Source organism: Flavobacterium hankyongi, from assembly GCF_036840915.1.
GTDB lineage: Bacteria > Bacteroidota > Bacteroidia > Flavobacteriales > Flavobacteriaceae > Flavobacterium > Flavobacterium hankyongi.
The window spans coordinates 2,133,517-2,191,187 of sequence record NZ_CP085725.1 but is presented as its reverse complement, the minus strand read 5'-3'; the positions used below and the strand labels follow the sequence as shown (position 1 = coordinate 2,191,187).

Below are 57,671 nucleotides of genomic sequence, written 5' to 3'. Positions count from 1 at the left end.
TTCTAATTCTTCATACCATTCGATGCCGAAACGTCTAACTAAAGCTTCTTTTACAAATTTATACACAGGAACTTCTAATTCCTTCCCTAGAGAGCAGGCTGGTGAACAAATATCCCATCGATCATAATTAACAGCTTGAAAACTACTAAAATCTTTTACACGGATAGGGTATAAATGACATGAGACTGGTTTTTTCCAATCTATTAGTCCTTGGTTGTATGCTTGCTCGATTCCGCAAAGTGCAGTTTTTCCGTCAAAAATGACGTACGCACAGTCTTTATTGTCTATTAATGGTGTTTCTAAATCACCATCATTTCCTTTTATCCATGTGCCTTGTTCCTCAATTGCAGTAATGCCTTCAGGACGAAGAAAGGGTTTTACAATAGGGTATATTTTTTCCAAGATGCTTGTTTCTTCTTGTAATAGTGGCGCTCCAGCGTCACCATCAACACAACAAGCTCCTTTGCATGCTGATAAATTACATACAAATTCTTTTTCAAGAATATCTTCAGATACTATGGTTTTCCCTAATTGAAACATTTTGTTCTTTTTTTGAGGCGCAAAAGTACATGTTTTATCTACAATTTTACATGAACTTATAATCAGATTTGTTAAATATCAAATGCAGTTACTTTATGTAATACAAATATTGTTTCCATTAGAGTAAATTTAAGAATTATATCGGATTGTTTAGTAGTCGTTTAAATTAAATATCTTTGCAAGAAAAATTGATTATGATTTTCGATTGGAAAGAGGTTTTTACTGTTGGAATGGTTTTATTTGCGGTAATTGATATTGTGGGAACTATACCTATTATTGTTGATTTGCGTAATAAAATTGGGCATATTCATGCAGAAAGAGCAAGTTTAGTTTCTGGATTAATCATGATTAGCTTTTTATTTGTGGGTGAAGGAATGTTGAAATTTATAGGTGTTGATGTTAAATCCTTTGCTGTGGCTGGTTCTATAGTTTTATTTTTTCTGGCATTAGAAATGATTTTGGGAATTAGTATTTATAAAGATGAAGAACCTAAAACTGCCAGTATAGTACCTCTTGCATTTCCTTTAATCGCTGGGGCAGGAACCATGACTACTTTGCTATCGCTTCGTTCAGAATACCAATCTATAAATATAGTTGTAGCTATACTCATCAATATAGTGATAGTTTACGCAGTTTTGAAGCTTTCAGGTAAAATTGAAAAATTGTTGGGACCAACTGGTTTAGGTGTTGTAAGAAAGGTTTTTGGAGTCGTTTTGCTTGCTATAGCTGTTAAATTATTTGCCGCTAATGTTAAAGGTCTATTTGTTTAGTAGTAAAAGTTTTAATTTTGTCCAATAATTAGAACTGAAATGAAAATTTTTACTTACATAGTACTTGTTTTAGCTGCAATTTCTATTGTTGTTAATATCACCATGCTCGATTTCAAAAATTTATTTGAAGGAGATAGCTTGGTAGCATTAATTGGAATCTTGGCTATTTTATGTGCTGTTGTGATTCTTTTGATATTTAGAATTTCTAAATCGATTGACGAAAAATTAAAAAAACAATCATAATGTTTGATGTTTTGATAATTGGTGGCGGAGTGTCAGGGGTTTCTTGTGCCCTCATTTTAGGTTCTGCTCATAACAAAGATTTTGCTCAGGAGAAAAAAATTGGAATTATTGCGCATCAAAAAGCATCTTCATTGCAAGATGCGATTTTTTACAACGCTTATGGTGTTGAATCGGGCAAATTAGGTGCTGATTTACTTGAAGAAAGTGTTATTCAACTTCGTGATAATTATCCTCATATTATTCAAATTGAAGGAGAAAAAGTAATAAAAGTGATTTCTATTGCTGATGGATTCGAAATTGTTACCAATAAAAATACTTATACAACAAAAACTATTGTTGTTGCCATAGGTTCTTCAAATCTTTTTGCAATCGAAGGATTAACGGATTATGTAGAGCCACATAAAAAATCATTACCTGAAAAACAACGAATACAACTTAAAAATATTGATCAAAAAGTTGCCGAAGGCATTTATGTTGCTGGAACACTTGCTGGTCATCGAAGTCAGTTAGCAATTGCTGCGGGTAGTGGTGCTGCTGTAGCTACAGATATTTTAGTGTTATGGAATGATGGAGTCGAAACTCATTCACATGATAGTGTAAGAGTTAAGTAATCTTAATGTTTTAATGCTTCTTTCAGCATAACATCGTCTTTTAAAATCACAGAATAGTATTGTGTTTCCCCTAAAAGTTGTCGGCAAAATTCTGCAGCTAAATAACGTTTCACAAATCCTGGATTCGAGTTCAAATCAATAAAAGAATCTGATTTGTGAATAAAATCACTAAACTTAAAGAAGTAATCATCTGTTGATGTGATTTCTTTAATTAGCTCTTGATAAGTTAGTTTTTCGAAGTTTTTTCTGTTTTTATCAATTTCTTTAAATACAAAATTGGTTACCACACCTGATTGCATTAATAACGGAACAACTTCATTTCCTTTAGATGCTTCAAGTGGTACAAAAACATCAGGAACAATACCTCCTCCACCGTAAACAATTCGACCTTTTGGCGTTTTAAATTTTAAAGTATCGGCAATTTTTATACTGTCTTTCGAGTACATTTCACCATTATGATATCTGTTCATGAAGTCATTAAAATACTCTTCGTTTCTACCATGATCATAAGGTTTTTGAATAGATCTTCCAGTAGGTGTGTAATATCTCGCTACTGTAAGTCGTACGCTTGATCCGTCTTTAAATGGCATATCACGTTGTACTAATCCTTTTCCAAAAGAACGTCGTCCTATAATTAAACCTCTGTCGTTGTCCTGAATGGCACCTGCAATAATCTCACTTGCAGACGCAGTGTTTTCGTTTATTAAAACAGTAATTTTTCCGTTTTCAAAATAACCATAATCTGTGGCATACGTTTTGTCTATTCGGTTCTTTTTGTTTTTTGTGAAAACAATAAGTTTTTTTTCAGAAAGAAATTCATCAGCAATAGCAACGGCTTCTTCTAGGTAACCACCACCATTATCTCTTAAGTCTAAAATAAGTTCTTTAGCACCTTGTTTAATTATTTTGTTTAGTCCTGCTTTGAACTCTTTAAAGGTTGTTTCTGCAAATCGATTAATTTTTATGTATCCTGTTTTTTTGTTAATTAATAAAGCAATGTCAACACTTTTTACAGGAATGGTGTTTCGAACAATATTTAAATTGATTTTTTTCTTTTCAGATTTTCTGTAAATGGTAAGTGAAACCTTTGAGCCAATTTCACCTTTCAACTTTTGATAGAGTTTTTCAGTATTTACTTTTTTGCCAAATAATTTTTCGCCATCAGCGGCTAATATTCTATCACCAGATTTAATTCCTGCTTTTTCAGAAGGACCATTTTTTACAGGATTAATTACAATAACTGAATCGTTTTCTATGAAAAAATTAACACCAATCCCCACGAAATCACCTTTCATTTCTTCAGCAACTTGCTGCGCGTCATTTTTGGCAATATAGACAGAATGAGGGTCGAGTTTTTCTAGAATTCCAGTTACGGTTTGATCAACAATAGAGTCTGTGTCGATATTGTCAACGTATTCAGAGTCTATAAATTCAATAAGTTTATTGAGCTTTTGTTTTGTTTCGTTTTGAATCGAAGTTTTGTCTGAAGAGGGTGCTTTGATAAAAATTCCTCCCAATAAAAATCCAACAGCAATTGCTGAAAAAATAATTATAGGAAAGTATACTTTATCAATTTTCATTTATTCTAAATCTTCTATTAATGTTAGTTCAACGCCTGCTTTCTTTAAAAATTGTAATCCAGAATCATCTTTATAACCTTCGTGATAAACGACTCTTTTTATTCCTGACTGATGAATGAGTTTGCTGCATTCTTTGCAAGGTGAAAGAGTTATGTATAAAGTAGCGTCTTTACAAGACTGTGTCGAATTGGCAACTTTTAAAATGGCATTTGCTTCGGCATGTAAAACGTACCAATGGGTTAAATTATTTTCGTCCTCACAGCAATTTTCAAAACCAGAAGGGGTTCCATTATATCCGTCAGATATTATCATTCTATCGTGTACAATAATCGCGCCAACCTGCTTTCTTTTACAATAAGAAAGTTTACTCCATTCTTTTGCAAGCCTTAGATAGGCTTTATCATATTTATTTTCTTTTTTTTCTTTCATTTTATCTGTTCCAAATAGGACTTTGTATTATCAATGGAACAACTACACCAATTATAAAGGCCGACATTACTAGTGTCCAATCTCTTTTTGAAAATCTAAATACAGTTTGTACCAGATAAGAAATTATTAAAACCACAAAAACTACAATAATTTGTGCAGCTTCAATACCTAAGGCAAATTCTCCTAAAGGTAATAATTTGTCGGTAGCATTTCCGGGTAAAATGGTTTTAAAATAATTTGAAAAACCTAAACCATGAATAATTCCAAAAAACAAAGTTACGATTGCTGAAACTGTTATGCTTTCATTTTTTCCTGATTTTCCTGCAGAAAAAAGATTAAACAAAGCAACTATAAGAATTGTAATAGGAATTACAAATTCTACAAGGTTCTCCTTAATATAAATAACTCCAAAAACAGATAGTATAAGTGCCAATGTGTGCCCGACAGTAAACAAGCTAACTAAAATGAATAATTTTCGCCAATCATTAAATGTAAAAGGCACAGTAAGTGCAATTAAAAAAAGAACATGATCGTAAGCATGTATATCTAAAACATGTCTTAAGCCAATGTTAAAGTACAACCAGAACTCTTGCATAATATATGGGTTAAAGGGTTTTCAAACTTACAAATTTATTCTTTCATGGATTTTATTGAATGTCACAATTTTTGATAACATTATTTTTATAAGTACATTTGTTAGAAATTAAAACTATACACCATGTCATTTTCAGATTTATTCGATAGCGAATTTAAAGCAAGAAATAAAGGTCACTTTTCTGCAATTGTGCGTGTTGCCATAGCAGATGGTGATTTAAGTGAAGAAGAAAAACAGTTTTTGGATAAACTTAAAAACCGTTTAGAAATTTCAGATGCAGAATATGAAGAGATTTTAGAGAATCCTTTAAAATACCCTATTAATCCACCATCTTTACATGTTCAAAGGATTGAGCGTTTATATGATTTATCGAGAATGGTTTATGCAGATAATGTTTTAGGGCCAAAACAAAAAGAAATTGTGACTAAGTTTGCATTGGCTCTTGGATTCACGCCAGGGAATGTGGGTTATATCGTTGATAAAGCATTTTCGCTTTTAATGCTTAATGTTGATTTAGATACTTTTATCTACGAAATGCAGCATATGAATAAATAAAAAAAAGTCCCTTGCAAAAGGGACTTTTTCATTAATAACAATTATTGTATTTATAAAAATTAAATTTTAAAAGTAATTACAGGTTTGGAAGCGTGGTTAAGCAAACCTTCACTTATGCTTCCGTTAAAAAAGTGATATAAACTTGTTCTTCCGTGTGTAACCATTCCTATTACATCTGCTCCAACACTGTTTGAAAAGTTTAAAATTCCAGTTTCAACATTAGAATCGTTGTAAATGTGTAATGAATAATTTGTTATGTCATAACTTGCAACAAAATCTTTCATGATTTTTTGTGCGGCGTGTGATGTTTTAAAACTATTTGGAGTGTTAATCATTACCAAATCAATGTGAGATCCGAATACTTTTGCAAAAGATATAATTTTTTCAAATGGTTTTCTGGCTTCTTCTGAAAAATCAGATGCAAAGACAAAACGATCAGTTTTGAAGTTGTTGGTTTCGTGTTTGATGATTAATACAGGAGCGTCAGATGTTCTTACAATTTTTTCTGTTGTTGATCCTACAAACATTTCCTGAAAACCAGAAGCGCCATGAGACCCCATGACAACTAAATCAATGTTGTGTTTTTGGCTGGATTTAATAATTCCTTCAAAAGCCCTTTCGTATTTTACGGCTTCTGTAACTTTAATGCCTTCTAAGTAATCTCTAGTTAATAATTCCTCTAATTTTTCGTGAGCTTTTTTCATGAAAAGCATGATTTCTGGTATGTCAGCACCGTGGCTTACCGCGTCAGCCATTTGTCCCGGAAATTCGAGCATATGAACTATGAAGATTTCTCCATCGTTATCTCGGGCAATTTGTGCGGCAACTTTTAGGGCATACTCAGCGTGATCGGAAAAATCCGTAGGAACTAATATTCGTTTCATAATTTAAGTGATTTTAATGTTAATACTTTAGTGAAAGTCAGAATTCTACATTAAAGGTAAGAAAATATTTAACACAACGCAAAATTTCATAATTATAAAAAAAGTAGTATATTTGCGCCATTATTTAGTAGTTTTTTAAATAATGAGGCACGCACAGCGTGCCTCTTTTTATACAAAATGGGTTTTAAAGAAAGAGTAAAAGAATTGTTAGATACGGGTTTGGCGGAATATCCAGACTTATTTTTGATTGATTTAACAATTACTGACAGTAATAAAATTATCGTAACTTTAGATGGTGATAATGGAGTGCAATTACAAGATTGTATCAACATTAGTCGTGCTATCGAGCATAATTTAGATAGAGAAGAGCAAGATTTTGCTTTAGAGGTTGCTTCTGCAGGAGTTTCTGCTCCATTAAAGTTGGTTCGCCAGTATAAGAAAAATGTTGGAAGAACATTGAGTGTGAAAACAAAAACTCAAACAATTCAGGCAGAACTTGTAGATGTGTCAGATGAAGATATTACATTAGAGTGGAGTTCGAGAGAACCAAAAAAGATAGGAAAAGGAAAAGAAACGGTGCTTCATAATGAAAAAATCGCTTATGGCGATATTGTGGAGGCAGTAGTTACTATAATATTTTAAAATTAAAGAGTTGGCATGGAGAATTTAGCATTAATAGATTCGTTTTCAGAATTCAAAGATGATAAACTGATAGATCGCGTAACGCTTATGGCGATTTTGGAAGATGTGTTTCGTAATGCATTGAAGAAAAAATACGGATCTGATGATAATTTTGATATCATTATCAATCCTGATAAAGGGGATATGGAGATCTGGAGACGTAGAGTTATTGTTGCAGATGAGGATTTAGATTTTGAAAATGAAGAAATTTCTCTTTCAGAGGCTCGTAAAATTGAGCCTGATTTCGAAATTGGAGAAGAAGTTTCAGAAGAAGTTAAACTTATCGATTTAGGAAGAAGAGCTATTTTGGCATTGCGTCAAAACTTAATTTCTAAAATCCATGAGCATGATAATACAAATCTTTACAAACAATTTAAAGATTTAATTGGAGATATTTATACTGCTGAAGTACACCATGTGCGTCCAAAAGCAGTAATTTTGGTTGATGATGAAGGAAATGAAATTGTGTTGCCAAAAGAAAAACAAATTCCATCGGACTTTTTCCGTAAAGGGGATAACGTTCGTGGAATTATTGAAAATGTTGAATTGAAAGGTAATAAACCTCAAATCATCATGTCAAGAACATCTGAGAAATTTTTAGAAAAATTATTCGAACAAGAAATTCCAGAAGTTTTTGACGGTTTAATTACAATCAAAAAAGTGGTGCGTATACCAGGTGAAAAAGCAAAAGTTGCCGTAGATTCTTATGATGATAGAATTGATCCAGTTGGAGCTTGTGTGGGAATGAAAGGTTCTCGTATTCATGGAATTGTTCGTGAATTAGGAAATGAAAATATTGATGTAATCAATTACACAAATAACTTACAGTTATATATTACAAGAGCATTAAGCCCTGCAAAAGTTTCTTCTATCAAAATTGACGAAGAAAAGAAAACAGCTGAAGTATATTTGAAACTAGAAGAAGTATCAAAAGCAATTGGTCGTGGAGGGCATAATATTAAATTGGCTGGTCAATTAACAGGATACGAGTTAGACGTAATCAGAGAAGGAAATGTTGCAGAAGATGACGATGTAGAGTTAACAGAATTCTCCGATGAAATCGACGGATGGATTATTGATGAGTTTGCAAAAATTGGTCTTGATACTGCAAAAAGTATCCTAAGTCAATCAGTTGCTGACTTAGTTCGTCGTACAGATTTAGAAGAAGAAACCATTCTTGAGGTTGTCAAGATTTTAAAAGAAGAATTTGAGGATTAATTTATAATCCACAAATAAAATAAACCATAAATAAAATTTATGTCTGAAGGAACAATAAGAATAAACAAAGTTTTAAGGGAGTTCAATATTTCGTTAGAAAGAGCTGTCGATTTTTTAAAAGATAAAGGCTTTACTATTGAGTCTAATCCAAATACAAAAATCACTGACGAAATATATAATATCCTGTCTAATCAATTTGCTGGAGATAAAGGAAACAAAGATGCTTCAAAAGAGGTTGGCGAAGAAAAAAGAAAAGAAAAAGAAGCACTTCGTTTAGAGCGTGAACACGAACTTGAAGAAAAACGTAAACAAGACGAAGAACGTGCTCGTCAGGAAGTAATTAAGGCAAAGGCAAATATAATTGCCCCTAAGCAAGTTGGTAAAATAGATTTGTCTCCTAAGCAAGCAGTTGCCGAAGTTAAACAGTCAGAGTCAGAAGTTGTTGCACCAAAAGTTGTTGCGCCAAAAGTTGTTGCACCAAAAGTTGAGGAAGTTGTTGTGCCAAAAGTGGAAGAAGCTCCAAAACCAAAGGTAGAACCAGAAGTTGTAAAAGAAGAAAGTAAGCCAGTTGTTGAGAAAAAAACGGAAAAACCAGTTTCAAATCCTTCAGACGAGACTGTTACCGAGGAAACTCACGAAACGCAATACCAAAAACTTTCTGGAACAACATTTACTGGAAAAACAATTGACTTATCTCAATTTAATAAGCCTAAAAAGAAACCAGAAGATAAAAATCAGAATCAAAATAAACCAGGTAACAATAATCAAAATGCTGCTGGTGCTGATAAGAAAAAAAGAAATAGAATCCCTTCAAAACCAGGACAGCCAGGGCAAGGAGGAGGACAACAAGGGCAAGGAGGTCAAAATAGACCTCAAGGCCAAGGTGGTTTCAATAAACAAGGAGGTAACAGACCACCTTTCAACAAAGGAGGTAATAATCAACAGCGTCCAGCTATTGTGAAAGTTGAGCCTACTGAGGAAGAAGTAAAAAATCAAATTAAAGAGACTCTTGAAAGACTTCAAGGGAAAGGAAATAAATCTAAAGCAGCGAAGTATCGTCGTGACAAACGTGATTCACACCGTGAACGTACTGAAGCTGAATTAGCAGCTCAAGAGGAAGGAAGCAAAACGCTTAAAGTAACTGAGTTTGTTACTGTAGGTGAAATTGCAACCATGATGGATGTGCCTATTACTAAGGTTATTGGAACATGTATGTCGTTAGGTATCATGGTAACCATGAACCAACGTTTAGATGCTGAAACTTTAACAATTGTTGCAGATGAGTTTGGATATGATGTAGAATTTATTACTACTGATATCGAAGAAAACATCGAAGTTGTTGAAGATAGACCAGAAGATTTAAAACCTCGTGCGCCAATCGTTACTGTAATGGGTCACGTTGACCACGGTAAAACATCATTATTGGATTACATTCGTAAAACAAATGTAATTGCAGGTGAGTCTGGAGGTATTACACAGCATATTGGTGCTTATGGAGTAGAGTTAGATAACGGTCAAGAAATTGCTTTCTTAGATACACCAGGTCACGAAGCGTTTACAGCGATGCGTGCTCGTGGTGCTCAAGTTACCGATATCGCTATTATTGTAGTAGCTGCCGATGACGATATCATGCCACAAACAAAAGAAGCTATCAGTCATGCTCAAGCAGCTGGAGTTCCTATTGTATTTGCAATCAATAAGGTAGATAAACCAACTGCAAATCCTGAAAAAATTAAAGAAAAATTAGCTGCCATGAATTTCTTGGTGGAAGATTGGGGAGGAAAATACCAATCACACGATATTTCTGCTAAAACAGGATTAGGGGTAAAAGAATTATTAGAAAAAGTATTATTGGAAGCTGAAGTTTTAGAACTTAAGGCTAATCCTAATAAACCAGGTGTTGGTACTGTTGTTGAAGCATTCCTTGATAAAGGACGTGGATACGTTTCTACAGTATTAGTTCAAGCTGGTACGGTAAAAGTTGGAGATTATATCTTAGCGGGTAAAAATCATGGTAAGATTAAGGCAATGCAAGATGAGCGTGGTAAAAACGTGAAAGAAGCAGGTCCATCTACACCAATTTCAATTTTAGGTCTTGATGGTGCACCAACAGCAGGTGATAAGTTTACCATTTATGAAGACGAAAGAGAAGCAAAACAAATTGCTGCAAAACGTACGCAATTAATGCGTGAGCAGTCAGTTCGTGTACAACGTCACATTACGTTAGACGAAATTGGACGTCGTATTGCTTTAGGTCAGTTCAAAGAATTGAACATTATCCTTAAAGGAGACGTGGATGGTTCGGTAGAAGCATTATCTGATTCATTCTCTAAATTGTCAACAGAAGAAATTCAAATCAATATCATTCACAAAGGAGTTGGAGCAATTACAGAATCTGACGTAATGTTAGCTTCTGCTTCAGATGCAATTATTATTGGATTTAACGTTCGTCCTGCTGGAAATGCTAAGCAATTAGCAGAGAAAGAAGAAATCGATATCCGTCACTATTCGATTATCTACGCGGCAATCGATGATTTACGTGATGCAATGGAAGGTATGCTTTCTCCAGAAATGAAAGAAGAAATTACTGGTACTGCGGAAATCCGTGAGTTATTCAAGATTTCTAAAGTGGGAACAATTGCTGGATGTATGGTTACAGATGGTAAAATCTTTAGAGCTAACAAAATCCGCTTAATCCGTGAAGGTGTTGTAATTTACACAGGTGAATTAATTGCATTGAAACGTTTCAAAGATGATGTGAAAGAAGTTTCTAAAGGATATGACTGTGGTATGCAGATTAAAGGCTACAACGATATTCAGGAATACGACATCATTGAAGGATTTACTGAAGTTGCGGTTAAGAAAAAATTGAAATAATTTTGAGATAATAGTAATTGAAAAGCCCAATCTTTATGATTGGGCTTTTTTGTGTTTATTTGGTATTGTTTTTGTAGACTTAAATAAAATAATCTTTGTGAAGTCATTTATAATCTCTCTATTTATCCTGTTATCTTTTTGTCAAAATTCTGAAAAGAAAGAACTGTCAAAAAAAGACTATAGTTCATATTCTAAGGAAGCACTTCTTTTTTGTAAAAGAAATAAATTAGAAAGTACATATTATCTTTTGGCCGATTTAAGTATTCATTCGGGTAAAAAGAGATTGTTTCGTTATGATTTTAAAAATGATACAATAACGTCGTCGTACATGGTAAGTCATGGTTGCGGGGATAGCATGTGGGGACAAACTTTTACAAAAAATAGCCCAAAAATTAGTAATGAAGTAGATTCTCATTGCTCGTCTATAGGCAAATATGTAATAAAAGAAAGAGGTGTAAGTCAGTGGGGGATTAAGGTGAAATATGTTTTACACGGTAAAGATAAAACTAATTCAAATGCTTTAGATAGAGCAATAGTACTTCATTCCTGGGAGAAAATACCACATGGAGAAATTTATCCTAAAGGAACACCTGAAGGTTGGGGATGTCCAGCAGTATCAAATGAAGCAATGCGTGAAATTGATAAGACTCTCAAGCAATCAAAAAAACCTGTGTTGCTTTGGGTTATAAAATAAAACCCGATAAGTTACTATCGGGTTTTCTTATTTTTTAAGATTGCGAATCTTCTTTTCCTTTCGTTAGGTAATAAATAGGAATTCCTGCCAACATAATTAGTACGCCCCATCCGCAAGTGCTTGTTCTGTCAATAAGTAACATTACACAAATTGCACTGGCAACTAAAATATACAATGCTGGTAGGAAAGGATAAGCAAAAGCCTTGTATGGTCTTTCTGCATTAGGCATTTTTTTACGTAAAATGAAAATTCCATAAATAGTAAGGATATAGAAAATGATAACAATAATCATTACAAAGTCTAATAAATCGCCGTATTTACCTGTTAGGCATAATGCCGAAGCCCAAATACATTGAATCCATAATCCCCAGCCAGGTACGCTTGCATTATTTAAGTTCGCAGCTTTTTTAAAGAATAAACCATCTTTTGCCATAGTATAATACACACGTGAGCCTGCCATAATTAAACCGTTGTTACATCCAAAGGTTGAAATCATAATCATTATAGCAATAATAATAGTTCCTGTTGCTCCAAAAATATGTTCTGAAGCGACAACAGCTACTCTGTCAGATGGAGCAAAAGCAATTTCCTGTAATGGCATCACTGCTAAATACATCACATTTGCTAAAACATAAATAATACTTACAATTAATGTGCCTAGGAAAAGACTTAAACCTACATTTCGTTCAGGGTTTTTAATTTCTCCTGAGATAAATGTTACACCATTCCATGCATCACTTGAAAATAAAGATCCAACCATTGATGCAGCAATTGCTGAAAGTAAGGCATATCCTCCAACTTCAGACCAAAGTTTTGTTTCTTTATTGAATGATTGGGCTGTCCATGCATTCATCCAGTTAGCATCCCAAATGTCACTTTTTGCGGCTAGGATTAATCCAAATATGATTAGTCCAAACAGAGAAGCAATTTTGGTAATAGTGAATATTTTTTGAATGATTTTTCCGTTTTTAACCCCACGACTATTGATGTATGTAAGTAGTATGATAGTAACAATCGACACTAATTGTGCAGCGCTTATTTTAAAAGAACCAGCTTCAAATAAAAAGTTGTTTTCACTAAAAGAGGGAATTAAGTAGGCCGCAAACTTAGAAAAAGCAACTCCTACAGCAGCAATTGTTCCAGTTTGAATTACTGCAAAAAAACTCCAACCATATAAAAAGGCAATTAATTTATTATATGCTTCTTTTAGGTAAACATATTGACCACCGGCATGAGGAAACATTGAACTTAATTCGCCATAACTTACAGCAGCAGTCATTGTAATAAGAGCCGAAACAATCCAGATAAGGATTAGCCATCCGGCACTTCCTACATTTCTGGTAATATCAGCACTTACAATAAAAATACCTGAACCAATCATTGAACCTACAACAAGAAGTGTAGCATCTAATAGACCCAGTTCACGTTTAAAATTTTGTTTTTCGTCTTGCATAATTTTTTGGTTAGTTTCGATAAAGATATAAAAACAAATACTATAGTAAGATTTTTTGTAACTTTAGGATAATATTAAATCCTATATCATGGAACATGTTAAAGAATATACAAACGGAGAGGTTACCATTGTATGGAAACAAGAGTTGTGTGTCCATTCAGGAATTTGCGTTAGAGGATTGCCAAACGTTTTCAAACCTAAAGAAAAACCATGGATTCATCCGCATACCAGCACGACAGATGAATTAGTGAATCAAATTAAAAAATGTCCTTCGGGAGCATTATCATTTTATTATAACAAAGACAAAAAAGATGAGTAATATTTCAGAAACTCCATTAATGTTAAACGAAGAAAAAAAAAGATTTGAATTAGAAGTAGAAGGAAAAATAGCGTACATAGAATATATTTTAAGTAATGAAAATATTATGTTTCTTACTCATACCGAAGTGCCTGTAGGTCTTGAAGGTAAAGGGGTAGGCTCAGCTATCGTCTCTAAGACACTAAATTATATTAAGGAAAAAGGATATACTTTGGCACCTTTGTGTCCGTTTGTTGGGGCTTATTTAAAAAGACATCCTGAACATAAAGACATTTTGGCTAAAGGATATAATGTACAATAGTCCTATACTAAATCCTATCTAAACTTTCCTATCTTTGCCCCATGAATGAAAATCTGAATCCAAATAAAGACCGCTTTTCATCGGAAGAAATTGACATTGAAAAGGCATTACGCCCACTTTCATTTGATGATTTTACGGGACAGGATCAAGTGTTGGAAAACTTGAAAGTTTTTGTACAGGCTGCAAACCTAAGAGGCGAAGCATTAGATCATACTTTGTTTCATGGCCCTCCAGGATTAGGTAAAACTACGTTAGCAAATATATTAGCAAATGAATTAGGGGTAAGTATCAAAATTACTTCAGGACCTGTATTGGATAAACCTGGAGATTTGGCTGGTTTGTTGACAAATCTGGATGAACGAGATGTTTTGTTCATTGATGAAATACACCGTCTAAGCCCAATTGTCGAAGAATATCTTTATTCGGCGATGGAAGATTTTAAGATTGATATTATGATCGAATCTGGACCAAATGCCAGAACGGTACAAATTAATCTGAATCCATTTACTTTGGTAGGAGCCACAACAAGATCGGGTTTATTAACGGCACCCATGCGTGCGCGTTTCGGAATCCAGTCACGCTTACAATATTATAATACCGAATTATTAACCACAATTGTACAACGTAGTTCGTCAATTTTAAGAATGCCAATCACAATGGAGGCTGCAATAGAAATTGCTGGCCGAAGCCGAGGAACTCCACGTATAGCAAATGCATTATTGCGTCGTGTACGTGACTTTGCTCAAATTAAAGGAAACGGTAAAATTGATATAGAAATTGCACGTTTTGCGTTAAAAGCTCTGCATGTTGATGCTCATGGACTTGATGAAATGGATAATAAAATCCTAACAACCATAATTGATAAGTTTAAAGGAGGTCCAGTAGGATTAACTACTTTAGCAACAGCTGTTTCAGATAGTGGCGAAACTATAGAAGAAGTTTACGAACCATTTTTAATTCAGGAAGGATTTATTATTCGTACACCTCGTGGTCGCGAAGTCACTGAAAAGGCTTATAAACACTTGGGAAGAGTAAGAGGAGCCAATCAAGGTGAATTGTTTTAGGGTATTTCCCTTCGGGTCGGGTCTTCCGCGCTACATGGTAGCTTGCTTCAATCCCTAATGCAAATGAATACAAAAGAAAAATACTCACAAATGATTAAATCCGAAGCACTACGCCTCGGGTTTCTTTCTTGTGGTATTTCTAAAGCTGGTTTTCTAGAAGACGAAGCACCTAGACTTGAAAACTGGCTTAATAAGAACATGCATGGCCAAATGTCGTATATGGAAAATCATTTCGACAAGCGACTCGATCCTACATTATTAGTCGATGATGCAAAAAGTGTAGTTTCTCTTTTGTTAAGTTATTATCCTTCAGAAATACAAAATCAAGAATCGTATAAAATTTCAAAATACGCTTACGGGCAAGATTATCATTTCGTTATCAAAGACAAACTCAAAGATTTATTGCGTTTTATACAAACTGAAATTGGAGAGGTTAACGGGAGAGTTTTTGTCGATTCAGCACCAGTTTTAGATAAAGCTTGGGCTGCTAAATCAGGTTTGGGTTGGATTGGTAAAAACAGTAATTTAATTACAAAACAAGTAGGGTCATTTTACTTTATTGCCGAGTTAATTATAGATATAGAATTAGAATATGATTATGCAACGACTGATCATTGCGGTTCTTGTACAGCGTGCCTAGATGCTTGTCCCACACAAGCCATTGTTGCGCCGTATGTCGTTGACGGGAGTAAGTGTATTTCCTATTTTACTATCGAGCTTAAAGAGCAAATTCCTTACGAAATGAAAGGCAAATTTGACGATTGGATGTTTGGTTGCGATGTGTGTCAGGATGTGTGTCCTTGGAATCGATTCTCAAAACCCCATCAAGAGCCTTTATTTAATCCTAATTCTGAAATTTTATCTTACTCTAAAAAAGATTGGGAAGAAATAACCGATGATGTTTTTAAGAAAATCTTTAAAAATTCGGCAGTAAAAAGAACAAAACTTGAAGGCTTGAAAAGGAACATCGAATTTTTAAATAAATTTGAGTAAAAATTTACAATGGGAAAAGTACTTTTTTTAACCTTAATTTCTTCAATTTTAATCAATTGTTCTGTTAAGAAAAATGAAGTTGGAAAAACATTGAGTGAGCAAGAAAAAAACATTGTTCAGGAATGTCCAAATGGAGGAGAGTGCTCAATAAAGTATTTGGCAAACAAATCTATAAAAATTGATAAAGACAATACGAACAAGATATATTACAATCTCGTAGATAATTTAGAAAAATCTGTTGTAAGGTTTGAGTTTAAAAAAAACAATCCCTCTGGTATGGCTGAAGCAAATTATATTGAGGAAATAGTTCTAGAAGTTCAAAATTCAGCTCAGGAAACTAATTTATCTGACGAGTTTCTTGAAAAAGCTAAAGTGTTATTCGGCAAGTATTGCTATTGTAAAGGTCAAGCAGGAGTCTATTTAATACAAACTGGAAGCTTGAAAATAAAACAAGATAGAGAAGAAATCTCAATCGAATTAAATTTTGATATGAGTCCAATAACTCATAAAGTTTCTAAAATTAAATATTTGATCAAAAAATAAGTTTCAAAAGATTATAAAAAAGGCTACTCTATTGAGTAGCCTTTTTTATGAGTTACATTTTATTATTCAACGACGATTTTTTTAGTTGATTTTTTTACTCCATCTGTTAAGTTGATTATATAAACTCCTTTTTGGAAGTTCGATAAATTCATTCTTTTCTTAATTAGACCAGAATTGTTCAATGATTCTTCATGAACCTTTCTACCTCTCAAATCAACTATTGTTAGAGATGTGTTTTTATCACTTGCATTGAATTCAATGTCGAAAATGCCATTACTTGGATTAGGATATACATTAAATCCAGTAAATTCGAATTCATTATTCGAAAGTGTTATAATTGTTTCTCTAGTACAAATGTTAAATGAAAAACTGTTCAATGTACCACTATTGTTAGTTACAACATCAGCTACTCTAAAGCGCCAGTTACCAGAAGTAGTTTTACCATTAAAAATACTTAATGGATCCGTCGATTTTAATGCAATATTATTTCCAGCTAATCCACAAATGAAATTTGCCCCCGAATCATCAAATGTGGTAATTAATGATGATGCAGAATTGTTACATCCTGTTTGGTCTCCATACAATAATTGAGCTGCGGTATTGTCTGGATGATTAACTCTTACATATATTTGGTTAACTCTGTGTGAAATATTTGTGTTTACATTTACATCAGTAATGACCCCCGGCATTGCAGGTATTGCTAATGTGAAGTTTTGATAAGCAAGTGGATTTTGTTCTACTATTGTAGCATTTGGCGTAGCAGAAAACGTTTGACATGTGTCATTAAAAGTAACGGTGTAGCCAACAGAAATATTTCCTTTATTTACAGCATAGAAAATATTTTCTCTAGACATTACAAGTACCTTACAAAATGGTTGAGATATACTTGGGACTGTAATTTGCTGTGTTCCATCGTTAGGAGTGTTAGATAGAAGTGTTGTGAAAGTTGCTCCGTTGTCGCTTGTCAATAAAATATCAACATTTGGTGAATTATATGGAGCAGCAGCTGTGCCTACAACATTCCAAGTTACGATCTCTGTCGCTCCTACATTCCAAGTAACATTTGTAGCTTGCGAAGTAACTTCAAATGGAGCGGATGTATTTCCTACAGTAATCACTGTATTATCGCGATGAGTTTGTCCTCCATTAGGAGCTCTGTTGTCTCTGACAGTTAATGCAAAATTCATTGTTCTAGCAACACTTGGTGTTACTTCCCAAGTTGGGGCTAAATTACCAGCTAGTACACTTTGTAAATTTGGTAAATATCTATTAGGAGATGTTGTGGGAGGATTTGATCTATAATTTGGACCAGTTGTTGAAGTTTGTAATGGCGGTTGTGTGCTTATTTCAGTATTTGTTTGTTCCCAACAATAGGTTAATGAATCACCATTCACATCAGTAGCACTTCCTTTTAAAATAAAAGCTGTCCCTTTAGGTATAGTGAAATCTGCTCCTGCATTTGCAACTGGAGGTGTGTTTCCATTTGGGTTGTTTGGGGCACAGGTTGCTGTTGAAGCAATTCTAGCAACCATTTCAGCTATGCTTACTGCATGAAAATGAGCATCAGAATTATTTTGCACGTTAGGAGCACAAATTCCAGCATATGCCATGATTGTAGATCCGCTGCCTGGTTCTACAGCAGTACCATTATTAATGTTTCCGCTACAACTGTTATTAAATGTGTGATTTGCTCCAAATTGATGCCCCATTTCGTGAGCTACATAATCAATATCATAAGGATCTCCAACTGGGGCTGGACTTCCTGTTATTCCTCTCGCTTTTGAATTTGCAACACAAGGCGAAGGCCCAGCTAATCCACCGCCACCTGTACTTACTGTATGGCCAATGTCGAAATTAGCAGTTCCTATGATACTTGTAATTTGCGATTGACTTTCATTAATTAATGACGAAGCAGTATCATTTGAAAAGTTGTCTGAATCAATAAATATAATCTGATCGTTAGTTGGAATTAATGTCATTCTCATAGACATATCTCTCTCATAAATTCCATTAACTCTGGTCATTGTTACATTCATTGCGGCAAGAACTGCTGCCTTTTTTTGAGCTAAAGTTCCACCACTTAATCCAGCTGCATTTACATGGTAAGCTGCATATTCTATTGTACAGGCCATAGCAAGTCTAAATATTCTAAATTGACTATCAGAAGCCTTTTCATTAATGTTTGGAACGTTAATTGAGTTGTCAAGCTCAAATTTTTCAGTAACATGGCATTGGAAATTTCGAGAAGGAGCGATGTCTGATTTGTTATAAACAATATATCCTTTGTTGTCTTTTGTATATGTGTCTATGAAAGTTGTGCTGCCATCTTCATTGAATGTCATTGTGTGTAACCCAAACATAGTAACGCTAAATCTAATCTTACTTGCAGGATGGTCAATTCCAATACCAACATACGATTTAATTCCAGGGTATTTATCTTCAAGTTCTTTGTCCATTACAGGAGCTTCATAAATTTCAAAACTTTGAAATTCTCCTTTTGAATTTGGAAAAGCTAATTTAAGGTTAGACCTCTTAGATGATAAATCTAATGGTGCTTGAAATAATTTTGTCTTGAAAGATTCGAAATCTAAGCTGAATAAGTTAAACTTCTCTGGCATAGATGCTCTTTCTGCCTTTTCAATTTTAGAACTTTTATTTTCATTAAAGTTTGTCCATAGATTTTCTTGTGCTTGAATCAAGAAACTAGACAAAGAAAATAAAATAAGAATGTAGATTTTCTTCATAATATTAATATTTGTTGGCAAATCTATTAATTTATTTGATTTTTTATGGTTTAATTGTTAAAAAATATAAAAAACAATGAATTTGTTTTGATTTAAAGATAAATTCTTGAAAACTTTTGTTGTTACATTTCAAACATTAACTTTGCAAGTTCCAATTATCCTAAAAATATGGCAGACGATAAAAAACGCAGAGAAGCTTTATTATATCACGCAAAACCACAACCAGGAAAAATCAAGGTTGTGCCTACAAAAAAATACGCAACGCAAAGAGATTTATCTTTGGCATATTCTCCTGGAGTTGCAGAGCCGTGTATCGAGATTTTTAAAGATGTCGAAAAGGTTTATAAATATACTGCAAAAGGCAATTTAGTTGCAGTTATTTCAAATGGAACTGCAGTGTTGGGTTTGGGAGATATAGGACCAGAGGCTTCAAAACCAGTAATGGAAGGGAAAGCTTTGTTGTTCAAAATATTTTCAGATATTGATGTTTTTGATATCGAAGTAGATGCTACAGATATTGATAAGTTTGTTGATACTGTAAAAGCTATTGCGCCAACTTTTGGAGGAATTAATCTTGAAGATATCAAAGCACCAGAGTCTTTTGAAATTGAAAGACGTTTGGTTGAAGAATTGAATATTCCTGTAATGCATGATGATCAACATGGAACTGCAATTATATCTTCGGCTGCTTTATTGAACGCATTAGAATTAGCTGATAAAAAAGTTGAAGAAATCAAATTAGTTGTTTCAGGTGCAGGTTCAGCAGCATTGGCTTGTGCTAATTTATATGTAGCATTAGGTGTTAAAGTAGAAAATGTTTTAATGTTTGATGTTAATGGTATGCTTACCAATTGCAGAGAAGACTTGTCTGATTTGCAAAAAAGATATGCTAAGTCTTGTGATCCAAAAACTTTAGCGGAAGCATTAGTTGGAGCAGATATGTTTTTAGGTCTTTCGGCTGGAAACATATTAAAGCCTGAAATGCTATTAACTATGGCAAAAAATCCTATAGTTTTTGCAATGGCAAATCCGGTTCCTGAGATTGATTACAATTTGGCTATAGCTACTCGTGAAGATATTATTATGGCTACTGGGCGTTCAGATTATCCTAATCAGGTAAACAATGTTTTGGGATTCCCATATATTTTTCGTGGTGCACTAGACGTTAGAGCAACAAAGATTAATGAAGCTATGAAAATGGCTGCTGTTAAAGCTTTGGCATGTTTAGCAAAACAATCCGTACCAGAACAAGTAAACATTGCTTATGGAGAAACTAAACTAAATTTTGGACGTGAGTATATTATCCCAAAACCATTTGATCCACGTCTAATTTCTGAGGTAGCACCAGCTGTAGCAAAAGCAGCAATGGAAAGTGGTGTTGCACAAAACCCAATCACCGATTGGGATAAATATAAAGATGAACTTCTAGAAAGATTAGGTTCTGATAATAAAATGGTTCGTTTGTTAACAAACAGGGCTAAAACTAATCCTAAGAGAATTGTTTTTGCAGAAGCGGATCATTTGGATGTTTTAAAAGCAGCTCAAATTGTTCATGAAGAAGGTATTGGTGTGCCTATTTTATTAGGAAATCGTGAAATTATTTTAGAGCTAAAAGAGGAAATTGGATTTGATGCTGAAGTTGAAATTTTAGACCCTAAAACTAAAGAAGAAGATGCAAGACGTTTGCGTTTTGCAGAATCATATTGGGAAGCTAGACGTCGAAGAGGAATAACATTATTAGATGCTCAAAAGTGGATGCGAGAACGCAATTATTTTGCAGCTATGATGGTAAATGAAGGTGAAGCAGATGCATTGGTAACTGGTTATTCAAGAAGTTATCCTGCAACAGTAAAACCTATGATGGAACTTATTGGGAAAGCTCCAGGTGTTACCCGAATCGCGACCACTAATATGATGATGACACCTCGTGGTCCTATGTTCTTGGCAGATACTGCAATTAATCCCAATCCGTCTGCAGATGACTTGGCTAAAATTGCCTTAATGACTGCTAAAACAGTTAGAATGTTTGGTATGGAACCTGTAATTGCAATGGTTTCGTTTTCTAATTTTGGGTCTTCAAATATTGAGAGCGCTTCAAAAGTAAGAGAGGCTGTAGATTATCTACATAATTATTATCCTGATTTAATTGTTGACGGAGAAATTCAAACTGACTTTGCTTTAAATCCAGACATGCTTAAAAGTAAGTTTCCTTTTTCTAAATTGGCAGGACATAAAGTTAATACTCTGGTATTTCCTAATCTAGAATCGGCAAATATAACGTATAAAATGCTTAAAGAATTATACAAAGTTGATTCAATTGGGCCAATTATGTTAGGCATGGCTAAGCCAGTTCATATTTTTCAATTAGGGGCTAGTGTAGAGGAAATGGTTAACATGGCTGCTGTTGCAGTTGTCGATGCGCAAGAAAAGGAAAAAAAGCAAAAAAGTCATCAAAAATAGATTTTTACTTCATCGATAAATCTAGCAGTTGAACTGACAAAATAAAAGTAATTAAAGAAAATTACTATATTTGGAGGTTAAGTAAGCTAACTATGATTGCACATATTCAGGGGAAATTAGTAGAGAAAAGCCCAACCGAAGTTATAATAGACTGTAATGGAGTGGGTTATCAAATTAATATTTCCCTACATACCTTTGGTTTATTGCCAAATACTGACCAAATAAAGCTGTATACTCATCTCTTAATTAAGGAAGATAGTCATTCACTTTTTGGTTTTGTTGAAAAATCTGAAAGAGAAATTTTTAAATTATTAATTTCTGTTTCAGGTATAGGCGCAAATATTGCACGAACCATGTTGTCGTCTATTGAACCAAAACAAATAATTAATGCGATTGCTTCAGGAGACGTTGCAACGGTTCAGTCTATTAAAGGTATTGGGGCAAAAACTGCTCAAAGAGCAATTTTGGACCTGAAAGACAAAGTGTTAAAGTTGTATGATATCGAAGAAGTTTCGCTTGTAGCAAACAATACAAACAAAGATGAGGCGTTATCTGCTTTAGAAGTTTTAGGATTTGTGAGAAAAGCATCTGAAAAGATAGTTGATAAAATCGTAGCCAATACTCCTGATGCATCAGTGGAAACAATTATTAAACAAGCGCTAAAAAACTTATAATCGTTGAAACAATTAACTATATATTTTCCGAATATTTTTTCTAAAAACAGTCTTGCTGTACTGTTTTTATTTGTTTTTACTGCCTCTTTTTCACAAGTTAACCAAGATACTGTAAAAGGCTACAATACAGGTGTAATGGATATGCCTAATCCTTCAAGTATTCTTGAAGCATATGAGTATGATCCAGTAAGTGATAGGTATATTTACACTAAGACTTTTGATGGATTTAATATTGATTATCCAATTGTTTTAACTCCAGAACAGTATCAAAAACTAATTCAAAAAGAAGCTGTACGTAATTATTTTCAAAAAAAGTCTGATGCTGTAGATGGTAAAAAAGCAGCAAGTAAAGATGGTAAAAAAGATTTATTACCTAGGTACTATATCAACTCAAGTTTTTTTGAATCTATTTTTGGAAGTAATACAATCGATGTAAAACCAACGGGAACTGTTGAGATTGATTTTGGAGTAAGACATTCAAAGCAAGATAATCCTGCTTTCTCTCCACGAAATAGAAGAACAACAACTTTCGATTTTGATCAAAGAATTAGTTTAAGCTTATTAGGGCAAGTTGGAACAAGATTAAAAGTTAATGCAAATTATGATACCGAATCTACATTCGCATTTCAAAATTTAATTAAACTTGAGTATACTCCTACTGAAGATGATATTCTTCAAAAAATTGAGATAGGAAATGTTAGTATGCCCCTTAATAGCACTTTAATTAGAGGAGCACAAAGTTTATTTGGAGTTAAGATGCAGTTGCAATTTGGAAGAACAACTGTAACAGGAGTCTTTTCTGAACAAAAATCACAAACAAAAACTGTTACATCGCAAGGTGGAGGATTAATTCAGGACTTTAGCTTGTTTGGATTAGAGTATGATTCAGATCGTCACTTTTTCCTATCACAGTATTTTAGAAATCGTTATGATGAGTCTTTAGAAAAGTACCCAATAATAGATTCTAGAGTCCAAATTACCAGAATGGAAGTTTGGGTAACAAACAGACAAAATAGAATTAATACTTCTCCAGAAGGCAATAATTTAAGAAATATTGTTGCCCTTCAGGATTTAGGAGAGTCAAGATCAGCTACAGTGCCAGATTCACAAATGATTGGGATTGATTTAGCGTTGAATCCAACTTTTGTTCCAGGAACAGTACCATTTGATGCTCCAGCAGATAATAAAAATAATGGTTTTGATCCAGCCAAAATTATTTCAGGAGGAGGTAATTTAAACCCTAGTATTAGAGAGGTTGCAACTGCTGGACAAGGTTTTACTGGTTTAGCAACCGCCCCTGCTGAAGGGAATGATTATTCCAAATTAGAGAATGCTCGTAAGTTATCACCTAACGAATATACCTACCATCCACAATTAGGTTATTTATCACTTAATCAAAGATTAGCAAATGACGAGGTCTTAGCAGTAGCATATCAATATACCATTGCAGATCAGGTTTATCAAGTTGGGGAATTTGGTAATGATGGAGTAGACGCAACTAATGTTAATGCAGGAGTACCAACAACTCAGGCATTGATTTTAAAAATGCTAAAAGGAAATCTAACCAATGTGAATAAACCTGTTTGGAATTTGATGATGAAAAATATTTACCAAATTCCTGGAGCGTATCAATTGTCTTCAGAAGATTTTAAATTGAACATTTTATATACTGATCCATCTCCATTAAATTACATTTCACCTGTAGCAGGAACTCCTTTCCCTTCGAATCCAACTGTTGAAAATGAAGTAGAAAGTACTCCTCTGTTAAGAGTTTTTAATTTAGACAGATTGAATCCAACAAATGATCCCCAAAATAGAGGGGATGGTTTCTTTGATTTTTTACCAGGATTAACGGTAGATACTCAAAATGCCAGAATTATCTTTACAACTGTAGAGCCTTTTGGTAAATTGTTATTTGAAAAATTAAAAAATCCAAGCTCACTAGAAAATTATGATGATGTAAATACATATAATGCAAATCAGAAAAAGTATGTGTTTACCAATTTATATAAAAAAACACAGGCCTTAGCACTTCAAGATAGTGATAAAAATAAATTCCAGCTTAGAGGTAAATTTAAATCATCTGGAGGTGAAGGAATTTCATTAGGGTCTGCTAATGTGCCTCAAGGTTCAGTTGTGGTTACTGCAGGAGGTAGGGTGCTACAGGAAGGGGTAGATTATACAGTCAACTATCAAGCGGGTAGAGTTCAAATTTTAGATCCTTCATTGCAGGCGTCTGGCATCCCAATCGAAGTTTCAGTTGAGAACAATTCAGTTTTTGGCCAGCAGACTAGACGTTTCATGGGTGTTAATATTGAACATAAATTTTCAGACAAGTTTCAAATTGGAGGTACATTCTTAAAAATGACCGAAAGACCATTTACTCAAAAAACGAATTATGGTCAGGAATCTGTGAACAACATGATATATGGAGCTAATGTGAATTATTCTACAGAAGTGCCTTTGTTTACAAGATTAGTAAATAAATTACCAAACATAGATACAGATGTTCCTTCTAATTTATCTTTTAGAGGTGAATTTGCCATACTGAAGCCTGGTACACCAAAAATTGACAAATTTGAAGGTGAGTCAACTGTTTATGTTGATGATTTTGAAGGTTCACAATCAACAATCGATATGAAATCACCTTTTGCTTGGACACTATCTAGTGCACCAAAAGGATTTGGAGGTGAACTTCCTGAAGATGATTTATCGTATGGTTATAAAAGAGGTAAGTTGTCTTGGTATACGATAGATCCTCTTTTCTACACAAACCAAAGACCGACAGGGCTTAATGATAATGATTTTTCGCGTCATGATTCACGTAGAGTTTATATAAGCGAATTATATCCTAATACAAACATTGCGGCAGGTCAAACTACAGTTGTAACCACATTGGATTTGACTTATTATCCTAATGAAAGAGGGCCTTACAACTTTAACCCAGCCGCAGTAAATAATACTTTGCCAAATCCACAAGATAATTTTGGTGGAATCATGCGACCTATTAATTCAACAAATTTTGAACAATCCAATGTTGAGTATATACAGTTTTGGGTTCTAGATCCATATCATGGGACTGCATCTGATGCTAATCCTGCAAACACGGGAAAACTTACATTTAACTTAGGAGAGATATCAGAGGATATTTTAAAAGATGGAAGGAAATTGTATGAAAACGGACTTCCGGCTGGGGGATCAAATCCTAATGTAGTAAATACAAATTGGGGTAAAGTACCAGCAGCTCAGTCATTAATTTATGCTTTTGATACTGATGAAGCTAATAGAACACAACAAGATTTAGGTTTAAATGGTTTGAATGATGCAGAAGAAGCTGCTGAATATCCAGCTTTTGCTGGAGATTCGGATCCTGCTCAGGATAATTATGAGTATTTTTTAAGTGCTTCGGGACCTATTACAGATAGATATAAAAAATACAACGGACTTGAAGGGAATTCACCTGTAAATGTGTCGGATAGTAATAGAGGTTCGTCAACAACGCCAGATGTTGAAGATATTAATAGAGATAATACGATGAATACCATCGAAGCGTATTATAAGTTCTCAGTAGATATTAAGCCCAATATGACTGTTGCTGATAAATATGTTACCAATGTGTTAGATACTCAAGTTACTTTAGACAATGGGAATACTACACAGGCGAGATGGATTCAATTTAAAATTCCAATTCTTGAAATAGACCCAACAATAAATGTTGAGGGACCTATTTCTGATTTTAGATCTATCCGCTTTATGAGAATGTTTATGTCTGGCTTTTCAGAAAAAATAACAGTTCGTTTAGGGTCATTAGATTTGGTGCGTGGAGAATGGAGAAGGATGAATGCGTCTTTAGATAATAACGATCCAGACCCTACTGATGACGATACAGGATTTGATATTACAGCGGTTAATTTAGAAGAAAATGCAGCACGACAACCTGTCAATTATGTAATGCCTCCTGGAGTGAATCGTGAGCAATTATATAATAATAATTCTGTTATTAATCAAAATGAACAGTCATTGTCTTTGAGAGTGTATGATAAAGATTCTCCTTTGTCTGGTTCAGGTGGTCTTGAGGTTGGAGATTCGCGTGCTGCATTTAAAAATGTGAGTGTAGACATGCGTCAGTATAATAAGCTTAAAATGTTTTTACATGCTGAATCGTTAGCGAGTTATTCATCTTCTGATTTACAGGATAAACAAATGTCTGCTTTTATCAGATTTGGTAATGATTTTACTGAAAATTATTATCAGGTTGAAGTGCCATTAAAAGTTACTCAACATGGAGCAAATGCACCAGAGAGTGTTTGGCCTGAAGAAAATGAACTTGATATTAATACAGCTCTTTTAACGGCACTTAAGGTTAAGAAAATTCAAGGGGAGTTGGTTCCTAATCCAGTGACTGGCTATTTAGAGATAAACGCTCAAGATTTAGATCCTGGAGCGAAAGAAGGTATGAGAATTGGTATTAAAGGAAATCCTAACTTTGGATTTGTTAGAACTTTAATGGTGGGTGTAAAAAACACTAATGCAGCAGCTAATACCCCTGTAAGAGGAGAGGTGTGGTTTAATGAACTTCGTTTGGCAGATGTTGATAATAAAGGTGGAAAAGCAGCAATTGCAAGTTTAGATACAAACTTGGCCGATTTTATGACACTTTCAGCAACGGGAAGAATGAATACAATTGGTTTTGGAGGAATAGAAGAAAGTCCAAATGAAAGAAGTCGTGAAGAAGCACAACAATATGATATTGTTACTAATGTAAACTTAGGAAAACTGTTGCCTAAAAAATGGGGAATCAATTTACCATTTAATTACGCAGTTGGAGAAGAAATTATTACACCAGAGTATGATCCGCTTTATCAAGATGTTAAATTGAAACAATTATTAGATGTTACTAGTGACGAAGCTAAAAAAGATGAAATCAAAAATAGAGCCGAAGATTTTACTAAAAGAACAAGTATAAACTTTATAGGCGTCAAGAAAGATAGAGCTCCAGAGCAAAAACAGCATTTTTACGACCCTGAAAACTTAACACTATCTTATTCTTTTAATGAATTGCATCATAGAGATTTCGAAGTTGAAGCATTGTTGGATCAACAAGTAAAAACTTCTGCAGATTATGCTTATACATTTAAACCTAAAAATATCGAACCATTCAAGAAAAATCAATTCTTGAAAAAAAGTGCTTATTGGAAAATGTTGAGTGATTTTAACTTTAACTTTTTGCCTAATACGATAAATTTTAGCTCAACGATTTTACGTCAGTTTAACAAACAACAATTCCGTTTAGTTGATGATGTGCAAGGAATTCCAATTAGTCCACTTTATAAAAGAAACTTCATGTTTAATTATAATTATGGATTTAATTTTAATCTTACAAAATCACTTCGTTTAAATTATACTGCTGCAACTGGAAATATAGTACGCAACTATTTTGATGAAGAGAATAATCCTAGAGCTGATTTTTCTATTTGGGATGATTACTGGAACATAGGAACACCTAATCAACACAATCAACAGCTTACAGTAAATTATGAATTGCCAATAAATAAAATACCAATACTGTCATTCATTAAATCTGATTATACCTATACAGGAGATTATTCTTGGACTCGAGCTTCAATTCAGGCACAAGATTTCAATGGATATAATTTAGGTAACACAATTCAAAATGCCAATTCGCACAAATTGAATACTTCTTTTAATATGTCTAGTTTATATAAATATATAGGATTGGTTAAAAGAAGTGAAAGAACTCCAAAACAGAAGCAACCAGCTACACCTTTAGCTGCTCCTAAACCGGGTGAAAAAGTGGTGGCAAAGCCTAAAGCAAAAGTAGCTCAACCTAATATTTGGGTTGATGGGTTAATTGGTTTAGCAACTAGTATTAAGAATGTACAAATCAACTACAACGAAACGAACGGAACAATGCTTCCGGGGTATTTACCATCAATAGGTTTCTTGGGTTCTTCAAGACCATCAATGGGATTTGTTTTAGGTATGCAAGATGATAATGTTCGTTTTGATGCAGCACGTAAAGGATGGTTGACTAATTATCCTGAGTTTAATCAGAACTACACAGAAATTAGTAATAAACAAATTACAGCAACAGCAAATTTAGAGCCGTTCCCTGATTTGAAAATTGATTTAACAGGCGATAGGACTAAAGCATCAAATTTCTCTGAACAGTTTGATGCCGTTAATAATGAGTACACATCACATTCTCCTTATAATACTGGGAATTTCTCTATTTCAACAGTGATGATTGGAACTTCTTTTAGTAATAGTGATGAGGTTTCTTCATCTGCATTCCAGGCTTTTAGGGATAATAGAATTATTATTGCTAATAGATTGGCTGCCCAAAGAGGTATTGATATCACTAATCCTGCTAACTTGGATGCTGATGGATTTCCTAAAGGGTATGGTAAAAATAGTCAGTCAGTATTGTTGCCAGCATTTTTAGCAACTTATACCAGTGACTTTAGAAACGCACCAGACGTATCATTATCGCCATTTAGAAGTTTTCCAATTCCTAACTGGAATGTAAAATATACTGGATTGATGAGGTACAAATTCTTTAAGGATAAATTTAAACGTTTCTCATTGCAACATGCTTATAAAGCAGCGTATACATTAAACTCGTATCGTTCTAATTTTGAATATGATAAAAACCCTAATGCGTTAGATGCTGGGGGGAATTATCAGAACAAAATTTTAATTTCAAATGCTAACTTAACAGAGCAATTTAGTCCACTAATACGTATGGACTTTGAGTTAAAAAGCTCAATTAAGGTTCTTGCTGAAATGAAAAAAGACAGGACTTTATCGATGAGTTTTGACAATAATTTAATGACTGAACTTAAAGGCGTAGAGTATATTGTTGGTTTGGGTTACAGAATTAAAGATGTAAAAATTAGATCTAGATTAGCTGAAAATGCATTAGGATTAATCAAGAGTGATATTAACATCCGCGGTGATATTTCATTAAGAAACAACAAAACAATTGTTAGAAACCTTGACTATGACAATAACCAATTAGGAGGAGGTCAAAAAATTATTTCTGGAAAGCTTACGGCAGATTATTCGTTTAGTAAAAATTTAACCACATTATTCTTTTTTGATTATTCATTCTCTAAAACAGTTATTTCAACATCGTTCCCGATAACGAATATTCGTTCAGGATTTACGTTGCGTTATAATTTTGGAAATTAATCTTGAAAAAGGATTATTTATTGTCGTAATAATTTTATTTTTGTTCGGAATTAAAACACAAAAAAATGAACATACCAACTAATTTAAAGTACACTAAAGATCACGAATGGGTTAGCATCGATGGAGATATTGCTACGGTAGGAATTACAGATTTTGCTCAAAAAGAATTGGGTGATATTGTGTATGTTGAAGTTGATACTTTAGATCAAACGTTAAGTAAAGACGAAGTTTTTGGAACAGTTGAAGCAGTAAAAACAGTTTCAGATTTATTTTTACCTCTTTCAGGAGAAATAGTAGAATTTAATAATGAATTAGAATCTAATCCTGAAGTTGTAAACTCCGATCCTTATGGAGCAGCTTGGATGATAAAAGTTAAAATTTCTGATGCTTCAGAAATAGATTCGTTACTTTCTAGTGAAGATTATAAAACTCTTATCGGCGCTTAATAAGTATTCTTTTTGGATAGCTGTTTTTTGGACTGTTTTTATTTTATACTTCAGTTTTAAAACACCTAGTGCTGAGCCGAGCTTTTATTTTGAAAATGCTGACAAAGTAGTACATTTTACGTTCTATTTAGGATTTGTTTTTTTATGGTTTAGATATCTTATTTCTAAAAAAATAAGAATAAGTAAATATTTGTTTTTTTTATTTCTATCGGCAGTTGTTTTAGGTGTCATCATTGAAATATTACAAGGATTGTTAACCACAAATAGACAGGCTGATGTTTGGGATGCTGTTGCAAATAGTTTTGGAGCTTTAATAGGCGCTTTGATCTCAAAAAGAATGATAGGTAAAAATTTGTAATTAAAGAAAATCTTGTTTCAAATAAAATCAAAAAAAGATCCCACTTAGGTGGGATTTTTCTATTTTTATACCCTTATAATTATTTTATGAATATTAAGCAATATTTAGATTCTACCTATTTAAAAACAGCAGAACAAGCTGGTTTGTCTGAAAAAGAAAATACTAAAGTAGTTGAAGGATTTATTCAAGAGGCGATCGATGAAGGATTTAAGTTAATAATGATTCGTCCAGATAAAGTATCATTGGCTCATCAAATGATTTCGAAAGCAAAATCAGATGTTTTAATAGGTACTGTAATTGATTTTCCTGACGGAACTTCTGACTTTGATGTAAAACTTCAAGAAGCACAAGAGGCAATTAATAATTCAGTAGATGAATTAGATTATGTTATAAACTATCAAGCTTTTAAAAGAGGAGAAACAAATTTGGTCAAAAACGAAATAATTGAATGTACTAAAATTGGTTTACTCAATAAAAAAGCTGTAAAGTTTATTATTGAAGTAGCTGCACTAACAGATCAGCAAATTATTCAATTGTCTGCATTAATTAAAAATACTATTATTAGTAACTTCAAAGAAAATGATTATCAGAATGTCTTCGTAAAATCATCAACAGGATTTTACAAAACGGAAGATGATTTACCAAATGGAGCGACAGTACATACAATAAAAATGATGCTCGAAAATTCATGTCCATTACCAGTAAAAGCTGCAGGAGGAGTGCGAACTATTGATGAGGCAATGGAAATGATAAAATTAGGGGTAAAGCGCATTGGTACTTCTTCTGCAAAAGCGATTTCTAAAGGAGAAGTTTCAAACGATAATTATTAAACTACATGAAAAAAACACTTTTCCTTTTATTTTTTATTAGTCAGTATGCTTTTTCTCAAGTAAGTAATCAGGAAAAACACCCTGTCTTTCCAGCTTGTGAAAGTGTTTTTGATAAAGATTTAGAAAATTGTTTCTACAGTCAAATTCAAGATTTTGTTTATCAAAATTTCCAAGTGCCTGATGTTGCAAAACAAAATAATTTTAAAGGAAGAGTAATTACTCTTTTTGAAGTTGATACTTCTGGTGTTTTTAAAGTGCTGTATATTGATGCTAAATATCCTGAGCTTACAGCTGAAACAAAAAGAGTGTTTTTGGCTTTGCCAAAAATTAAACCTGCTACTTACAATGGCAATTCTACCTATGCAAAGTATACAATTAACATAGCTATACCATTGCAAAGTGCTGCTCAAATTGCAGAAGAAGAAAGGCTAGAGAAGGAAAGAAAGGAAAACGATTCTAAGTTTCTAGCAAATAAAGTTCATCCAGAATATGACCAAGTTTCGATAAATTATAAAGAATTTAAAAATCCTCAATTTTCGAGTAATTTAAACATACCTTTTTCTCATAATTATTATTCTCAATTTGAAGAGCAAATAAATCAAATTGGAACAAATAATCATACAGGGTCTAAACCTTATTCTTATAGTGAAGTTGCAAAATACTATGATTTTAATGAAGCTTATAGTCAAATTAAACTAAACAAGCAAAGTTGGGTGGGAAGAAAATTGTTTGATGAGCACATGGTTGCCATTCAAGGAGAGGATTATTGGTTCACAATCAATCCAGTTTTTGATTTGCGGCTGGGAAAAAGTAACCCAACAAAGCAAGATTATACGTTTGTAAATACAAGAGCGATAAATATTCAAGGCGGATTAGGTAGTCAAATTAACTTCACAACCACTATTTATGAGAGTCAGGGTGTTTTTGCTGACTATTATAATAGATATGCTGTTTCTATAAAACCTTCAGGAGGAAATCCTGCTATAGTTCCAGGTATAGGTCCTGCAAAAGAGTTTAAAGAGACAAAATTTGACTTTCCTTCGGCAGATGCTAATATAACATTTAAGCCAAGCAAGTTTTTTGATTTACAATTAGGCTATAGCAGAAATTTTATTGGGGATGGTTATCGTTCTTTGCTTGAAGGAGATGGAGCTAGTCCTTATCCGTACTTTAAGATCAATACTACTTTTTGGAAAATCAAATATACCAATACTTATATGTGGTTAAAAGATGTGAGGTCTGATGTTACTACAGATAGAACATATGCTACTAAATATATGGCGAATCATTATTTGAGTTGGAATGTTTCTAAACGTTTAAATATTGGTTTTTTTGAATCTGTCGTTTGGTCTAATCAAAATAATAGAGGATTTGATGTGAATTTTGTGAATCCAATTATATTTTATCGTTCTGTTGAATTTTCGTCCTCTTCACGAAGTGGAAATGCAGTGTTAGGATTAACTTCAAAATATAAATGGAATAATTATATAAATCTTTACGGACAATTTTTGCTAGATGAATTTGCGGTAGGTGATATGACTTCTGGTGAAAGAAGTTGGAGAAATAAATTCGGGTATCAACTTGGAGCGAAATATTACAACGCGTTTGGAGTAAAAAGACTTTATCTACAAGCAGAATACAATCATGTAAGACCTTATGTTTATGCGCATAGTAATCCTTTGACAAATTACGGACACAATAATCAAAGCATGGGGCATATTTGGGGGTCAAATTTCAGAGAGATAACTGCAATTGCTCGATACAATAAGAAAAGGTTGTTTGGAGAAGTAAAAATGAGTGCCGGGGTGCGAGGTTTCGATTTTGACACAGCTAATCCTAATGATGTTGAGTTAAACTATGGGTCTAATATTTATCAAAATTATGATGAGAATAGATCGAATGATAAAGGAGTTGTTGTTGGTCAAGGAAATAAAGCAAATATCATAATTGCTGATCTTCAAGCAGGATATTTATTGAATCCATCTACAAATATGAAGCTGTTTGGCAATTTTATCTATAGAAAGTTTTCACCTTCGGTAGATACTCCAAATGTATTCAAAGAAAATACAACTTGGTTTTCTGTAGGTTTACGATCAGATTTGTTTAATTGGTACTTTGATTATTAAAATTAACTAAATTAGATTTGATTTTTCCTATCGCTTATCCCTATCTTTGCAAAAGTTTTAAAAGTATGCTGTCTTGAGCAATTCAAATACGTCATTTTCAATACAATCTGTTCTAATAGACTTTAAAGAGATTACTAAAGCCGGTCTGGCGATTAGTGTGGTTTTTTCATCACTTGCAGGATATTTGCTAGGAGTCGATTATTTTTCGACTAATAGTATTTATGTTTTATTGATGTTGGCTATTGGTGGTTATTGTATGGTAGGAGCTTCAAATGCATACAATCAAATCATTGAAAAGGATTTAGATGCTTTGATGGATCGAACTAAGAATCGACCAATTCCTTCAGGTAGAATGTCGGTTAAAACAGCGTTTGTAGTTGCTTCAGTTTTAACCATTATAGGATTAACTATCCTTTATAATATAAATGAAAAAACGGCCATGTTTGGCGCAATTTCTATATTTCTTTATACTTGTGTGTATACGCCACTAAAAACAATAACACCTTTGTCAGTTTTTGTTGGGGCTTTTCCAGGAGCTATTCCTTTTATGTTGGGATGGGTTGCTGCAACGGGTGAATTTGGTATAGAAGCGGGAACGCTTTTTCTTATTCAATTTTTTTGGCAATTTCCTCATTTCTGGGCAATTGGTTGGTTTTTGTATGAAGATTATAAAAAGGGTGGTTTTTATATGCTGCCAACAGGGCATAAAGATAAATCGACTGCAATGCAAACCATATTATATACTGTGTGGTTAGTAGTAGCTTCGGTTTTGCCAACTTTTGGTTATACTGGTCAATTGTATTTGTCAACAGTAGCAACAATTGTGGTTGTCTTTTTGGGATTATGGATGCTTAGAGCGGCAGTAATGCTATATCAAAAAAGAGATGATAAAACCGCTAAAACATTAATGTTAGTGAGTGTTTCGTATATCTCACTTTTACAAATTGTATATATAACAGATAAATTTTTAAGATAATAACTACTATGGAGGCTATGACAATAGAGGAGCACAAACAAAAAACAGCTAGATCATACAAGCTTATTTTATTGTTTGGAATGCTAAGTATGTTTATGATGTTTGCAGGTTTAACCAGTGCCTATTTAGTAAGTGCGTCCCGAAAAGACTGGGTTCACACTATGGTGCTTCCTCAAGCTTTTACAATTAGTACTTTAATCATTATTGTGAGTAGTATTACTATTCATATGGCTAAACTTTCAATTAAAAAAGATGATAGAAAAAATACCACTTTGTTTTTGCTAGCGACTTTAGTATTGGGAATTGCTTTTGTGTTTTTTCAGTTTAAAGGATTTAGCCAAGTGGTAGAAATGGGGTATTATTTCACCGGTGCAGAAAGTAATGTGACGTCATCTTTCCTTTATATGCTTACCATTTTGCATATGGCTCACTTGTTTGGAGGAATAATTTCTTTATTAATTATAATTTATAATCATTTTAAACAAAAATACAATTCAACTCAAACCACTGGAATTGAGCTAGGTGCAATGTTTTGGCATTTTTTAGATTTTCTTTGGGTATATTTGTTTTTGTTTTTGTATTTCGTAAAATAAGAAAAAAACGTACATTTGACAACTTTTTAATTATAATTCTATGGCAACGACAGTTACTACAAGTGCTGAAGGTAAAACTTGGGGCGGCGGAAATGAGCCGATGAATGCTAGCTATGGTAAAATGATGATGTGGTTTTTCATCGTTTCCGATGCGTTAACATTCTCTGGATTCCTTGGCGCTTACGGTTTTTCGAGATTTAAATTTATTGAAACATGGCCTTTGGCAGATGAGGTGTTTACTCACTTCCCTTTCATGCATGGAGTGCCAGCGCCAATGTACTATGTGGCGTTAATGACTTTTATTCTAATTTTCTCATCTGTAACTATGGTATTAGCTGTAGATGCAGGACACCAAATGAAAAAGAATAAAGTTGTTTTGTATATGTTCTTAACTATCATTGGTGGTTTAATATTCGTAGGTTCTCAAGCTTGGGAGTGGAAAAACTTCATCAAGGGTGAGCATGGAGCTATTGAAACAAAAGGAGGGTCGTTGTTGCAATTTGTTAAAGTTGATAAAACACAACCTTCAGGTTATGCAAGAGTATCACTTTCAGAATTTGCTTCAAATACTCCAGAAGAAAGAGTTCAACACAAAAGAAGTAATGGATTGTGGTTTGTTGATGAGCCAGCATTAACTTCGGTTTCTGTAAACCAAGTTGTTGAAGGGTTTAAAGCTAATGAAGGAATTTTAGTTCGTTCTGAAAAGATAGATGCAACTACAAAACATAAAATTGTATTATCTCGCGAAGAGTCTCTTAAATTAGTTGAAAATGCTAAATATGTAGTAGAAGGAGCTAATTTAAAACGTAATGAGTACGGAAACAGATTATTTGCTGATTTCTTCTTCTTTATTACAGGTTTCCACGGTTTCCACGTATTCTCAGGAGTAGTTATTAATATCATCATTTTCTTAAATGTTTTATTAGGAACTTACGAAAGAAGAGGAAGCTACGAGATGGTAGAGAAAGTTGGATTATACTGGCACTTTGTAGATTTAGTTTGGGTATTCGTATTTACATTCTTCTATTTAGTGTAATTTAAAAGATTAAGTTATTATGGGACACGCACACGAATCAAACGTTGGTAGAATCTGGAAAGTTTTCGGGATATTATCACTAATCACAGTAGTAGAGGTTGCACTAGGTATTTATAAACCTCATTCATTGCATTTTACAAATGTTTTGGGGATGAACCTTTTAAACTGGATCTTTATAATCTTAACAGTTGCAAAAGCATACGGAATTATGTGGGCTTTCATGCACTTAGAAGGTGAAAAAGCATCACTTCGTTGGTCAATTGTAGGGCCGCTAGTATTTTTGATTATCTATTTGGTTTTCATTTTATTGGTAGAAGCAGATTATATTTATGACGTATTTAAAACTTCTACAATTAAGTGGAATTTTTAACAACATATTATTTAAAATTAAATCCCGATTCGTCGGGATTTTTTTATTTTTGTACCTACTAAAATTTCTTTTTCTTATGAAGAAAAAACTAATACTACTTGTCTTGTTAGCATTGCCAATTGTTATTTATTTAATATTTGCTTCAGCTACACACAATCAACTTTTTTTACCTACTATTTCTAAGAATAATAAAGAACTGCCTAATTGGCCATCTTTAGATGGAAAAACGATTACTCTCAAGGATAAAATATCTGTTGTGGGTTTTTTAGGAAGTGATATAAAGAAAAATCAAGGAAACATATTCAATTTAAATCAAAAGATATATGATAAGTATGTTGGTTTTAAAGACTTTCAAATTGTAATGATTGCCAATGAGGGATCTCAAGAGCAAGTTAAAGAGTTAATAGAAAAGCTTTCTGGTTTTACTGAAAATATGAAAGCATGGAAATTTGTTTTTGCTAAACCCGAAGAAATTCAAGCCTATTATGATTCATTTCATTTGGTTGGTAAGCTTGATGCTGATAAAAGTACATCCGCAGTCATTATTCTAGATAAAGATAGAAATCACAGAGGGAGAAAAGGTAAGAATAAAGAAGGGGTGGAGGAATATAAGGAAAGTTACAATACTACTTCAGCTGCTGATTTGCATAACGATATGTCAGATGACGTTAAAATTATGCTACGTGAATACCGTCTAGCATTAAAAAGAAATAACAGTAAAAAGGACTTCCGTTTACACGAAAAAAAGTAAAGAATGAAAAATAAGTCTTACATAGGAATGGCTTTTGTCATTTTAGTTTTTGGAATTTTAGTTATTCCAAAAATTGTCGAACGTATCAAAAACAATGATGTTGTAAAAGGTGATCGATTAAACTCTATTGGTGATACAAGTACTGCTAAAGCTGATTTGTTGACAATTGGACCAGCACCAAAGTTTTCGTTAACTAATCAAGACAATAAAACTATTTCGAATGAAACCTATAAGGGTAAAGTGTATGTTGTAGAATTCTTTTTCTCAACTTGTCCTACAATTTGTCCTATTATGAACAGAAACATGAAGTTTGTTCAAGAAAGTTTTGCTTCTAATACAAACTTTGGAATTGCTTCAATTACAATCAATCCTGAAAATGATACTCCGGAAATTTTAAAGAAACATGCAGAAGATATTGGCGCAAAAGGAATGAATTGGAACTTTTTGACAGGAGATAAAGAGAGCATTTTTGGGATAGCTAATAAAGGCTTTAATTTATATGTCGGAGAGAATAAAAAAGTAAATGGTGGATTCGAACATTCGGGATTATTTGCGTTGATAGATAAAGAAGGAAATATTAGAAGCCGCAAAGATGATTTTGGTAATCCAATTATATATTATGACGGATTAAAAGAAGAAGGAGTAAAACAATTGAAGCAAGATATAACAAAACTACTAGCAGAATAATGGAAAACAATACAGAAAAAAAATATAACGTTTGGATTACAATTTTATCGGTTGCAATACCTTTAGTAGTTGCCTTGCTGTTTAAAGTTAAATTGAAAGATTTTGGATTTGATGTAAAACCTTTGTCTTTTTTACCTCCAATTTATGCTACCATAAACGGAATTACTGCTATTATTTTAGTTTGGGCCGTTATTTCTATTAAAAATGGAAAGAGAAGGCTTCATGAAAATTTAATGAAAATAGCAATTGGTTTGTCTGTTGCATTTTTGGCTATGTATGTAGCGTATCATATGACTGCTGAAGCAACGCCTTATGGTGGTGAAGGAGCGATGAGAGCAATTTATTTCTTTATATTAATTACACACATAACACTTTCAATTGTAATTATTCCTTTGGTATTAATTACTTATGTAAGGGCTTTAGCTGAACGTTTTGACAAGCACAAAAAAATAGCAAAAATTACTTTTCCTATTTGGCTGTATGTAGCAGTTACTGGTGTTGTAGTTTATCTTATGATTTCTCCTTATTATGTTAATTAGTCGAAATTCAAAACTTGAAATTCAAAAGTTAAAAGCAACAGCTTTATTGTTTGTTGCTTATTTTCTATTGCCAGTTACTTCAAATGCTCAATGTGCTATGTGTAGAGCTTCTTTAGAAAGTACAGGAGATGTTTCTCAAGCAGAAGCTGTTAACGATGGGATAGTGTATTTAATGGTTATTCCTTATGTTTTAGTGGCATTAATAGGCTTTGCAGTTTATAAAATGTTCCAAAAAAAGAAAATTAGTTAGTTTCTACATTCCGTTGATGTTTACCTTAATATTTCCAGTTATTCCTAAAAAAGCAACTATAGAGGTATTTGTAAGTTGTACTTTTTCAAAAGTTATATCATTCATTTTTCCATTTACAAAAACGCCAGTTACAGGAGAGTAGTTATTTAGGTATTGAAGCATTGTCTTCTTTCCTTCGTCTAAATTAGGTTGAATAGAATAGCGGCAACTTTCTTTTATTTTGGTTAAAACCATTCCTTGAAAAAGCCAGTTGGCAGTTTTCATTAAACGACTTTTTGTTTCCAAGGCATAATCTAAGTCATCAAAATATAATTCTTTTTTTTCAGCATCAAATTGAGGCAAACCTGAAAGATAAATTCTTCCATTAAGACTTCCCAACATATCTAATGCAATTATCATTTTGCCACGTTTGTGCCAAATTTCAACATTCTGAATTGTCACTTTTCTTTTTCCAGAGCCAAATTCCTGTCCTTTGAAGTTCTGTGTCATTATTCTTGATGCATCCTGAAAAGTAGAAACTGCAGTAATGTTTGCAACAACTTTATCAGGTAAATTAGAAGTGGTTTTTAAAACAATTTTATTTCTATCAAAAAACGATTTTGGTTTTAAACCAATGCTTGATTCCATCAAACACTTTAGTCCTACAGTCAAGTTAACGGCATTCGCTTTAAGTTGAGCTTCGGTTGCATACAATTCTTGCGGAGTTACTTTTAACCAAGATTGATAAGTAGCACTCATTTCGATTGGATCACTTACTTTTTGCATTAAATCGAGCATGTTGGATTTAAAATCCAATGTCTTATTCAGTGATTCGTCTATCTTTCTCTCGATTTTAGATTTGAATATTCTTATTGTTGGGTTTACTAAGTAAGTTATAGATACTAATTTTCCTGCGATAGTTATTGTTGGGCTTTCTTGCCATTCAATATTTTCTAATGATGTAATTGTAGTGACTTTCCAATTACTCATTTTTACATCACTTAAAAGAGTTATAGTTCCGTTTAAATTAAACTCTCTAATGTCATAAATATTCATTCCTAAAGCATCTGTGCCATATTTTACTTTAGCCCAAATTTTTAGCGGAACAATAGTTTTTAGTTTATTATTTTCTTCAGAAATTAAAATAGGAGCGCTTTTCCAAATTTTCATTTGAGTTTTATCATCTTCTAAATCATTGTCTTCATAAATCAATCCATTTAATGATTTGTTAGTTTGAGTTTCTATGTCTTTTAATGATAAGTTTACTGGAAAACTAATGTAAGAAGATGTTATGGGGTATTTTATAGGCAAGGCTTCATCAGGTTCTGGCTTCATTAACTCGATTTTTTGTGAACTCGAGCAACTATTAAATAAAAATCCTATCAAACTGAAGGCCATAACAAAAAAATATCTTTTCATAACAAGGTGTTGGTCAGCAAATGTAAATTATTTTCTAAAAAATATTGTTTCAAAAATGTAACAAAAAAGAAAATCAGATGTCTTATTGTGAAATTATGTAAGATTTAATTGGTAAATAATTAAATTTGAAATACACTTTCAATTACAAATGAAGCAAATTAAAATTAGTGGTTTATTTATAATTCTTTTTATGTCACTTCAGTCTTTTGGGCAAGAAAAAAAGTGGACCTTAGAAGAATGTGTAGACTACGCTATTAAAAATAATATTTCAATAAAGCAAACTGTTTTAGATAATCAAACATCTAAAATAAGTAAGAGTGATGCTTTTGGTAATTTCTTGCCAACCGTCAATGGTCAGGCTTCACATTCATGGAATATAGGTTTAAACCAAAATATCACTACAGGTTTATTAGAAAATCAAACAACACAGTTTACTTCTGCAGGATTAAATGTCAATGTTGATATTTACAAGGGTTTGCAAAATCAAAACCAACTTAGAAAAGCTAATCTTTCGATAATTGCTTCTCAGTATCAGTTAACGAAAATACAGGAAGACGTTTCTTTAAATGTGGTTAATGCTTATTTGCAAATTGTATTTAATAAAGAAAGCGTGAAGGTGCAACAAGAGCAATTAGCTTATGATAACAAGCAATTGGAAAAAACAACTGAACTTGTTGAAGCTGGCGTTATTCCTAAAGGAGATTTGTTGGATGTTAAAGCGACAGTAGCTACAGATAATCAAAGGTTAATTGCTGCAGAAAATGCATTGTTGATTTCTAAATTAAGTTTAGCTCAGTTATTGCAGTTAAAAGAATTTACAACTTTTGATATTGCTGATGGAGATGTGGTTGTTCCCGAAAGTGGAATCTTACTTCAAGATCCTAAAACGATTTATGATAAAGCAAAGGAATTACGTACTGAATTAAAAATTGCTCAAACTAATGTGTCGATTGCAGAAAAAGACGTGAAAATTGCACGTGCTGCTTATCAACCATCATTAACTGGATTTTACAGTTTTAATACTAGAGCCGCTTATTCTGACAGAGTTGTTGGTATTGTTCCAAATGCTTCAAATCCAACTTCAGTAATTGGATATGTTGATGGAACGGGACAAGAAGTAGTTCAGCCTAATTTTTCGCCTATTTTAGGTAAGCCAGATGCTGTTTTTAATCAGTTTAGCAATAATAAAGGTCAAAATTTTGGGCTTTCATTGCAGGTGCCAATCTTTAATGGTTTTGCAGCACGAAATAGTGTTTCCAGATCAAAAATTGCGTTGGAACGTTCAAAAATTGCACTACAACAATCTGAAGTTGATTTAGAAAGAACGGTTTATACAGCTTATACAGATACAAAAGGAGCTCAAAAATCGTATGAAGCAGCTATAGTTTCGTATGAAGCAAGACAAAAAGCATTGGAATATGCTAAAGAAAGATATGAAGTTGGATTAATGAATGTATTTGATTTTAATCAAGCTCAAAATATGTTTATCACAGCTCAATCTGAAGTGTTAAGAACAAAATATGACTATATTTTTAGAACAAAAATTTTAGAATTCTATTTCGGTATTCCGATTTTTACAAAACAATAGTATCATGACAAAAAAAACAAAATATATATTACTTGGTGGAACCGTTTTATTGATAATTACTTTGCTTGGTTTAAGTAAAAGTGGTGTTATTGGTAATAAAAAGAAAGGAACTGAGGTAGAAGTAGTTATTGTTGAACATAGAACTGTGGTAGAAACAGTTTCGGCTACTGGGAAAATTCAGCCCGAAATAGAGGTTAAAATATCATCTGAAGTTTCTGGAGAAATTATTGCTTTGCCTGTAAAAGAAGGACAAATAGTTAAAAAAGGAGATTTATTGGTTAGGGTTAATCCTGAATTATATGTTTCTGGTTTAAATAGATCAAAATCTGGTTTGTCTAATACTAAAGCAGGATTAAGTCAAGCTGATGCACAGTTTAAAGAAGCTAAATCAAATTATGAGCGTAATAAAAAACTTTTTGAAAAAGGAGTAATCTCTCGTTCTGAATGGGAAAAGTCAATAGCAACATTTGAAGGAGCTCAAGCAGCAAAACAAGCGGCATATTATAATGTAGAAAGTGCTTCGGCAACAGTGAGTGAGTCTAAAGAAAATTTAGGTAAAACAGCAATTTATGCCCCAGTTGACGGAACTATTTCAAAGCTTGATGTAGAATTAGGAGAAAGAGTTTTAGGAACTCAACAAATGGCAGGTACTGAAATGATGAGGGTTGCAAACCTTAATAATATGGAAGTTGAAGTTGATGTTAATGAAAACGATATTGTGAAAATTGAAATAGGTGATTCTGCTAAAGTTGAAGTTGATGCTTACTTGAAAAAAGAATTTAAAGGAATTGTAACTAGTATTTCAAACTCTGCAAGTACGGCACTCTCTGCTGATCAGGTGACTAATTTTAAAGTGAAAGTAAGAATTGTAAAAGAATCTTATGCTGACTTACTTAAAGGGAAACCGTCTAATTTTTCACCTTTTAGACCGGGAATGACAGCTACGGTAGATATTATTACTGAAAGAAAAGAAAATATTGTTGCTGTGCCAATCAGTTCGGTGGTAATGCGTACTGATACTACTGCGACAAGGAATGCTTATATTGATAAGGATGCTAAAAATGAAGAAGAAGGAAATAAGCCAGTCGTAAAAAACGAAAAACGCTATGAGTGTGTTTTTGTAAAAAGTGGTGATAAAGTAAAATTAAGAATTGTTACTACTGGAATTCAAGACGATACTTTTATAGAAGTACTTAGCGGATTGAAAAAGGGAGAAACAATTGTTTCTGGGCCTTATACGGTTGTAACTAAAGAGCTTAATCCTGGTGATCAGGTTTATGTGAAAACCAAAGAGGAAAAAGAAGCGGAAAGCAAAAAAATCAAAGATAAAAAAGACAGCTAAAAATTAAATTTTAATTGATTATTTCTGAAAAGCTCTTTAACTTTTAAGTTTTGGAGCTTTTTGTTTTTTAATACCTTTGCAATTATAATACTTTGTTATGACATATATTCTTTCAATAGAAACAGCAACTAAAAATTGTTCAGTATCACTATCGTTAAATGGTGATACAATAAGTACACGAGAAGTATCTGAGGAAGGATATTCACATGCTGAAAAACTACATGTTTTTATTGAAGAAGTTTTGAAAGAAGTTCAAATTGATTTCTCAAAATTATCGGCTGTTGCAGTAAGTCAAGGGCCAGGTTCTTATACTGGTCTGAGGATTGGTGTTTCAGCAGCTAAAGGTATTTGTTATGCGTTAAATATTCCTTTAATAGCAATTGATACATTAGAGGTGTTAGCCAGAAAACTTTCTATAGATAAAGGTGTAATTGTTCCTATGATTGATGCTAGAAGGATGGAGTGTTATACAGCTGTTTTTAGTTCAGATTTTGTTTTAAAAAGAGAAATTAAATCTGAAATTATTACTGAAGATTCATTTTCTGATATTGATGAAATAATCCATTTTGTAGGTGATGGTGCGGCTAAATGTAAAGAGGTTTTAAAAGATAAAAAATTTGTTTATCATGATGATTCTATTTTTCCATCTTCAAAACAAATGGGAGCTTTAGCATTTGAAAAATATAAAAAAAGCGACACTGTTAATGTCGCTTACTTTGAGCCTTTTTATCTAAAGGATTTTATGATTACTACATCATCAGCTAAATAATTACTTAGTTTCTTCTGTTGTATTGTCTAATTTTTCATCAACAAAGTTGTTTGCTTTTTCTTCTGCAGAATTTACTGCTCCATGTGCTAAATCTTCAACTTTGTCTATTGCAGCTTCTGCCTTTTCTTTTACAGTATCAACTATGTTGTCTATTGTTTCTGCAGCTTTAGGAACAAATTCTTTGATTTTCTCACCAGCTTGTTCAGCAAAATCCTCAACTTTGTCTACAAGTGGCGCTGCGCTTTCTTTTGCCTTGGCAATAGCATCATCGGCAAAATCACTTACTTTTTCAGTGATTTCTTCTACTTTTTCTTTTGAGCCAAATAGATTCTTAAAAAAACTTCCAATTCCCATTTTGATTTGATTTTAAGTTAATTACAGTAATATTACGAATTTTTATCATAAGATTAAAGAAAAAACGCACTTCATCTGAAGTGCGTTTTTATATGGATGTTTATTTATTACTCAATTTCAAAAGTCAACTTCAAATTAACCCTGTATTCAGTTACTTTTCCGTCTTTTACTGTTGCGCTTTGATCTTGTACATAAACGGAACGAATATGTTTAACAGATTTTGATGCTTTTTCTACTGCTTTAGATGTTGCATCTTCCCAACTGGTTGTCGAACTTGACAAAACTTCAATTACTTTTAATACTGACATAACTTATTGGTTTTTAGTTGTTAATTCCCTTAAAGTTATGAATTATAAAAATAAAAACAAAAGTCTATCCGTTTAAGGCTTCAACTTTAAGTTCTTGATCATGAAGCATTTCTTTTAGCATGTTTTCAATACCGTTCTTAAGTGTGAAAGTTGATGATGGACAACCACTACATGCTCCTTGTAAAATTACTTTTACTGTTTTGTCGTTTTCCGAAAATGAATCAAACAATATATTCCCACCATCAGCTGCAACTGCAGGCTTAATATATTCTTCTATTATATTGATTATTTTTTGAGAAGTAACATCTAGATTGTCGAAGTTTTTAATTTGTTGTTTTTCTTGATTTTCTAATTGTTCAACTTTGGTTTCATCAACGGCAATATTTCCGCTTTCAATAAAATCTTTAATAAATGTTCTAATTTCATTGGTAACATCTTGCCACTCACTAACAGTATACTTGGTTATAGAAATGTAGTTTTCATCGATAAAAACTTCTTTTACAAAAGGGAATTTAAATAATTCTTTTGCGAGAGGTGAAGCTTGTGTTTCGTCTATGTTTTTACATTCTACAATGCTTTTAGTTAATAAACGACTCGCGACAAACTTCATTACAGAAGGATTTGGTGTGCTCTCTGCATAAACTGTTACAGGTACTTTTTTATTTTCCTCTTTAGGTTTTACAACCTCTCCACCAGCATTAACATAAGTTTCCATTTGTTCTGCCACTTCATGTTTTACATCGTCCCATTCTACGATGCTAAATTTTTCAATAGCGATAAAATTTCCCGAAATGTAAACTGTTTTAACAAAAGGAAGGTAGAATAGTTGCTGAGCAAGTTTAGAATCCTTGCATTCGTCTATGTTTTTAAACTCAAAACTTTGATTTGGGCTAATAAAATATGAAAATTCAAATTTCAATATATTCGGGTTTTGAGTGCTTTTTATAGTGATTAATTTCATTACTGTTATTTTTTTTGCAAAATTAACAAACAAAATCCATTTGAAAGTGTAAATTTGGCAAATTATAACTTTTTAACGTTTATTTTAACACACAACTATAAATGAAGAAACTTTACTTATTAATTTTATTGTTTTTTGTGATTTTTGCACAAGCACAGCTTACAGTAAACAATACTCAAACTCCAGCACAGTTAGTCCAAAATGTGTTGGTAGGCAATGGAGTAACTCCATTTAATATTAAATTTAATGGTTCTACTGCAAATGCTAGTGCGATTCGAGATCAAGTAGGAGAGTTTGTTACCAATTTTAATCCTACTAATTTAGGACTTGATAGAGGTTTAATTTTATCAACAGGTAATGCACAAGTTGCTCTTGGACCCAATAATTCTGGTGCTGCTAGTTTGCAAACTACCACGCCAACACAAAATGATCCAGACTTAGCTTTACTTTCTGGTCAAACAATTAGAAATGTTGCGATTATTGAATTCGATTTTTTGGCAACTGGACCTAATTTGCGTTTTGATTTTGTTTTTGCTTCAGAAGAATATCCTGAATTTGTTGGCAGTATAAACGATAGTTTTGGTTTTTTTTTAAGTGGACCTGGCATTTCAGGACCATTTAGTGGGGGTGTGGCAAAAAATATTGCCATAGTGCCTTCTACCACAACACCAACCACTATTAATACAGTTAATAATGGAAATGCAAATAATGGACCATGTAATAATTGCGCTTATTACTATAATAATTTAACAACAGGTCAAAATCCAACTACATGGAATCCAGCTTACTCGGTACAGTATGATGGTTTTACAAAAAACTTGAGTGCACAAGCTGAGTTAATCTGTGGACAAACATATCATATTAAATTAGCAATTGGAAACGCATCTGATAATTTATATGATTCAGCTGTTTTTCTTAAAGATTTTAAGATTGAACCATTGGTATTAACTGATGCTTCTGGTGCAGATTCATATATAGGTTGCGAAGGTCCAGTTACTATTAATTCAGGGATAAGTCCCGTTGGAAATACTATTGTATGGACCCATGATACTTATGTTATGACAGGTATTACTACACCATCAATAACGGTAACTCAACCTGGAATTTATCAATTAAGTGTTTATAATTCAACAGGCTGCTTAATTGCTCGAGATGATTTTCAAGTTATATATTATACAAATCCTTTGGTTGAACCACTTGATTTAATTGCGTGTACATCTGTAAGTGGACCTCCATACACATATAATCTTAATCAAAATGTTTATATGTTAAATGGGCAAAATGCTTCTGATTTTAGTATTGTGTATCACTCAGGTTCTGCTACTGGTCCTGTTATTCCAAATGGAAGCTTGGCGACTTATTCTAGTGCTGGTGCAGGTGAGTCTATTTGGGTAATAATAGAAGATTTGAATAATACAGGTTGTACTTTTGAAACATCTTTTTTACTAAATACTACAGCTGGTCCAAGTGGAAGTTTTAGTTACACACCTGCTACTTATTGTGAGTCGATTACATCGCCACAGGCTGTAACATTAAGTGCATTGACATCGGGAGGTGTTTTTAGTGCTACACCAGCAGGATTGATTATAGATCCAACTACAGGAGCAATTACACCAAATGGTAGTACACCTAATACATATACAGTTCATTATGATATAGTTGCATCGGGAAGTTGTCCAGCATTTTCGGCACCAACATTCACTGTGACAATAAATCCAGCTCCAACAGCGCCAGCAGTAACGGTTGTTCAACCAACATGTACGGTGACTACAGGTTCCATTACTGTAACTTCTCCATTAGGAGCGGGTTATGAATATAGTGTCGATAATGGCATGAACTATCAATCTAATCCATTATTTCCAGGATTACCACCTGGATCATACATAGTTATTGTAAGAGATATCAGTTCTTCTTGTGTATCTTCGACAACTCCTGTTACCATTAATACCCCTCCGGGATCACCTTCAATACCGCTTGTTGGAACAACAGCACCAACATGTACAGCAGATGGATCGAGCACAATCACAAATTACGATCCTACGTTAACTTATACTTTCACCCCAGCAGGTCCTACAGTAGGCGCAGGTGGAGTTATTACAGGTATGTTGGTTGGAACATCTTATACAGTAACAGCAACTAATGCGACTTGTTCTTCTGCTCCATCAGCAGCATTTAGTAATTTACCAATGCTAATTACTCCAGTAGTTCCAATAACTAGTACAACAGCGGCTACATGTACAGCAGATGGATCAAGCACGATTACAAATTATGTAGCAGCTCAAATCTATACTTTCACCCCAACAGGTCCAACAGTAGGCGCAGGTGGAGTGATTACAGGTATGGTTGCAGGAACGAGTTATACCGTGACAGCAGGTAATGGAAGTTGTACATCGGCAGCTTCGGCATCATTTAATAATCCAGTTATGCTTACAACTCCTGTAGTTCCAACAATAAACACAGCATCAGCAACTTGTACAGCAAATGGATCAAGTACGATAACCAATTATGTTGCGACGTTAACTTATACTTTCACCCCAGCAGGTCCTACAGTAGGCGCAGGTGGAGTTATTACAGGTATGTTGGTTGGAACATCTTATACAGTAACAGCAACTAATGCGACTTGTTCTTCTGCTCCATCAGCAGCATTTAGTAATTTACCAATGCTAATTACTCCAGTAGTTCCAATAACTAGTACAACAGCGGCTACATGTACAGCAGATGGATCAAGCACGATTACAAATTATGTAGCAGCTCAAACCTATACTTTCACCCCAACAGGTCCAACAGTAGGCGCAGGTGGAGTGATTACAGGTATGGTTGCAGGAACGAGTTATACCGTGACAGCAGGTAATGGAAGTTGTACATCGGCAGCTTCGGCATCATTTAATAATCCAGTTATGCTTACAACTCCTGTAGTTCCAACAATAAACACAGCATCAGCAACTTGTACAGCAAATGGATCAAGTACGATTACCAATTATGTTGCGACGTTAACTTATACTTTCACCCCAGCAGGTCCTACAGTAGGCGCAGGTGGAGTTATTACAGGTATGGTTATAGGAACGAGTTATACCGTGACGGCAGGTAATGGAAGTTGTTCATCAGTTGCATCAGCGGCATTTAGTAATGCAGCAATGTTAGTTACTCCAGTAGTTCCAACGACAGCAACAACAGCGGCTACATGTACAGCAGCTGGATCAAGCACGATTACAAATTATGTAGCGGGTCAAACCTATACTTTCACCCCAACAGGTCCAACAGTAGGCGCAGGTGGAGTTATTACAGGTATGATTGCTGGAACGAGTTATACCGTGACGGCAGGTAATGGAAGTTGTACATCGGCAGCTTCGGCATCATTTAATAATCCAGTTATGCTTACAACTCCTGTAGTTCCAACAATAAACACAGCATCAGCAACTTGTACAGCAAATGGATCAAGTACGATTACCAATTATGTTGCGACGTTAACTTATACTTTCACCCCAGCAGGTCCTACAGTTGGAGCAGGTGGAGTGATTACAGGTATGGTTATAGGAACGAGTTATACCGTGACGGCAGGTAATGGAAGTTGTTCATCAGTTGCATCAGCGGCATTTAGTAATGCAGCAATGTTAGTTACTCCAGTAGTTCCAACGACAGCAACAACAGCGGCTACATGTGCGGCAGATGGGTTGAGTACAATTACCAATTATAATGCTGCACAGACGTATGTTTTCACCCCAACAGGTCCAACAGTAGGCGCAGGTGGAGTTATTACAGGTATGACAGCAGGTATAAGTTATACGGTAAAGGCTAGTAACGGAAGTTGCTTATCGGGAGCATCGATAGCGTTTAAAAACCCTGAAAAACTTACCACTCCAGTGATGACCTTAACTAATGGCTATGTTTGTGTGGATCCAAATTCAGGAGCTGTGTTGAATACTTATACAATTACGGCTAATTTAAGCGCGACAGATTATAGTTTCCAATGGACAGATAGTTCAGGAGCGATAGTAGGAGGATCAGGAAATTCATATACAGCATCAGCACCAGGAACTTATACTGCAATTGCAACTCCACTCACATCGGCAGTATGTCCGCCATTACCAGCACAAGCTACAGTAGTTCCATCATCATGGCCACAGGCTTTAGATGTAGTTACTTCAGAATATTTTGCAGATGTAATGAGTATTAATGTAATGGCTACACCAGCAGGGAATTATGAATATTCGTTAGATGGTGGAGATTACCAAAGCAGCAGTGTGTTTACAGATGTAACACCTGGAGAACACACAGTCACGGTTCGTGATGTACATCAGTGTGGAGATATTTCAATTACTACTACACTTATTGATTTTCCAAGATATTTCACGCCAAATGGTGATGGCTATCATGATACGTGGAATATTTCTGCCTTACAAGGTCAGTCTAATTCAAAAATTCATATCTTTGACAGATTTGGAAAATTACTGAAAGAAATCAGACCTTCGAGTAGTGGTTGGAACGGTACCTTTAACGGACAAGACTTGCCATCAACAGATTACTGGTTTGTGGTATTCTACCAAGAAAAAGGACAAAACAAAGAATTTAAATCCCATTTCTCTTTAAAACGATAAATAATGAACTTTAAAAAAATAGCAATTTTAATAGGTTTGATTGTTACAAACTTATCTTTTTCACAAGAAGGTATAGCGGTTTATTCGGACTATCTTTCTGATAATTATTACTTATTACACCCATCGATGGCTGGAGCTGCTAACTGCTCGAAAGTTAGATTAACTGCACGTCAACAATGGTTTGGAAATTCTGATGCACCTGCATTACAAACATTAAGTTTTAATGGTGCTATTGATCGAGATGGGAAATCGGGTATTGGTGTGATTTTGTTTAACGACAAGAATGGTTATCATGCACAAAAAGGGGTTAAGGTTACTTATGCTCATCATATTATGTTTTCAAGAAGTACTACCGATTTGAATCAGTTGTCATTTGGTTTAAGCGGAGGTTTAGTACAAAATCAATTAGATGAAACAACTTTTTTAAGAGATCAAAATGATTTTGATCCTATTATAGCAGGAATCATGCAACGTTCTTCATATTTGAATGTAGATTTTGGAGCTTCATATAATGTTTTTGATTTTTATGCGCATGTTACAGTTAAAAACGCTTTGTTTCAAAGTAGAGGTTTATATACAAAATATGAATCAGATAACTTGAGAAAATATTTAATGAGTTTTGGTTATAACTTTGGAAATTCAAGAAAACTTCTTTTCGAGCCATCAGTTTTATTCCAATTGACTGAAAGAACAAAAGAAAAAGCATTGGATTTAAACTTGAAAGTATATAAACCAGTAGATTTTGGTAAGATATGGGCAGCACTTTCTTACAGAAGAAGCTTTGATGGTGCACAATATCTTGATGGTACAGAGGTGAAAAATCAAAAGCTTCAATATATAACTCCTATTTTAGGTGTTAATTATAAACAATTTATGTTTGCTTATACTTATTCTAATGTTATGGGTGATATTAAATTTGATACAGGAGGATTTCATCAAATTACTTTGGGTTATGACTTTGGATGTAAGAAAGAGAAATACGACTGTAATTGTCCAGCTCTTAATAATTAATAGTGTATGTCCCGATTTATTCGGGACAATTTTTTTATAGATGTTTTTATGGTAATTAAAGAAGTAAATGGGAAGTATCCCAATATTCCTGAAGATTGTTTTGTAGCAGAAAATGCGACTATTGTTGGAGATGTTACTTTAGGAGAATCTTGTAGTATATGGTTTAATGCAGTATTGCGTGGTGACGTTCATTTTATTAAAATTGGAAATAAAGTCAATATTCAGGATGGCGCTATTATTCATTGCACTTATCAAAAGCATCCAACAGTAATAGGCAATAATGTTTCAATTGGACATAATGCAATTGTACATGGCTGTACTGTTCATGACAATGTTTTAATAGGAATGGGGGCTATAGTTATGGATAATTGTGTGATTGAGAGTAACTCTATCATTGCTGCTGGTTCTGTTGTTACACAAAATACAGTTGTTGAATCTGGGACTATTTATGCAGGAATACCAGCAAAAAAAGTAAAAGACATTGATCAGAGTGATTTTGCAGGGGAAATAGAGCGTATATCTAATAATTACGTAATGTATTCGAGTTGGTTCAAATAGGTTTGAACTCGATTAATAACCCCGATAGAAGCGATATCCTTTTTTGTTGATTGAGGTTCTCGAAGTCAACAAAAAAGATTTAGCGCATAGCGGGATCACAGTTGATTTGAATTATTAGGTTGAGTTCCTAAAAATCTTTTTGGAACACATTCGTGCTAAAACCTAAAATGTTTTTTAGAACAGCAGCATCACTGTTAACATAAAATAGATTTTTGGCTTTATTTTCAGATGTATTTAATAATCCGTTTTTTTCTAAAATAGCTTTTGTTTGTTTTGCAACTGCCTGACCAGAATCTATAATTCTAACATGTTTGGGAATTATTTTCTCAATTTCAGGAATTAAATAAGGATAATGACTACATCCTAAAACTAGATAATCAATATTGGCTTTAACCATTGGGCGAAGATAAATTTTTAGAAGATTACGCATTTCTTCTGAATCTATTTTCCCACCTTCAATTAATTCGACTAGTCCATAGCCTACTTGTTCAAGAATATTGACATTTGTGTAGTTTTCTACTTGCTTGTTGAACAACTCACTGTTAAGAGTTCCTTTTGTTGCTAAGATTCCTATCGTTTGAGTGGAGGAAAGGTTTGCAGCTGGTTTAATTGCAGGTTCAATACCTATAAAGGGGACATCATATTTTTCTCTTAATTCTTTAATAGCATTTGTTGTAGCAGTGTTGCAAGCTACTACTATTATTTTGCAGTCTTGTTCTAAAAGAAAGTCTACGTTTTTTGCAGAAAGATCTATTATTTCTTGCTTCGTTTTTTTCCCGTAAGGAGCATTCTTGCTGTCAGCTAAATAAATGGTGTCTTCGTGTGGAAGTAAATTATGTATTTCTCTCCAAATTGAAGTGCCTCCGATACCCGAATCAAATAAACCTATTGGTTTTGTACTACTCATAAAACAAATGTAAAAAAAAAACTGCACTAAATTTTAGCGCAGTTTTTTAAAAATTATTGTGTGTGATTAGAATTTTAATTCTTTTTTCACATCTTCGAATAGGTTTGGACCATCAGCTAAAATTAAGCTAGCAGAATCCATTACATATTGGTATCCTTTTGCTTTAGCTACTTTGATGATTGCTGCTTTAGCTTTATCCATGATAGGCTTAACAATTTCCATTTCTTTATCTTGTAATTGTTTTTGAGCAGAATCTCTATACTGTTGGATACGTTGACCCATATCTTGCATTTCTTTAGCACGAGTTTCGTTTGCAGTTTCAGTTTGAGTAGATGCTTCAGCTTCGTATTTTTTCATTTTTGTTTGGTATTCAGTTACCATTGTAGAATATTCACCGTCAAAAGTTTTGCTTAATTTTTCTAACTGTGCTTTTGCAGATGTCATTTCTGGCATTTTTGACAATAAATCATTTACATCTATATGAGCTGTCTTTGCTTGAGCATTCATTTGGCTTGCCCCTAACATCATTACTGCTGCAATAAGTAAAGTTTTAATCTGTTTCATCATTTTTAGTATTAGTGTAATTAATTTCTAATTTTTGTTCTCTGTTAATTTTTTTTAGTCTCTTTTGCTTTTTTAGCTGCTGCTTCCCTTTCTTCTTGTACTTTCTTTTTTTTCTCTTCTAAAGCTTTTTTTCTTGCTTCAAATGCTTTTTTATTATCTTCGATAGTTTTAAGTCTAGCAGTTTCACGCGCAGCTTTTATTGAATCTAAATCAGCTTTTTTATTCTCAATTTTATTGAAATTTTCTAATTGTTTATCCGTTTCTGGTTTTTTTGTAGAAGTAGAATCAATTGTTGTGCCAGTTTTCTTTCCGCTACGTTCTTCAAGTAATTTTTTTCTTTTTTCCTCGTATTCTTTTTTCTTTTGAGCGGCAGTATTTCTACGGTCTTCAATTGTTTTTTCTCGCAAAGCCTTTTTCTCATCTAAAATTCTTTGTCTTTCTGCTAATGCAGGATTATCGGCAACTTCGTCTTGTTTTTCTTGTTTTTCTTCAAGAGCTTTACGTTTTTTATTGCTAAGTTCTTCTCTTTTTTCAGCTCTAGTAATTACTCTAACAATTTGATCACTTATGTCAAATCTTTTAGCCGAAAAAAGCATTGTCATATCTGATGATTTGTCAAAAATAAAATCATATTGTTTAGCTTCAGCGATATCTTGAACAGCATTAAAAACTTGATCTTGTACTGGTTTTATAATTGATTCTTTTTGTACAGCTAAATCACCTCGAGGACCAAATCTTTTTTGTTGGTAGTCAATTAGATCAGCTTCAAGAAATTTAATTTCACCTTCTCTTTCTTCAATCAATTCTTTTGTAAGGAGCGCTTTTTCATTTTTAAGCCCTTCTTTAAGTTTAGAAATTTCATTCTTCTTAACTTCTATGTCTTGTTTCCATTTTTGAGCTTTTTGCTCTAGTTGTGAAGCTGCTTCTTTGTAGTCTGGAACATTTTCAAGGATATAATCCATATCGATATATCCAATCTTTACACCTGCTTTACTTTGAGCGTTTGAATGAACGGCTACAATAGCAATAAAGAATAAAATTATTTTTTTCATAAAACAGTATTTAAATGTTCAAAGACTATTCAAATATAATTAAAATTGTTGACCAATGATGAAATGTGTTTCCCATCCATTTTTAACTGTTGTTCCAGGAACTGCATCAAAACCGTGTCCAAAATCGATTCCTAATAATCCAAAGGCTGGCATAAAGACTCTTAATCCTACACCTGCTGAACGCTGTAAGTTGAATGGATTATATTTTTTAAAGTCTGGGTATGCCGTACCTGCTTCTAAAAACGTTAACGCATAAATAGATGCTGCTTGTTTTAATGTAATAGGATAACGTAATTCTAATGTGAATTTATTGTATACAGTGGCGCCAATTTGTTCTCCATTTGAATTTATAGGTGTTAAAGAGTTGTTAGGGTAACCTCTCAACTGAATTGTCTCTCTACCGTCCATAGAATAATTTGCCATTCCGTCACCACCTAAATAAAAACGCTCAAAAGGAACCAATCCTCGATTTTTGTCATAGGCACCCATAAAACCAAATTCTCCTAATGTGCGTAGCGTAAGTTTCTCATAGATTGGTGTAAACCATTCTGCTTTAAATTTAATTTTATAATACTCCAACCAGTTAAATTTCTTCTGATCAACTTTTGCTTGATCCACTGCTGCATTTGCTGGGTCATTAACTTTGTTTCCATTTGCATCAATGTAATCGCCAATATTAACAATGTTTCCATTAGCATCTTCCTCTATATAATAAAGACTTTTCAATTTATAGTCTGGTAGATTTTTTAGGTTTCCATAATCAACACCATTGAATAATGAGTATGGTAATGTAAACTTTCCACTTAAACTAAATTCTGATCCGTATGTAGGGAAGATAGGGTTAAGACCTTTGTTGTTTCTACTTAATCCTATTGTATAAGATAAGTTTCTTGAGCTTCCGTTACCAAAAGTAAAAAGTCCTATGTTGTAATTTTTTAAGTCATAATGTTGATAAGCTATGGCTTGTGATAATACAAAGAAATCATCTGGAACTTTTAATCTTTTTGCTAAACCTATTGAAGTTGTAAAGATGTTAAAACTTTTAGTTTTGTCTACTCTTCCTGTTGCAAAATTGTTTGAATATTGTGTGCTGTAAGAAATTGACCCTGAGAATTGTATTGGTTTTTTACCTCCAAACCATGGTTCAGAAAATGAGAAACTATAAGTTCTAAAATAAGTACTTGCTTGAAGTCTTAAAGATAATTTTTGACCGTCACCCATAGGGAGAGGTTTGTAAGCATCTTTTTTGAAGATATTGGACATTGCAAAGTTATTAAATGATAATCCCAATGTGCCAATGAAACCTCCTCCGCCATAACCCCCTTGAAGTTCAATTTGACTAGCTCCTTTTTCTACTAAATTATATTTGATATCTACAGTTCCAGCAGCTGGGTCAACATTTTCAAAATCTGGTTTGATTGCTTCAGGATCAAAAAAGCCTAATTGACCAAGTTCACGTATTGTTCTAACTAGTGTTTCTTTACTATAAACATCACCAGGCTTGGTGCGTAATTCGCGATAAATTACTTTGTCGTTTGTTTTATCATTTCCTACAACAGATATTTTATTAAAATATGCTAAAGGACCTTCTACAATTCTGATTTCCATATCAATAGTGTCATTAGCAGTACTAACTTCTACTGGGTTGATATTTGAGAATAAATAACCATTGTTTTGGTATAGGTTAGTTAAATCGTCTCCGTCTGGTTTTGATTGATCTGAAATTCGTTTTTGTAATAAGATACCATTATAAACATCTCCTTTGTTTATTCCAAGTTGTCTGTTCAAGTATGTATCACTGTAAACGGTGTTTCCTAAAAAGTCAATTTTACCAAAGTAGTATTTTTTTCCTTCTTCAATGTTTAGTTTTATAGTTACATTGTTTTTTTCTTTATTGTAGTTTACAGTATCATATTTAACACGTGCATCTCTAAAACCATTTTCTTTGTACTTGTCTACTATAGTACCTAAGTCTTCCTTGTATTTTTCTTTTATGTATTTTGAAGATTTGAAAACATTAAGTAAACCTTTTCTGAAAAACCCTTTTTGTTTAGTGTTTTTCATAGCATTTCTAATTTTTGCATCGGTAAGTTGCGAATTACCCTCAACAATGATTTTTTTGATTCTAACTTTTCTGCCTTTATCAACATTTACAAGCATGTTAACGTGGTTTATTGTCGCTGTATCTTCAATAGTTGTTATATGAACTTTTGTGTTAAAGTACCCCTCTTTTTTATATTTATTCTCAATATAATATTTAGTGGTTGTAATTAAATTTTCATTTACAATTTTTTCAGGTGTTAGACTGTTGTCTTTTATTAATTTTTCAACAGCTCCTTTTTTAACACCAACAATTTTAACTTCCTTCAATTTTGGAAGTTCTGTTAAATGTAAATTTAAAGAGATACTATCTCCTTCTATTTTGTCTACAAAAAAGTTTACGTCATTATATAAGCCTAAACGCCAAAGTTTTTTTATAGAGTTACTGATTTCCTCTCCAGGTACAGTTATTCTTTGTCCTTTTTCAAGTCCAGCGAAAGTAACAATGGTTTGTTCGTTATAAGTTACTTTTCCTGTAACGGATACCTTTTTTAATATGTAAGATTTACCATCTTCAAAAGATAGTCTGTCTTGAGCATTTGTATTGATTGAATGACCTAAAAATATGAATAACAGCATTAATTTAACGCTGTTTTTAATACTTAATAAATTATTTAATTTGTTCACTTGTTTTTCCAAATCTGCGTTCTCTTTTTTGATAGCTAATAATTGCTTCATATAAATGCTCTTCTTTAAAATCAGGCCACAATACATCTGTAAAGTAAAATTCGGCATAGGCAATTTGCCAAAGCAAAAAATTACTGATGCGATGCTCACCACTTGTTCTTATTACTAAATCTACATCTGGTAAGTTGTGTGTGTAAAGATGATTATTTAATATGGATTCGTCAATACCATCAATTGAAATTATATTATTTTTAACTTTATCTGATATTTTTTTAACAGCATTTAAGATTTCCTCCCTTGAGCCATAACTTAGAGCCAAAGTAAGAGTCATTCTTGAGTTGTTTTTTGTCTTTTCGATTACTTCCGCTAATTCCTTTTGTACTCCTTTTGGTAAGGTTTCAAGATTGCCAATAGAATTAAGCCTTATATCATTTTTGATTAAGGTTTCTAATTCTTTCTTAAGAGAAGAAATAAGAAGCTTCATTAATGTATCTACTTCTAATTTAGGTCTGTTCCAGTTTTCTGTAGAAAAAGCATAAAGAGTAAGGTTTTCTATCCCTAGTTTTGCACAAGCTTCAACTGTAGTTCGCACAGATTTTGTACCATTTTCATGCCCAAAAGCACGTAGCATTCCTTGTTGTTTGGCCCAACGACCGTTACCGTCCATAATAATGGCCAGATGCTTAGGTAGGTTTTCTGTGTTAATTTTGTTTAATAAGCTCATTTTTATTCGTCAGCACAAAAGCAAGGTTTTTGCCCAAATGTGTATGTTAATGTTGCTCCGGTAAATACGTACCAGTCGTTACTATTTGTGTTTCCAAAAGCATGTTGCTTTAGGCTGTTGTTTTTAGGAAAACTACCATCGATATCATCAGTAAATGTATATCTCGCTCCACTTTCAATTCCTAAAACAAAACTGTCAGAAATTTTCATTTTTACACCAACAATCATTGGCAATGCAAATTTACCTTTGTTGTCTTCGTTATAATATTTTTTATTAATTACATATAAGTTGTCAGCTAAAAAATAACTAACTCCAGTTGATATATAAGGTGTTGCAAAAAAGCCAGTTTGGTGTAAGTCGAAATCAAAAAAATCAAATTCGAAACCAGCCGAAAATTCTGTGATAGTA

The 57,671-nt window shown here is 33.3% G+C and carries 51 protein-coding genes (2 of these 51 only partly in view); 34 read left to right on the top strand and 17 right to left on the bottom strand.

All coding sequences use genetic code 11. The features are described 5' to 3' along the window. On the bottom strand, positions 1 to 540 hold the 5' portion of the coding sequence (locus LJY17_RS10180; RefSeq protein ID WP_264543718.1) for a DUF3109 family protein. It extends 33 nt beyond the left edge of the window; the window shows 540 of its 573 coding nt (coding positions 1–540); it begins with the start codon at positions 538 to 540; its stop codon lies off the left edge, out of view. A 194-nt stretch (positions 541 to 734) separates the two neighbouring features. Here LJY17_RS10180 and LJY17_RS10175 point away from each other — a divergent pair, with 194 nt between their 5' ends. The 3 genes from LJY17_RS10175 to LJY17_RS10165 are packed head-to-tail and all read left to right on the top strand — an operon-like array spanning position 735 to position 2,164. Further along, positions 735 to 1,310 carry a MarC family protein gene (locus LJY17_RS10175; RefSeq protein ID WP_422387805.1) on the top strand — a complete coding sequence of 192 codons (576 nt, stop codon included), beginning with the start codon at positions 735 to 737 and terminating at the stop codon, positions 1,308 to 1,310. 39 nt (positions 1,311 to 1,349) lie between these two features. Then, on the top strand, positions 1,350 to 1,553 hold the full coding sequence (locus LJY17_RS10170) for a hypothetical protein (protein WP_264543717.1): 204 nt from the start codon (positions 1,350 to 1,352) through the stop codon (positions 1,551 to 1,553). Continuing rightward, on the top strand, positions 1,553 to 2,164 hold the full coding sequence (locus LJY17_RS10165) for an NAD(P)/FAD-dependent oxidoreductase (RefSeq protein WP_264543716.1): 612 nt from the start codon (positions 1,553 to 1,555) through the stop codon (positions 2,162 to 2,164). Before LJY17_RS10170 ends, LJY17_RS10165 begins: the two co-directional genes overlap by 1 nt. Positions 2,165 to 2,166: 2 nt before the next feature. On the opposite strand, the gene LJY17_RS10160 is transcribed toward LJY17_RS10165, so the two are convergent. Genes LJY17_RS10160 through LJY17_RS10150 form a run of 3 tightly spaced genes read right to left on the bottom strand, consistent with a single transcriptional unit; the run spans position 2,167 to position 4,768 of the window. Next, a complete protein-coding gene (locus LJY17_RS10160) occupies positions 2,167 to 3,744 on the bottom strand; it encodes a S41 family peptidase (RefSeq protein WP_264543715.1) in 1,578 nt (525 codons plus the stop codon). Further along, a complete protein-coding gene (locus tag LJY17_RS10155; RefSeq protein WP_264543714.1) occupies positions 3,745 to 4,173 on the bottom strand; it encodes a deoxycytidylate deaminase in 429 nt (142 codons plus the stop codon). 1 nt (position 4,174) lies between these two features. Then, complete coding sequence (locus LJY17_RS10150; protein WP_264543713.1) at positions 4,175 to 4,768, bottom strand: HupE/UreJ family protein; 594 nt, start codon at positions 4,766 to 4,768, stop codon at positions 4,175 to 4,177. Positions 4,769 to 4,891: 123 nt separating this feature from the next. Here LJY17_RS10150 and LJY17_RS10145 point away from each other — a divergent pair, with 123 nt between their 5' ends. Continuing rightward, positions 4,892 to 5,323: a TerB family tellurite resistance protein gene (locus tag LJY17_RS10145; protein ID WP_264543712.1), complete on the top strand. Its 432-nt coding sequence runs from the start codon at positions 4,892 to 4,894 to the stop codon at positions 5,321 to 5,323. A 59-nt stretch (positions 5,324 to 5,382) separates the two neighbouring features. On the opposite strand, the gene LJY17_RS10140 is transcribed toward LJY17_RS10145, so the two are convergent. Further along, entirely contained in the window at positions 5,383 to 6,207 is an 825-nt protein-coding gene (locus tag LJY17_RS10140; protein WP_264543711.1) for a universal stress protein, read from the bottom strand. A 177-nt stretch (positions 6,208 to 6,384) separates the two neighbouring features. Between LJY17_RS10140 and rimP the strand changes: the two genes are divergently transcribed. The 4 genes from rimP (at position 6,385) to LJY17_RS10120 (ending at position 11,677) form a co-directional block, all read left to right on the top strand. Beyond that, a complete protein-coding gene (rimP, locus tag LJY17_RS10135) occupies positions 6,385 to 6,849 on the top strand; it encodes a ribosome assembly cofactor RimP (RefSeq protein ID WP_264543710.1) in 465 nt (154 codons plus the stop codon). A 15-nt stretch (positions 6,850 to 6,864) separates the two neighbouring features. Continuing rightward, the gene (gene nusA, locus LJY17_RS10130) at positions 6,865 to 8,106 is read left to right on the top strand and encodes a transcription termination factor NusA (protein WP_264543709.1); all 1,242 of its coding nucleotides are present in this window, start codon (positions 6,865 to 6,867) and stop codon (positions 8,104 to 8,106) included. 39 nt (positions 8,107 to 8,145) lie between these two features. Further along, positions 8,146 to 10,983 carry a translation initiation factor IF-2 gene (gene infB, locus LJY17_RS10125; protein WP_264543708.1) on the top strand — a complete coding sequence of 946 codons (2,838 nt, stop codon included), beginning with the start codon at positions 8,146 to 8,148 and terminating at the stop codon, positions 10,981 to 10,983. Between the two features lie 97 nt (positions 10,984 to 11,080). After that, positions 11,081 to 11,677 carry a murein L,D-transpeptidase catalytic domain family protein gene (locus LJY17_RS10120; RefSeq protein ID WP_264543707.1) on the top strand — a complete coding sequence of 199 codons (597 nt, stop codon included), beginning with the start codon at positions 11,081 to 11,083 and terminating at the stop codon, positions 11,675 to 11,677. Positions 11,678 to 11,711: 34 nt separating this feature from the next. Here LJY17_RS10120 and LJY17_RS10115 read toward each other — a convergent pair whose 3' ends face one another. Then, a complete protein-coding gene (locus LJY17_RS10115) occupies positions 11,712 to 13,130 on the bottom strand; it encodes an APC family permease (protein WP_264543706.1) in 1,419 nt (472 codons plus the stop codon). Positions 13,131 to 13,218: 88 nt separating this feature from the next. Between LJY17_RS10115 and LJY17_RS10110 the strand changes: the two genes are divergently transcribed. From LJY17_RS10110 to LJY17_RS10090, 5 genes are read left to right on the top strand one after another with little or no spacing between them, the layout of a single operon-like run. Next, positions 13,219 to 13,449, top strand: coding sequence for a (4Fe-4S)-binding protein (locus LJY17_RS10110; RefSeq protein WP_264543705.1), 231 nt, complete (start codon positions 13,219 to 13,221; stop codon positions 13,447 to 13,449). Then, complete coding sequence (locus LJY17_RS10105) at positions 13,442 to 13,750, top strand: GNAT family N-acetyltransferase (RefSeq protein ID WP_264543704.1); 309 nt, start codon at positions 13,442 to 13,444, stop codon at positions 13,748 to 13,750. Before LJY17_RS10110 ends, LJY17_RS10105 begins: the two co-directional genes overlap by 8 nt. Positions 13,751 to 13,791: 41 nt before the next feature. Next, positions 13,792 to 14,814 (top strand): Holliday junction branch migration DNA helicase RuvB, encoded by a 1,023-nt coding sequence (gene ruvB, locus LJY17_RS10100; RefSeq protein WP_264543703.1) that lies wholly within the window; start codon positions 13,792 to 13,794, stop codon positions 14,812 to 14,814. 57 nt (positions 14,815 to 14,871) lie between these two features. Beyond that, a complete protein-coding gene (gene queG / locus LJY17_RS10095; RefSeq protein ID WP_413614508.1) occupies positions 14,872 to 15,807 on the top strand; it encodes a tRNA epoxyqueuosine(34) reductase QueG in 936 nt (311 codons plus the stop codon). Positions 15,808 to 15,816: 9 nt separating this feature from the next. After that, positions 15,817 to 16,350, top strand: a complete 534-nt coding sequence (locus LJY17_RS10090) for a hypothetical protein (protein WP_264543701.1) — start codon at positions 15,817 to 15,819, stop codon at positions 16,348 to 16,350. A gap of 62 nt (positions 16,351 to 16,412) precedes the next feature. On the opposite strand, the gene LJY17_RS10085 is transcribed toward LJY17_RS10090, so the two are convergent. Then, positions 16,413 to 19,094, bottom strand: coding sequence for a reprolysin-like metallopeptidase (locus LJY17_RS10085; protein WP_264543700.1), 2,682 nt, complete (start codon positions 19,092 to 19,094; stop codon positions 16,413 to 16,415). Positions 19,095 to 19,262: 168 nt separating this feature from the next. On the opposite strand from LJY17_RS10085, the gene LJY17_RS10080 reads away from it, so the two are divergent. The 15 genes from LJY17_RS10080 (at position 19,263) to LJY17_RS10010 (ending at position 38,405) form a co-directional block, all read left to right on the top strand. After that, entirely contained in the window at positions 19,263 to 21,554 is a 2,292-nt protein-coding gene (locus LJY17_RS10080; RefSeq protein WP_264543699.1) for an NADP-dependent malic enzyme, read from the top strand. Positions 21,555 to 21,646: 92 nt separating this feature from the next. Continuing rightward, a complete protein-coding gene (ruvA, locus tag LJY17_RS10075; protein ID WP_264543698.1) occupies positions 21,647 to 22,228 on the top strand; it encodes a Holliday junction branch migration protein RuvA in 582 nt (193 codons plus the stop codon). 3 nt (positions 22,229 to 22,231) lie between these two features. After that, entirely contained in the window at positions 22,232 to 29,443 is a 7,212-nt protein-coding gene (sprA, locus tag LJY17_RS10070; RefSeq protein WP_264543697.1) for a cell surface protein SprA, read from the top strand. Positions 29,444 to 29,508: 65 nt separating this feature from the next. After that, entirely contained in the window at positions 29,509 to 29,889 is a 381-nt protein-coding gene (gene gcvH, locus LJY17_RS10065; protein ID WP_264543696.1) for a glycine cleavage system protein GcvH, read from the top strand. After that, positions 29,858 to 30,247 carry a VanZ family protein gene (locus LJY17_RS10060; protein WP_264543695.1) on the top strand — a complete coding sequence of 130 codons (390 nt, stop codon included), beginning with the start codon at positions 29,858 to 29,860 and terminating at the stop codon, positions 30,245 to 30,247. The genes gcvH and LJY17_RS10060 overlap by 32 nt, the downstream gene beginning before the upstream one ends. Positions 30,248 to 30,333: 86 nt before the next feature. Then, complete coding sequence (gene deoC / locus LJY17_RS10055; RefSeq protein WP_264543694.1) at positions 30,334 to 31,077, top strand: deoxyribose-phosphate aldolase; 744 nt, start codon at positions 30,334 to 30,336, stop codon at positions 31,075 to 31,077. Between the two features lie 5 nt (positions 31,078 to 31,082). Continuing rightward, positions 31,083 to 33,203, top strand: a complete 2,121-nt coding sequence (locus LJY17_RS10050; RefSeq protein ID WP_264543693.1) for a gliding motility protein RemB — start codon at positions 31,083 to 31,085, stop codon at positions 33,201 to 33,203. 73 nt (positions 33,204 to 33,276) lie between these two features. After that, positions 33,277 to 34,179 (top strand): heme o synthase, encoded by a 903-nt coding sequence (gene cyoE, locus LJY17_RS10045; protein WP_264543692.1) that lies wholly within the window; start codon positions 33,277 to 33,279, stop codon positions 34,177 to 34,179. Positions 34,180 to 34,187: 8 nt separating this feature from the next. Continuing rightward, the gene (locus LJY17_RS10040; protein WP_264543691.1) at positions 34,188 to 34,772 is read left to right on the top strand and encodes a cytochrome c oxidase subunit 3; all 585 of its coding nucleotides are present in this window, start codon (positions 34,188 to 34,190) and stop codon (positions 34,770 to 34,772) included. A gap of 40 nt (positions 34,773 to 34,812) precedes the next feature. Continuing rightward, positions 34,813 to 35,808, top strand: a complete 996-nt coding sequence (locus tag LJY17_RS10035; protein ID WP_264543690.1) for a cytochrome c oxidase subunit 3 — start codon at positions 34,813 to 34,815, stop codon at positions 35,806 to 35,808. A 19-nt stretch (positions 35,809 to 35,827) separates the two neighbouring features. Then, a complete protein-coding gene (locus LJY17_RS10030) occupies positions 35,828 to 36,178 on the top strand; it encodes a cytochrome C oxidase subunit IV family protein (RefSeq protein WP_264543689.1) in 351 nt (116 codons plus the stop codon). Between the two features lie 76 nt (positions 36,179 to 36,254). Next, the gene (locus LJY17_RS10025; RefSeq protein ID WP_264543688.1) at positions 36,255 to 36,929 is read left to right on the top strand and encodes a hypothetical protein; all 675 of its coding nucleotides are present in this window, start codon (positions 36,255 to 36,257) and stop codon (positions 36,927 to 36,929) included. A gap of 3 nt (positions 36,930 to 36,932) precedes the next feature. Beyond that, positions 36,933 to 37,616, top strand: coding sequence for an SCO family protein (locus LJY17_RS10020; RefSeq protein ID WP_264543687.1), 684 nt, complete (start codon positions 36,933 to 36,935; stop codon positions 37,614 to 37,616). After that, complete coding sequence (locus tag LJY17_RS10015; RefSeq protein ID WP_264543686.1) at positions 37,616 to 38,155, top strand: DUF420 domain-containing protein; 540 nt, start codon at positions 37,616 to 37,618, stop codon at positions 38,153 to 38,155. The genes LJY17_RS10020 and LJY17_RS10015 overlap by 1 nt, the downstream gene beginning before the upstream one ends. Further along, positions 38,145 to 38,405, top strand: coding sequence for a hypothetical protein (locus LJY17_RS10010; protein WP_264543685.1), 261 nt, complete (start codon positions 38,145 to 38,147; stop codon positions 38,403 to 38,405). The genes LJY17_RS10015 and LJY17_RS10010 overlap by 11 nt, the downstream gene beginning before the upstream one ends. Positions 38,406 to 38,408: 3 nt before the next feature. On the opposite strand, the gene LJY17_RS10005 is transcribed toward LJY17_RS10010, so the two are convergent. Beyond that, positions 38,409 to 39,719 (bottom strand): DUF4403 family protein, encoded by a 1,311-nt coding sequence (locus LJY17_RS10005; protein WP_264543684.1) that lies wholly within the window; start codon positions 39,717 to 39,719, stop codon positions 38,409 to 38,411. Positions 39,720 to 39,951: 232 nt separating this feature from the next. Between LJY17_RS10005 and LJY17_RS10000 the strand changes: the two genes are divergently transcribed. The 3 genes from LJY17_RS10000 to tsaB all read left to right on the top strand — a co-directional run bounded on the left by LJY17_RS10000 (position 39,952) and on the right by tsaB (position 43,502). Continuing rightward, positions 39,952 to 41,391: a TolC family protein gene (locus LJY17_RS10000; RefSeq protein ID WP_264543683.1), complete on the top strand. Its 1,440-nt coding sequence runs from the start codon at positions 39,952 to 39,954 to the stop codon at positions 41,389 to 41,391. Between the two features lie 4 nt (positions 41,392 to 41,395). Continuing rightward, the gene (locus LJY17_RS09995; RefSeq protein WP_264543682.1) at positions 41,396 to 42,733 is read left to right on the top strand and encodes an efflux RND transporter periplasmic adaptor subunit; all 1,338 of its coding nucleotides are present in this window, start codon (positions 41,396 to 41,398) and stop codon (positions 42,731 to 42,733) included. Positions 42,734 to 42,830: 97 nt separating this feature from the next. Then, on the top strand, positions 42,831 to 43,502 hold the full coding sequence (tsaB, locus tag LJY17_RS09990) for a tRNA (adenosine(37)-N6)-threonylcarbamoyltransferase complex dimerization subunit type 1 TsaB (RefSeq protein WP_264543681.1): 672 nt from the start codon (positions 42,831 to 42,833) through the stop codon (positions 43,500 to 43,502). On the opposite strand, the gene LJY17_RS09985 is transcribed toward tsaB, so the two are convergent. The 3 genes from LJY17_RS09985 to LJY17_RS09975 form a co-directional block, all read right to left on the bottom strand. Next, complete coding sequence (locus LJY17_RS09985) at positions 43,503 to 43,856, bottom strand: Rv0909 family putative TA system antitoxin (protein ID WP_264543680.1); 354 nt, start codon at positions 43,854 to 43,856, stop codon at positions 43,503 to 43,505. A 107-nt stretch (positions 43,857 to 43,963) separates the two neighbouring features. After that, a complete protein-coding gene (locus LJY17_RS09980) occupies positions 43,964 to 44,164 on the bottom strand; it encodes a dodecin family protein (RefSeq protein ID WP_264543679.1) in 201 nt (66 codons plus the stop codon). Positions 44,165 to 44,228: 64 nt separating this feature from the next. Then, positions 44,229 to 45,125: a NifU family protein gene (locus LJY17_RS09975; protein WP_264543678.1), complete on the bottom strand. Its 897-nt coding sequence runs from the start codon at positions 45,123 to 45,125 to the stop codon at positions 44,229 to 44,231. Between the two features lie 101 nt (positions 45,126 to 45,226). On the opposite strand from LJY17_RS09975, the gene LJY17_RS09970 reads away from it, so the two are divergent. Genes LJY17_RS09970 through LJY17_RS09960 form a run of 3 tightly spaced genes read left to right on the top strand, consistent with a single transcriptional unit; the run spans position 45,227 to position 51,289 of the window. Continuing rightward, complete coding sequence (locus LJY17_RS09970; protein WP_264543677.1) at positions 45,227 to 49,720, top strand: choice-of-anchor L domain-containing protein; 4,494 nt, start codon at positions 45,227 to 45,229, stop codon at positions 49,718 to 49,720. A gap of 3 nt (positions 49,721 to 49,723) precedes the next feature. Then, the gene (locus tag LJY17_RS09965) at positions 49,724 to 50,731 is read left to right on the top strand and encodes a PorP/SprF family type IX secretion system membrane protein (RefSeq protein ID WP_264543676.1); all 1,008 of its coding nucleotides are present in this window, start codon (positions 49,724 to 49,726) and stop codon (positions 50,729 to 50,731) included. A 48-nt stretch (positions 50,732 to 50,779) separates the two neighbouring features. After that, complete coding sequence (locus LJY17_RS09960) at positions 50,780 to 51,289, top strand: gamma carbonic anhydrase family protein (RefSeq protein WP_264543675.1); 510 nt, start codon at positions 50,780 to 50,782, stop codon at positions 51,287 to 51,289. A gap of 127 nt (positions 51,290 to 51,416) precedes the next feature. Here LJY17_RS09960 and murI read toward each other — a convergent pair whose 3' ends face one another. The 6 genes from murI to LJY17_RS09930 all read right to left on the bottom strand — a co-directional run. Then, positions 51,417 to 52,196 (bottom strand): glutamate racemase, encoded by a 780-nt coding sequence (murI, locus tag LJY17_RS09955; RefSeq protein WP_264543674.1) that lies wholly within the window; start codon positions 52,194 to 52,196, stop codon positions 51,417 to 51,419. 66 nt (positions 52,197 to 52,262) lie between these two features. Then, on the bottom strand, positions 52,263 to 52,760 hold the full coding sequence (locus tag LJY17_RS09950) for an OmpH family outer membrane protein (protein WP_264544902.1): 498 nt from the start codon (positions 52,758 to 52,760) through the stop codon (positions 52,263 to 52,265). A gap of 44 nt (positions 52,761 to 52,804) precedes the next feature. Further along, positions 52,805 to 53,812 (bottom strand): OmpH family outer membrane protein, encoded by a 1,008-nt coding sequence (locus LJY17_RS09945; RefSeq protein WP_264543673.1) that lies wholly within the window; start codon positions 53,810 to 53,812, stop codon positions 52,805 to 52,807. A 39-nt stretch (positions 53,813 to 53,851) separates the two neighbouring features. Then, positions 53,852 to 56,590, bottom strand: a complete 2,739-nt coding sequence (locus tag LJY17_RS09940; protein ID WP_264543672.1) for a BamA/OMP85 family outer membrane protein — start codon at positions 56,588 to 56,590, stop codon at positions 53,852 to 53,854. Beyond that, a complete protein-coding gene (locus tag LJY17_RS09935; RefSeq protein ID WP_264543671.1) occupies positions 56,523 to 57,263 on the bottom strand; it encodes an isoprenyl transferase in 741 nt (246 codons plus the stop codon). Before LJY17_RS09935 ends, LJY17_RS09940 begins: the two co-directional genes overlap by 68 nt. Positions 57,264 to 57,265: 2 nt before the next feature. Then, positions 57,266 to 57,671: the 3' portion of a DUF6089 family protein gene (locus tag LJY17_RS09930; RefSeq protein WP_264543670.1), read on the bottom strand. 281 nt of this gene lie beyond the right edge of the window; only the last 406 of its 687 coding nucleotides appear in the window; its start codon lies off the right edge, out of view; it ends in the stop codon at positions 57,266 to 57,268.

What these genes read in the sequence shown, in the direction of transcription:
- LJY17_RS10175 (WP_422387805.1), top strand. Translation starts at nt 735, where the DNA reads ATGATTTTCGATTGGAAAGAGGTTTTTACTGTTGGAATGGTTTTATTT.
- LJY17_RS10170 (WP_264543717.1), top strand. Translation starts at nt 1,350, where the DNA reads ATGAAAATTTTTACTTACATAGTACTTGTTTTAGCTGCAATTTCTATT.
- LJY17_RS10165 (WP_264543716.1), top strand. Translation starts at nt 1,553, where the DNA reads ATGTTTGATGTTTTGATAATTGGTGGCGGAGTGTCAGGGGTTTCTTGT.
- LJY17_RS10160 (WP_264543715.1), bottom strand. Translation starts at nt 3,744, where the DNA reads ATGAAAATTGATAAAGTATACTTTCCTATAATTATTTTTTCAGCAATT.
- LJY17_RS10155 (WP_264543714.1), bottom strand. Translation starts at nt 4,173, where the DNA reads ATGAAAGAAAAAAAAGAAAATAAATATGATAAAGCCTATCTAAGGCTT.
- LJY17_RS10150 (WP_264543713.1), bottom strand. Translation starts at nt 4,768, where the DNA reads ATGCAAGAGTTCTGGTTGTACTTTAACATTGGCTTAAGACATGTTTTA.
- LJY17_RS10145 (WP_264543712.1), top strand. Translation starts at nt 4,892, where the DNA reads ATGTCATTTTCAGATTTATTCGATAGCGAATTTAAAGCAAGAAATAAA.
- LJY17_RS10140 (WP_264543711.1), bottom strand. Translation starts at nt 6,207, where the DNA reads ATGAAACGAATATTAGTTCCTACGGATTTTTCCGATCACGCTGAGTAT.
- rimP (WP_264543710.1), top strand. Translation starts at nt 6,385, where the DNA reads ATGGGTTTTAAAGAAAGAGTAAAAGAATTGTTAGATACGGGTTTGGCG.
- nusA (WP_264543709.1), top strand. Translation starts at nt 6,865, where the DNA reads ATGGAGAATTTAGCATTAATAGATTCGTTTTCAGAATTCAAAGATGAT.
- infB (WP_264543708.1), top strand. Translation starts at nt 8,146, where the DNA reads ATGTCTGAAGGAACAATAAGAATAAACAAAGTTTTAAGGGAGTTCAAT.
- LJY17_RS10115 (WP_264543706.1), bottom strand. Translation starts at nt 13,130, where the DNA reads ATGCAAGACGAAAAACAAAATTTTAAACGTGAACTGGGTCTATTAGAT.
- LJY17_RS10110 (WP_264543705.1), top strand. Translation starts at nt 13,219, where the DNA reads ATGGAACATGTTAAAGAATATACAAACGGAGAGGTTACCATTGTATGG.
- LJY17_RS10105 (WP_264543704.1), top strand. Translation starts at nt 13,442, where the DNA reads ATGAGTAATATTTCAGAAACTCCATTAATGTTAAACGAAGAAAAAAAA.
- ruvB (WP_264543703.1), top strand. Translation starts at nt 13,792, where the DNA reads ATGAATGAAAATCTGAATCCAAATAAAGACCGCTTTTCATCGGAAGAA.
- queG (WP_413614508.1), top strand. Translation starts at nt 14,872, where the DNA reads ATGCAAATGAATACAAAAGAAAAATACTCACAAATGATTAAATCCGAA.
- LJY17_RS10090 (WP_264543701.1), top strand. Translation starts at nt 15,817, where the DNA reads ATGGGAAAAGTACTTTTTTTAACCTTAATTTCTTCAATTTTAATCAAT.
- LJY17_RS10085 (WP_264543700.1), bottom strand. Translation starts at nt 19,094, where the DNA reads ATGAAGAAAATCTACATTCTTATTTTATTTTCTTTGTCTAGTTTCTTG.
- LJY17_RS10080 (WP_264543699.1), top strand. Translation starts at nt 19,263, where the DNA reads ATGGCAGACGATAAAAAACGCAGAGAAGCTTTATTATATCACGCAAAA.
- ruvA (WP_264543698.1), top strand. Translation starts at nt 21,647, where the DNA reads ATGATTGCACATATTCAGGGGAAATTAGTAGAGAAAAGCCCAACCGAA.
- gcvH (WP_264543696.1), top strand. Translation starts at nt 29,509, where the DNA reads ATGAACATACCAACTAATTTAAAGTACACTAAAGATCACGAATGGGTT.
- deoC (WP_264543694.1), top strand. Translation starts at nt 30,334, where the DNA reads ATGAATATTAAGCAATATTTAGATTCTACCTATTTAAAAACAGCAGAA.
- LJY17_RS10050 (WP_264543693.1), top strand. Translation starts at nt 31,083, where the DNA reads ATGAAAAAAACACTTTTCCTTTTATTTTTTATTAGTCAGTATGCTTTT.
- LJY17_RS10040 (WP_264543691.1), top strand. Translation starts at nt 34,188, where the DNA reads ATGGAGGCTATGACAATAGAGGAGCACAAACAAAAAACAGCTAGATCA.
- LJY17_RS10035 (WP_264543690.1), top strand. Translation starts at nt 34,813, where the DNA reads ATGGCAACGACAGTTACTACAAGTGCTGAAGGTAAAACTTGGGGCGGC.
- LJY17_RS10030 (WP_264543689.1), top strand. Translation starts at nt 35,828, where the DNA reads ATGGGACACGCACACGAATCAAACGTTGGTAGAATCTGGAAAGTTTTC.
- LJY17_RS10025 (WP_264543688.1), top strand. Translation starts at nt 36,255, where the DNA reads ATGAAGAAAAAACTAATACTACTTGTCTTGTTAGCATTGCCAATTGTT.
- LJY17_RS10020 (WP_264543687.1), top strand. Translation starts at nt 36,933, where the DNA reads ATGAAAAATAAGTCTTACATAGGAATGGCTTTTGTCATTTTAGTTTTT.
- LJY17_RS10015 (WP_264543686.1), top strand. Translation starts at nt 37,616, where the DNA reads ATGGAAAACAATACAGAAAAAAAATATAACGTTTGGATTACAATTTTA.
- LJY17_RS10010 (WP_264543685.1), top strand. Translation starts at nt 38,145, where the DNA reads ATGTTAATTAGTCGAAATTCAAAACTTGAAATTCAAAAGTTAAAAGCA.
- LJY17_RS10005 (WP_264543684.1), bottom strand. Translation starts at nt 39,719, where the DNA reads ATGAAGCCAGAACCTGATGAAGCCTTGCCTATAAAATACCCCATAACA.
- LJY17_RS10000 (WP_264543683.1), top strand. Translation starts at nt 39,952, where the DNA reads ATGAAGCAAATTAAAATTAGTGGTTTATTTATAATTCTTTTTATGTCA.
- LJY17_RS09995 (WP_264543682.1), top strand. Translation starts at nt 41,396, where the DNA reads ATGACAAAAAAAACAAAATATATATTACTTGGTGGAACCGTTTTATTG.
- tsaB (WP_264543681.1), top strand. Translation starts at nt 42,831, where the DNA reads ATGACATATATTCTTTCAATAGAAACAGCAACTAAAAATTGTTCAGTA.
- LJY17_RS09985 (WP_264543680.1), bottom strand. Translation starts at nt 43,856, where the DNA reads ATGGGAATTGGAAGTTTTTTTAAGAATCTATTTGGCTCAAAAGAAAAA.
- LJY17_RS09980 (WP_264543679.1), bottom strand. Translation starts at nt 44,164, where the DNA reads ATGTCAGTATTAAAAGTAATTGAAGTTTTGTCAAGTTCGACAACCAGT.
- LJY17_RS09975 (WP_264543678.1), bottom strand. Translation starts at nt 45,125, where the DNA reads ATGAAATTAATCACTATAAAAAGCACTCAAAACCCGAATATATTGAAA.
- LJY17_RS09970 (WP_264543677.1), top strand. Translation starts at nt 45,227, where the DNA reads ATGAAGAAACTTTACTTATTAATTTTATTGTTTTTTGTGATTTTTGCA.
- LJY17_RS09965 (WP_264543676.1), top strand. Translation starts at nt 49,724, where the DNA reads ATGAACTTTAAAAAAATAGCAATTTTAATAGGTTTGATTGTTACAAAC.
- LJY17_RS09960 (WP_264543675.1), top strand. Translation starts at nt 50,780, where the DNA reads ATGGTAATTAAAGAAGTAAATGGGAAGTATCCCAATATTCCTGAAGAT.
- murI (WP_264543674.1), bottom strand. Translation starts at nt 52,196, where the DNA reads ATGAGTAGTACAAAACCAATAGGTTTATTTGATTCGGGTATCGGAGGC.
- LJY17_RS09950 (WP_264544902.1), bottom strand. Translation starts at nt 52,760, where the DNA reads ATGAAACAGATTAAAACTTTACTTATTGCAGCAGTAATGATGTTAGGG.
- LJY17_RS09945 (WP_264543673.1), bottom strand. Translation starts at nt 53,812, where the DNA reads ATGAAAAAAATAATTTTATTCTTTATTGCTATTGTAGCCGTTCATTCA.
- LJY17_RS09940 (WP_264543672.1), bottom strand. Translation starts at nt 56,590, where the DNA reads ATGAAGCAATTATTAGCTATCAAAAAAGAGAACGCAGATTTGGAAAAA.
- LJY17_RS09935 (WP_264543671.1), bottom strand. Translation starts at nt 57,263, where the DNA reads ATGAGCTTATTAAACAAAATTAACACAGAAAACCTACCTAAGCATCTG.